This window comes from Nitrospirillum pindoramense (assembly GCF_007827955.1).
Lineage (GTDB): Bacteria > Pseudomonadota > Alphaproteobacteria > Azospirillales > Azospirillaceae > Nitrospirillum > Nitrospirillum amazonense_B.
Map to the genome: position 1 here is coordinate 115,344 of NZ_VITR01000015.1, position 53,359 is coordinate 168,702.

Annotated in this window: 25 protein-coding genes (1 of these 25 running past the window's edge); 10 read left to right on the forward strand and 15 right to left on the reverse strand. The window is 68.2% G+C overall.

Annotated elements, in window-relative coordinates:
* From FBZ90_RS22315 to FBZ90_RS22345, 7 genes are all read left to right on the forward strand, one after another.
* Positions 1 to 2,403: the end of a polyketide synthase gene (locus FBZ90_RS22315; RefSeq protein ID WP_145735194.1), read on the forward strand. The gene continues 2,556 nt to the left of window position 1, outside the view; 2,403 of the gene's 4,959 nt are visible here — the last part of the coding sequence; the start codon falls outside the window, past its left edge; its stop codon occupies positions 2,401 to 2,403.
* A complete protein-coding gene (locus FBZ90_RS22320; RefSeq protein WP_145735195.1) occupies positions 2,400 to 19,409 on the forward strand; it encodes a non-ribosomal peptide synthetase in 17,010 nt (5,669 codons plus the stop codon). Before FBZ90_RS22315 ends, FBZ90_RS22320 begins: the two co-directional genes overlap by 4 nt.
* Positions 19,406 to 23,005, forward strand: a complete 3,600-nt coding sequence (locus tag FBZ90_RS22325) for an AMP-binding protein (protein WP_145735196.1) — start codon at positions 19,406 to 19,408, stop codon at positions 23,003 to 23,005. The genes FBZ90_RS22320 and FBZ90_RS22325 overlap by 4 nt, the downstream gene beginning before the upstream one ends.
* A complete protein-coding gene (locus FBZ90_RS22330; protein ID WP_145735197.1) occupies positions 23,002 to 24,681 on the forward strand; it encodes a cyclic peptide export ABC transporter in 1,680 nt (559 codons plus the stop codon). The genes FBZ90_RS22325 and FBZ90_RS22330 overlap by 4 nt, the downstream gene beginning before the upstream one ends.
* Positions 24,681 to 26,330: a cyclic peptide export ABC transporter gene (locus tag FBZ90_RS22335; RefSeq protein WP_145735198.1), complete on the forward strand. Its 1,650-nt coding sequence runs from the start codon at positions 24,681 to 24,683 to the stop codon at positions 26,328 to 26,330. The genes FBZ90_RS22330 and FBZ90_RS22335 overlap by 1 nt, the downstream gene beginning before the upstream one ends.
* A 455-nt stretch (positions 26,331 to 26,785) precedes the next feature.
* Positions 26,786 to 27,406, forward strand: a complete 621-nt coding sequence (locus FBZ90_RS22340) for a YcjF family protein (RefSeq protein WP_186455991.1) — start codon at positions 26,786 to 26,788, stop codon at positions 27,404 to 27,406.
* 97 nt (positions 27,407 to 27,503) lie between these two features.
* Positions 27,504 to 28,085 (forward strand): YcjF family protein, encoded by a 582-nt coding sequence (locus FBZ90_RS22345; RefSeq protein WP_145735200.1) that lies wholly within the window; start codon positions 27,504 to 27,506, stop codon positions 28,083 to 28,085.
* Between the two features lie 93 nt (positions 28,086 to 28,178).
* Here the strand turns inward: FBZ90_RS22345 and FBZ90_RS22350 are convergent, their stop codons facing one another.
* From FBZ90_RS22350 to FBZ90_RS22415, 14 genes are all read right to left on the reverse strand, one after another.
* Entirely contained in the window at positions 28,179 to 30,752 is a 2,574-nt protein-coding gene (locus FBZ90_RS22350) for a beta propeller repeat protein (protein WP_145735201.1), read from the reverse strand.
* A gap of 20 nt (positions 30,753 to 30,772) precedes the next feature.
* Positions 30,773 to 32,056, reverse strand: a complete 1,284-nt coding sequence (locus FBZ90_RS22355; RefSeq protein ID WP_145735202.1) for a prohibitin family protein — start codon at positions 32,054 to 32,056, stop codon at positions 30,773 to 30,775.
* Between the two features lie 489 nt (positions 32,057 to 32,545).
* Entirely contained in the window at positions 32,546 to 33,337 is a 792-nt protein-coding gene (locus FBZ90_RS22360) for a Fic family protein (RefSeq protein ID WP_145735203.1), read from the reverse strand.
* Between the two features lie 80 nt (positions 33,338 to 33,417).
* The gene (locus tag FBZ90_RS22365; RefSeq protein WP_145735204.1) at positions 33,418 to 33,936 is read right to left on the reverse strand and encodes a hypothetical protein; all 519 of its coding nucleotides are present in this window, start codon (positions 33,934 to 33,936) and stop codon (positions 33,418 to 33,420) included.
* Positions 33,937 to 33,940: 4 nt separating this feature from the next.
* Positions 33,941 to 34,615, reverse strand: coding sequence for a hypothetical protein (locus FBZ90_RS22370; protein WP_145735205.1), 675 nt, complete (start codon positions 34,613 to 34,615; stop codon positions 33,941 to 33,943).
* Positions 34,616 to 34,657: 42 nt separating this feature from the next.
* The gene (locus FBZ90_RS22375; RefSeq protein WP_186455992.1) at positions 34,658 to 35,341 is read right to left on the reverse strand and encodes a Stf0 family sulfotransferase; all 684 of its coding nucleotides are present in this window, start codon (positions 35,339 to 35,341) and stop codon (positions 34,658 to 34,660) included.
* A 118-nt stretch (positions 35,342 to 35,459) separates the two neighbouring features.
* The gene (locus FBZ90_RS22380) at positions 35,460 to 37,514 is read right to left on the reverse strand and encodes a peptidase domain-containing ABC transporter (RefSeq protein ID WP_145735207.1); all 2,055 of its coding nucleotides are present in this window, start codon (positions 37,512 to 37,514) and stop codon (positions 35,460 to 35,462) included.
* Positions 37,511 to 38,788 (reverse strand): beta-barrel domain-containing protein, encoded by a 1,278-nt coding sequence (locus FBZ90_RS22385; RefSeq protein ID WP_186455993.1) that lies wholly within the window; start codon positions 38,786 to 38,788, stop codon positions 37,511 to 37,513. Before FBZ90_RS22385 ends, FBZ90_RS22380 begins: the two co-directional genes overlap by 4 nt.
* 773 nt (positions 38,789 to 39,561) lie before the next feature.
* Positions 39,562 to 41,040, reverse strand: coding sequence for an NAD-dependent succinate-semialdehyde dehydrogenase (locus tag FBZ90_RS22390; RefSeq protein ID WP_145735209.1), 1,479 nt, complete (start codon positions 41,038 to 41,040; stop codon positions 39,562 to 39,564).
* Positions 41,037 to 42,320, reverse strand: a complete 1,284-nt coding sequence (gene gabT / locus FBZ90_RS22395; protein WP_145735210.1) for a 4-aminobutyrate--2-oxoglutarate transaminase — start codon at positions 42,318 to 42,320, stop codon at positions 41,037 to 41,039. Before gabT ends, FBZ90_RS22390 begins: the two co-directional genes overlap by 4 nt.
* Positions 42,321 to 42,430: 110 nt before the next feature.
* Positions 42,431 to 43,486, reverse strand: a complete 1,056-nt coding sequence (locus FBZ90_RS22400) for an agmatinase (protein WP_145735211.1) — start codon at positions 43,484 to 43,486, stop codon at positions 42,431 to 42,433.
* Positions 43,487 to 43,516: 30 nt separating this feature from the next.
* Positions 43,517 to 44,911, reverse strand: a complete 1,395-nt coding sequence (locus FBZ90_RS22405; RefSeq protein ID WP_145735212.1) for a flavin monoamine oxidase family protein — start codon at positions 44,909 to 44,911, stop codon at positions 43,517 to 43,519.
* A 15-nt stretch (positions 44,912 to 44,926) separates the two neighbouring features.
* A complete protein-coding gene (locus FBZ90_RS22410) occupies positions 44,927 to 45,538 on the reverse strand; it encodes a TetR/AcrR family transcriptional regulator (protein ID WP_246130695.1) in 612 nt (203 codons plus the stop codon).
* A 76-nt stretch (positions 45,539 to 45,614) separates the two neighbouring features.
* Positions 45,615 to 47,054, reverse strand: coding sequence for an amidase (locus FBZ90_RS22415; RefSeq protein ID WP_145735214.1), 1,440 nt, complete (start codon positions 47,052 to 47,054; stop codon positions 45,615 to 45,617).
* Positions 47,055 to 47,706: 652 nt separating this feature from the next.
* Here FBZ90_RS22415 and FBZ90_RS22420 point away from each other — a divergent pair.
* From FBZ90_RS22420 to FBZ90_RS22430, 3 genes are read left to right on the forward strand one after another with little or no spacing between them, the layout of a single operon-like run.
* The gene (locus tag FBZ90_RS22420) at positions 47,707 to 50,046 is read left to right on the forward strand and encodes a TonB-dependent receptor (RefSeq protein ID WP_186455994.1); all 2,340 of its coding nucleotides are present in this window, start codon (positions 47,707 to 47,709) and stop codon (positions 50,044 to 50,046) included.
* 48 nt (positions 50,047 to 50,094) lie between these two features.
* The gene (locus tag FBZ90_RS22425) at positions 50,095 to 51,249 is read left to right on the forward strand and encodes an MFS transporter (protein WP_145735216.1); all 1,155 of its coding nucleotides are present in this window, start codon (positions 50,095 to 50,097) and stop codon (positions 51,247 to 51,249) included.
* 57 nt (positions 51,250 to 51,306) lie between these two features.
* A complete protein-coding gene (locus FBZ90_RS22430; protein WP_145735217.1) occupies positions 51,307 to 52,734 on the forward strand; it encodes an aldehyde dehydrogenase family protein in 1,428 nt (475 codons plus the stop codon).
* An 85-nt stretch (positions 52,735 to 52,819) separates the two neighbouring features.
* Here FBZ90_RS22430 and FBZ90_RS22435 read toward each other — a convergent pair.
* A partial coding sequence (locus FBZ90_RS22435) for an autotransporter outer membrane beta-barrel domain-containing protein (protein ID WP_145735218.1) occupies positions 52,820 to 53,359 on the reverse strand: 540 nt, incomplete at its 5' end.

The window sequence follows — 53,359 nt, forward strand, 5'->3', positions numbered from 1 at the left end:
GGCATCGCCTCGGCAACCGGATGCTGCCGGCCGTTCGACGCCGCCGCCGATGGCACCGTGGGCGGGGCGGGTGGGGCTGTGCTCGTCCTGAAGCGCTTGGATGACGCCCTGGCCGATGGCGACCTGATCCACGGTGTCATCCGGGGGGTGGGCGTCGCCAACGATGGCGCGGCGAAGGCCGCGTTCGCCGCCCCCTCGGTCCAGGGGCAGGCGGCCGCCATCCGCGCCGCCCTGGCCGACGCGGGGGTCGAGCCCACCCAGGTGGGGTTTGTCGAGGGGCATGGTACGGCCACGGCCCTAGGCGACCCGATCGAGGTGGCCGCTTTGAACCTGGCCTATGCCGGGGCCCCCGCCGGTGCCATTGCGCTGGGGTCGGTCAAGGGCAACGTCGGGCACCTGGACGCCGCCTCCGGCATGGCCGGCCTGGTTAAGGCGCTGCTGGCGGTGCGCCATGGCGTCGTGCCGCCCACCGCCCATTTCAGCACCGCCAATCCCCGCATCCCCTTCGCCCAGGGGCCGTTCCGCGTGAACGCCGGGGCGGAGCCATGGCCCGTGGCGGGGGAGCGCCTGGCCGGTGTCAGCAGCTTCGGCATGGGGGGCACCAACATCCATCTGGTGGTCGCGGCCCCGCCCGAGGCGGCGCCGCTTGATCTCCCCGGGACCCCCGATATCCCCCGGGCCGATGCGCCCCACCTGTTGACGCTGTCGGCGGCCACCCCCGGGGCCTTGGCCCGCCTGGCAGCGGCGATGGCCAACCGGCTGGACCAGCCGGACGCACCGTCCCTGTCGGCGGTGGCGGCCACCCTGGCGCGGCGCCGGCCGCTGCGGCTGCGTCGTGCCGTCGTGGCCGCGTCCGCCGCCGAGGCGGCGGCGGCCCTGCGGATCGTCGATCCGGCGCCCGACGCCGGCGCGGCGCCAACGGGCGCCGGGACTGCGGGTGCTGGGCCAGTGGGCGCTGGGAATGCGGGTGGGGCGGAGGTCGCCTTCCTGTTTCCGGGCCAGGGCGCGCAGCATCCGGGCATGGGGCGCGACCTCTATCGCGCTTCGCCCGCGGCCGGTGCCGTCTTGGCGGAAGCCGCCTCGGTCCTGCAGGGCACGCCGGTGGCGGCCCTGACGGACCTGTTGATGGCCCACCCCGGCGACGCGGGCGCCGCCCGCGCCCTGGCAGAAACGGCGATGACCCAGCCGGCCCTGTTCGTCACCGAATACGCCATCGCCCAGGCCTTGATGGCGGAGGGGGTGCGACCAGAGGCGTTGATGGGCCACAGCGTGGGTGAATACGTCGCGGCCTGCCTGGCCGGCGTCATGCCCTTCGTGGACGCCTTGCGCCTCGTGGTCGCGCGTGGCCGCCTGATGGGGGCCGCGGCGCGGGGCGCCATGCTGGCCGTTTCCCTGCCCGAGGCGGTGGCGGCGCCGCTGGTGGCCGAGGTGGGGGCCGACCTGGCGGCGGTGAACAGTCCCAACCAGTGCGTGGCGGCGGGAACCGAGGCCCAGATGGCCGCCCTGGCCGATCGTATCGCGGCGCTGGGCAAGACGGCGCGGCGCCTGACCGTTTCACACGCCTTCCATTCCGCCTTGATGGAACCGGTGTTGTCCGATTTCGCCGATGAGGTGGCGCGCGTGGCCCTGGCGCCGCCCCGCATTCCCATCGTCTCCAACCTCAGTGGCGATTGGCTGGCGCCCGCTGACGCCATTGATCCGGCCTATTGGGTGCGCCACCTGCGCGGCACGGTGCGTTTCGCGGCCGGTATCGCCCGCTTGGCGGAGGCGCCCCGGCGCCTGCTGGTGGAGGTGGGGCCCGGCGTTGGCTTGGGCCGCATGGCCCGCGCCGGCGGCGTCCCCGCCCCGCGTATTATCGCCACGCAGCCCGAGGCCAGCCAGGCCGGGGCCGAGGATGGCCGGGCCGCCCTGCTGGCGGCCATCGGGCGGCTGTGGACGGCGGGCGCCCCCCTGGCGCGGACGCCGGCCGGGCCGCGCGCGCGCCTGCCTCTTTATCCCTTCGACGTTCAGCGGCTGTGGATCGACCCGGCGGCCGATGGCGCCGCATCGGCCACGGTCCCCGGTGCGGCCGTGGGCGCCATGTCGCGGGGCCCGTTGACGGCATCGGCCGCCTATCCGGCCGCCAGCCCGCATCCGGCCCCGGCGGCGGGCGGCGCCATCGAAGGCGTCGTCACGGCCGTGTGGCGTGACGTCCTGGGTATCCCCGCCATCGGACCGGACGATGATTTCCTGGCGCTGGGCGGGGATTCGCTGATCGCCGTGCGCGTGGCCGCCCGCCTGCGGGAGCGCCTGGGGTGTGAGGTGTCGACGGAGGCGGTGTTCCGCGGCGCCACGGTGGCCGGCTTGGCCCGGTTGTTGGAGGCGGTGCACCCGGCCGGCCTTCGGGAGGAGGGGTTTCTGTGACGGACGCGACCGCCCTATTGGCTGAACTGGCCGCGGTGGATATCCATTTGCGGGTTGAGGGCGGGCGCCTGCGCTACGACGCGCCGGCCGGCGCGTTCAGCGATGCCTTGAAGGAGCGGGTGCGGTCGGCCCGATCGGCGTTGATGAGCCATTTGGCGGGCCCGGCACCCTTGTCGTCCGGACAGGAGCGCATGTGGTTCCTGAATCGGCTGGAGGCGGGGGGCGGCGCCTATACCGAGCATCTGGCCTTGGATCTGCGCGGGCCGTTGGACCTGGCCGCCCTGACCGCCGCCGTCGAGGCCATCGTGGCCCGGCATGCCCCCCTGCGCACCCTGTTCCGGGACGGCCCGTCCGGCGCGACGCAGGTGCCGGCCGCCCGGGCGCCGGCTCTGGAGGTGGTGCCGATCGCGGCCGGTGACCTGGCGGATCGGCTGGCGGCGTTGGCCCATCGCCCCTTCGACCTGGCGACAGAGGCGCCGGCGCGTTTCACCCTGCTGCGGGTGGCGGACGATCACCATGTCCTGTCCGTCGCGGCCCACCATGCCGCCTGGGATGGCTGGTCCAATGGCGTCTTCCTGGCGGAACTGGCCGAACTTTATACCGCCCGGCGACAGGGGCGGCCGCCCTCACTGCCGGAAATCGCCGTCGATATCCCAACCTTGGCGCGGGCGGAGCGTGAGCGCCTGGGCACCGCCGCCGCCCAGGCGACGGTCGCCCGTCTGGCTCAGGCTTGCCAGGGCTTCCCAACGGTGCTGTCCCTGCCCACCGACCGGCCTCGCGGTGCGGTCGCCGATGGCCGGGGGGCCGCCCTGCCGGTGCGTGTGTCCGCGCCGGTGCTGGCGGCGCTGGACCAGGCCGGGCGCCAGGTGTCGGCCACGTCCTACATGGTCCTGCTGGCCGCCTGGGCCCTGACCCTGGCGCGCCTGACGGGGCAGCGCCGGTTGCTGGTGGGGGCCCCTGTGGCCGGGCGTGACAGCGCGGCGGCGGAGGCGCTCATCGGCTATCTGTCCAACACCGTCGTTTTTCCCATCGACCTGGAGGGGGCCGCCGACTTCGCCACGCTGGTGGGGCGGGTGCGCCAGGCGGTCCTTGCCGGGCTGGACACCCAGTCGGTGCCGTTCGAGGCCCTGGTCGAGGCGTTGGCCCCGCCCCGGTCGGCCGCCACCACGCCCCTGGTGCAGACCGTTTTCGCCCTGCAGCCGGCGCCGGTGACGGCCCCGGCGCTGGCGGGGCTGGAGGTTTCCGTCCTGCCCGACGGCAACGTCGCGGCGCGTTACGAGCTGATGCTGAACCTCCTGCCCACCGCCGATGGTGGCCTTGAGGGGTCGCTGATTCACGCCACCGCGCTGTTGGACCAGGCGACCGTCACCGGATGGCGGGACCAGTTCCTGGCGACGCTGGCGGACGTGCCCGCCGCCTGGAACCGGCCGCTGGATTTCGTTCCCCAGGCGGTGGCAGGCCCGGATGGGCCGTCAACGCCCGATCCCGTGGTCCCGGCGGCGGCGGGCGATTTCGCCACCGGGACGGAGCGCCGTCTGGCGGCGGTCTGGGCCGAGTTCTTGCAGGCCGCCCGCATTGGCCGGGACGACGACTTCTTCCTGCTGGGCGGCCACAGCCTGCTGTTGATGCGCATGGTCCACCGCGTGGCGGAGATGGGCCTGGGCCGGCTGAGCTTGGCCGACGCCCTGGCCAATACCCGCCTGTCCGCCATGGCGGCGGTGCTGGACCGCCGGACACGGGCCGCGCCTTCCCCGCCTGTGGTGCCGGACCCGATCGCCGAGGAGGCGCCGGCGTCGCCCGCGCAGGAGGGGCTGTGGCTGGCCCGGCGGGATGATCCCGACGCCGCCAACTGGATGGTCCCCAGCCTGATACTCCTCGATGCCGGGGTGGGGGAGGCGGAGCTTCGGTCCGCCCTGGCCCGTCTCGCGGCCCTGCATCCGGCGTTGCGCACCACGCTGGTGGAGCGCGAGGGGCAGGTGTGGCAGCGGGTCGCCGTACCGGGCCCGGTGGCGTTGAATGTCCAGGACGGCATGGATGGGGAGCGTGTCGCCGCCTTCCTGCGGGCTGAGCTGGCCCGTCCTTTCGATTTGTCGCGGGGGCCGCTTTACCGCTTCCATCTGCTGCGCGGGACGACGGGCGCCAGCCTGTACATCGTGGCCGACCACATCGTTACCGATGGCTGGTCCCAGGAACTGCTCGCCCGCGACCTGCATACCCTGCTGGCGGGGGGTGATCCGCCGGCACCGGAACTCACCCCGATCGCCCAGGCGCAGGCCCACCGGACGCTGCTGGCCGGGCCGGAGGGGGCTCGCCTGGCGGAGTATTGGCGCACCGCCCTGGATGGGATGGTGCTGGGCGATCCGCCAGGCGCGCTGGGCCGCCGGCCGCCCGCCGCCGCCCGGCGGGGACGCAAGGTCCAGGTCCGCATGGACGGGCGCCAAGGCCGCGTTCTGGATACCATCGCGCAGGGCGCGCGCACCACCCCCACCGCGGCTTTCGCTGCCGTCGTGGCCACCCTGCTGGCCCGTTTGAAGGGGGATGGGCGCGAGGTGGCGGTGGGCCTGCCCTTCGCTTGCCGCACGGCGCCGGAGATGGCGGGGGTGATGGGTTGCTATGCCGAGGTCCTGCCCATCCGCCTGCCGGCGCGGATGGACCAGCCGTTCCAGGACCATCTGGTCGCTGCCCGCCAGGGTATCGCGGTCGCCATCGCCCATCAGGACTATCCGCTGAGCAGCATCATCGCCGACCGCGCCCGGACCGGCGGCGGGGACGCCGGCAGCCTGTTCGACGCCGTCGTCGTGTATGACGACGCGGGGCCGGGACAGGAGGACTGGTTCGCCCCCGACCTCAACACCGGCAAGTACGACCTGGCCTTCATCCTCAGCCGCCTGCCCGATGGTGGTGGATTGTTGGCGGTGGAATACGACAGCTGGCTGTATGACGAGGCCGACGCGCGGGCCTTCATCGACCGTCTGGCGGTGCTGATGGCCGATATCGGCGCCCGGCCGCAGGCCCCCTTGGGCGACCTGGAGATCCTGCCGACGGCGGAGCGCGACCGCGTGGTGGGGACGTTCAACCAGACCGCCCTGGATTATCCGCGCGATGCCGACCTGGGATCGCTGTGGCGGTCCGCCGCCGCTCGCCACGCCACCCGTCCGGCCTTGACCGGCACGGATGGCGTGACCCTCAGCTATGCCGAGCTGGAACAGCGCGTCGGCGCCCTGTCCGCTGCCTTGGCCGGCGTGGTGGGCGATGACGCGGCGGTGGGATTGGCCTTGGATCGGGACGCCCCGGCGGTGATCGCCACCCTGGCGTTGACCCGGCTGGGGGTCGCCTACCTGCCGCTGGATGCCAAGCTGCCCGTGGACGCGGTACGGCGACTGATGGCCGATGCCGGCGCGCGGCTGGTGCTGGCCGACGATGGCGCGGCCCAACGCCTGGCGGATTTGGGCAATCCGGGAAGAGGCCCAGGAGGGGATGGCGTCGCCGTCGTGCGCCTGGATCTCGTGCCGCCCGCCCCGACCCGGGGCGGGGACGTCATGCCGGCCCGCACGGTGGACGGGGGGGCACCCGCCTATATCATGTTCACCTCGGGTTCCACCGGCCTGCCCAAAGGCGTGGTCGTGCCCCATCGCGGCGTGGCGCGCCTGGCGCTGGACCCGGTGGCGGTGCCGATCACGGCGGACGACGTGGTGCCCCAGGCGGCTCCGCTGGGCTTCGACGCGGCCACGCTGGAAATCTGGGGCACATTTCTGAACGGGGCGCATCTGCGGATCGTGAGCGATGACGACCTGATGGATCCGGCGGCGCTGGCCACCACCCTGCGCCAGACGGGCGTCAGCGTCCTTTGGCTGACCGCGGGCCTGTTCAACCGGGTGGCGGATGAGGCGCCGGGCGCCTTCGCCACCACCCGCGTGGTCCTGACCGGGGGCGAGGCCGCCAACCCCGCGCAAATGGCCCGGGTCCTTGCGGCCTGCCCCGGCACGCGGCTGATCAATGCCTACGGCCCCACTGAGAACACCACCTTCACCAGCGTCCACGCCGTCACGCCAGCTGACCTGGCCGACTTGGCCGGGGCGGTGCCCATTGGCCGGCCGATCGCCAACACGCGCGTCTATCTGGTTGATGACCGTCTGCGACCGGTCCCGGTGGGCGTTTGGGGCGAGTTGCTGTGCGCCGGCGATGGCTTGGCCCTGGGCTATGCCAACCGGGCCGACTTGACGGAGGCGTCCTTCGTCCATTTGGACTGGGCGGGTGGAGAGCGGGCTTATCGCAGCGGCGACTACGCCCGCTGGCGGCATGACGGCGTGTTGGAATTCGGCGGCCGGCGCGATGGCCAGGTCAAGATCCGGGGCCACCGCATCGAGACTGGCGCCATCGAGGCGGTGCTGGAAGAAGGGGCGGACATCCGGGCCGCCGCCGTGGTCGTGACGGGTCAGGGGGCCGACCGCCTGCTGGTCGCCTGCGTGGTGGCGGATGATGCGGCGGCTGAACCGAGCTGGCGCCAGCGCCTGGGGGAACGGCTGCCTTCCTACATGATGCCGGCACGTTTCGTCCTGGTGCCCGCCCTGCCGGTGAACCGGAACGGCAAGGTGGATCGTCGGGCGCTGGCCCGGCACGTGGCGACGCTGACCACGGAGCCGGTCGTGGCGTCCATCCTGGCGGATCCGCGCCAACGCCTGGTGGCCCGCGTATTCACCGAGTTTTTCCCCGGCGTGGCCATTGATGGCGCCAGTGACTTCATGCGCCTGGGCGGTCATTCGCTGTTGGTCATGCGGCTGGCCGTGCGCCTGGCGGATGAGACGGGTTGCCGTCTGCCCATGCGCGCGCTGTTCGCCGCCCGCACCGTGACGGCCATCGCCGCCCTGCTGCCGGCCGGGACGGCGCCGGTGAGCACAGGCCACCGGGACGCGGCGGCCGAGTTGGACGGTGACGCCACGATTCCGTGCCAGCCGGAAGGGATGGACCATCCCTTGTCCCCAGGCCAGGAACGATTGATCGTCCTGCAACGTCTGTTCCCGGGCAGCGGTGTCTATAACGTGCCGGTGGTGTTCGATGTCGAGGGGCCGCTGGACCAGGCGGCGCTGGAGCGGGCCTTTGTCGCCCTGGAAACCCGGCATCACGCCCTGCGCCTGCGGATCGTGGACGATGGGCAGGCGGGCCTGCGGCAGCGTCTGGCCGCCCCCGGTGGACTGCGGCCCCAATGGATCGAGGTGGCGGACGCGGCCGCGGCCCGGGCTTATGTCGAGGCCGAAATGATACGGCCCTTCGACCTTGGGCGTGAAGGGCCGGCCCGTGCCCAGGTGGTGCGCTTCGGGCCGGAGCGATGGCGCGTCCTGCTGGTCGTGCACCACGCCTTCTGTGACGGCTGGTCCATGACCCTGCTGGTGCGTGACCTGACCGCCTTTTACGCCGTTGGCACGGGTGCCGTCGGGGACGCGGCGGTGGCCGGCGCGCCCCAGCGCCAGATGTCGGATTATGCCGTATGGCAGCGTGCCCTGGTGGCCGGGCCGCAGGGCAGGGCCACGCTCGCGCGACAGGTGGCCCGCCTGACGCCCCCACCCCCGCCCCTGGACCTGCCCACCGATCACCGCCGCCCGGCGGTGCGCGGTTTCAAGGGCGGAACCTTGGTCCATGCCTTCGACGGGGCCTTGAGCGACCGCCTGACGGCGCTGGCCCATGCCCATCGGGCGACCCCGTTCGCCCTGGCCACCGCCCTGGTGCAGGCCCTGCTTTATCGCCTGACCGGCCAAACCGACCTTGCCTTGGGAACCTTGGTTGCCCCGCGTGAGCGGCCCGAACTGGCCGACACCGTGGGCTTCTTCGTCAACACCCTGGTGTTGCGGCAGGCCGTCGCCGGGAACCGGCCCTTCCGTGACCATTTGGCGGAGACGCGGGACGTCTGTCTGCAGGCCATGGATGACCAGCATTGCCCGTTCGAGGCGCTGGTCGCGGCTGTCGACGCGCCCCGCGACCTTGGCCGGAATCCCCTGTTCGACGTCCTGGTGGTATGGCAGGAGGCGGCATCGGCGGTGCCGAACCTGCCTGGCTTGCGCACGGCGGCCATGAACCTGGACTTCCCGATGGCGAAGTTCGACCTGGCCTTCCACTTCTGCCGGCGCGACGGCGGGATCGCCTGCGAGATCGAATACAGCGCGGAGCTGTTCGCGCCGGCCACGATCACGCGGTTGGCGAACCGGCTGGAAACCTTGGCCCGCGCGGTGGTGGCGGACACTGCCCAGGCGGTGGACGCACTAGACCTGCTGCCGGCGGCGGAACGGGCGCTGGTGGTCCACGGCTTCAACGACACCGTCCAGGACCTGCCGGTGGAACGGGTTATCACCGCCCCCTTCCTGGACCGGATCGCCGCCGCTCCCGCCGCGCCGGCGTTGGTGGGGGATGATTTCCCCGCGCTGGATTACCGGGGTTTTGCCCGGACGGCCGCCCGCCTGGCCGCGCGGCTGCGCGAGGAGGGCGTTGGGCCGGGCGATGTCGTCGGCCTCTGCCTGCCGCGCGGACCCGGCCTCCTGACAGCCATCTTTGGCGTGCTGATGGCCGGGGCGGCCTACGCGCCCCTGGGCGCGGATCAGCCGCCGGCCCGCTTGGCCGACATGATGGACGACCTGGGCAGGCCCCTGGTGCTGGCGACCACGGCCACCCGGGACCGGGTGGCGGGGGCGGCCCGACTGCTGGAGATCGACCACATACTCGCGGTTGACGCGACGACCGTTCCGGCGGCGGATGACTGGGTGTCCAATCCGGCCGGCCCCGACGATTTGGCCTACGTGCTGTTCACCTCGGGTTCCACCGGCCGGCCCAAGGGGGTGGAGATCATCCATCGGGCGGTGCTGAACCGCCTGTGGTGGATGCAGGGGCAGTTTCCCATCGGCGCAGGCGACGTGGTGTTGCAGAAGACCCCGGTCACCTTCGATGTGTCGGTCTGGGAGTTGTTCTGGTGGTCGTGGACGGGGGCCGCGCTGGCGCTGCCGCCGCCGGGGCTGGAGCGCGACCCGGTGGGGCTGGCCGCCTTCATCGCCCGCCACCGCGTGACGGTGGTGCATTTCGTCCCGTCCATGCTGGCCGCGTTCCTGGCCTGTGTGGAGGATGGCCGGGTGCGGATCTCGGACCTGAAGACCCTGCGCTACGTCTTCGCCAGCGGCGAGGCGTTGGACCCCGGCCTGGCCGAACGTTTCGACCGCCTGCTGCACCGTGTCCACGGCACGGGCCTGCACAATCTCTATGGCCCGACGGAAGCGACGGTGGACGTCAGTTGGCATCCCTGCACGCCCTGGACGGGCGGCGGCGTGCCCATAGGGCGGCCGGTGGCCAACACCCGGCTTTACGTGCTGGACGGGCGGGGCCAGCCCACGCCCATCGGCGTCGCCGGGGAAATCCACATCGGCGGCGTGCAGGTGGCGCGCGGCTATCGCAACCGTCCCGACCTGACGGCGGAGCGCTTCATCGCCGACCCCTTCGCCGGTGGCGACCCGGACGCCCGGCTGTACCGGACCGGAGACCTGGGCCGGTGGCGGGCCGACGGCAGCATCGACTATCTGGGCCGCATCGACCACCAGGTGAAGGTGCGGGGGCAGCGCATTGAGCCGGGCGAGATCGAACATGCCCTGGAGGCTCACCCGGCGGTGGAACGCGCCGCCGTGGTGCCCGCTACCAGCGACGGGCTGACGGAACTGCATGCCTACCTGCTGTTACGCCGCCTGGTCGGCCCGGGTGACCTGGTTGCCCATCTGGCCGGCCGCTTGCCCGAGGCCATGGTGCCCGCCCGCTTCTTCCAGATGGCGCACCTGCCCCTGACCTCCAGCGGCAAGCTGGATCGCAAGGCCCTGGCGGGCACGCCCCTGCGGTCAGCCCCGGCCATGCCGATGCCGGCCACGCCGATGCCGGCTATCGCCCCATCCATCGCCGTCCCGGCGGACGCGGACCCGGCCGCCCTTATGGCCATCGAGGGGGAAATCGCGGGATTCTGGCGGGCGCTGTTGCCGGAGGCGGAGTTCGGGCCCCGGGACGGCTTCTTCACCGTGGGCGGCAACTCCCTGTTGGTCATCCGTCTGCACCAGCGTTTGGAAGCGCGCTGGCCCGGCGTCTTCGCCATCGCCGACCTGTTCGCCGCCGCCACCGTGGCCGACCAGGCCCGGCGGGTGGCGGCGGCCACGGGCGTGCCCGCCACCCCCATCTTGTCTATGCCGAACGCCGTTCCGCCCGAGGCTGGCCGTTCCCCGGTCGCGGCGTCCGCGCCCGTTGGCGCCCCTCCCGCCGTTCCGTCCGGCGCCATCGCCGTGGTGGGCCTGGCCGTCCGCGTGGCGGGGGCGGAGACGCTGGCCGACCTGTGGACCGACGTGGCCGCGGGTGTCGACCGGTTCCGGCCGCTGCCGGCCGGTCGTGTCGCTGATGTCCGCGCGCTCTACGCCGCCCTTGGGTTGCCCGTTCCCGCGACCTTCCGTGAGGCCGCTTATCTGGAGGAGGTGCTGGGCTTCGACTGCCGGCGCTATCGCCTGTCGCCGGCCGACGCCGCCCTGATCGATCCGGAACAGCGCTTGTTCCTGGATGTGGCCCTGCGCGCGCTGGAGGACGCCGGGCGCGGCGGCACTGCCCTGGACGACGCCAAGGTCGGCGTCTTCGTCGGCGCCAGCGGCCCCGGCCCCTGGCGGGCGGCCTTGCTGCGCGCTGTCGAGCCGCAGCGGGTGGAGCAGGCTTTCGCCCTGACGGTTCCGTCCAATGTCGCCACGCGTCTGTCCTTCCAGCACAACTGGCGGGGCCCCGCCGCCCTGGTCGACACGGCGTGCTCTGCCTCGCTGAGCGCGCTGCACCAGGGGGTGCGCGCGCTGCGGGCCGGGGATTGCGATTGGGCCCTGGTGGGTGGGGCCAAGGCCATCCTGCTGCCCCCGGGTGAGGACCAACGCCTGACCATCGACAGTTCCAGCGGCCGCACCCTGGCCTTCGCCGAGGGGGCCGATGGCACCGGCATGGGCGAGGGCGCGGTGGCGTTGCTGCTGCGCCCCCTGGCGGCGGCCTTGGCCGCGCGCGACCCCATCCACGCCGTCATCCTGGGCACGGCGGTCAACCAGGACGGCGCCTCCAGCGGGATGGCCGCGCCCAACCCCACGGCGCAGGCCGAGGTCATCCGGGCCGCTGCCGCCGATGCCGGTGTCTCGCTGGCCAGCCTGTCCTATGTGGAGGCCCACGGCACTGGCACCGCGTTGGGCGATCCCATCGAGATCCAGGGATTGACCACGGCCTTCGCGGCGGACACGGCGGAGGTGGGCTTCGCCTGGGTGGGAAGCGCCAAGGGGAACTACGGCCATCTGGATGGCGCCGCCGGGGTGTTGGGCCTGGCGCGGGCCATCCTGTCCCTGACGCACGATCTCGCCCCCCCGCAGCCCCATTTCACGGCGCCCAATCCGAAGATCGCCTTCGACCGGGCGCCGGTCGCCGTGCCCCGGCGGGCCATGGCGCTGGCCGACCGGGGCGGTCCCCGCCGGGCGGGGATCAGCGCCTTCGGCCTCAGTGGCGTGAACGTCCACGCGGTGGTGGAGGCGGCCCCCGCGCGCGTGGCGGCCCCCGCCACCGGCCGGTGGATAGCCGTGGGCCTGTCGGCGGCGGAGCCGGAGGCGTTGCGCGGCTACGCCGATGCCATGGTCGCGGCCTTGCGCGCCCGTCCGGACTGGAGCCTGGAGGAGATCGCCCGCACGCTGACGGAGGGGCGCGACACGCTGCCCGCCCGCTTGGCCGTGGCGGTGCGCGACCGCGGCGACTTGATGGCCCGCTTGGCCGTCTTCGTCGCGGCGCCGGCTGCCGCGGGTGATCTGGTGCTGGTCGGGGTGGCGCCCGCCGGCCGGCCTGGCGCCCGATGGGCAGCCGTGGGGCCGGACCAGGCCGCGGCCGAGGCAGCCGCCCAGGCCTTTGTCGCCGGCGCGGTTCTGACCTGGGGTGCAACGGACGGGACGACGGGTCGCGCCCATTTGCCGGCGGCCCCCCTGGCCCGGCGCCGCCTGGCGCCCGACCTGCCGGCGGCGACGCCCGTGGTGTCGACCGCGCCCGGCCTGCTGGGTCCGGCGGCGGTGACGCGGGAGGGCGCCTATCATTCCCTGGACGTGCACGCCCCCCATTTCTGGCCCATGGCGGAACACCGGCTGGATGGCGAGCCGACCTTGGTTGGCATGGCCTTCCCCGCCCTGGTGGCGACCGCCCGGGGACCATCGCGTCTCCGGGACCTGCGGTGGCTGCGCCCCCTCCGGGCGTCGCAAGTGGAGCCGAGAACCGTCACCTTACGCTTCTACGCCGATGGCCGCGCCAGTCTGGAGGGCCGGGCCCGTGGCGGTGCCTGGCAGACCTTCGTGGAGGCCCGGCTGGACGATGCGGCCCAGCCGCCGACGCCCGTGCCGGTGGCCGAGATCGTCGCCCGCTGCGCCGCGCCGACGGCGGCGCTACCCCTGCCGACCGAGGGGCCCGTCGTGGTCAGCGATCGTTGGCGGCGGCTGGATCGTCTGGTCGAAGGCGAGGGGGAGTGCTTGGCCTGGGCGTCCCCGGCGACCGCGCCCGGCGACGGGGGCGGTTTGGCCCTCGACCCCGCCTTGTTGGACGTGTCCACCAGCTTGGCTCTGGACCAGGCGGGCCTGATCCCCGCCCTGTGCGATGAAATCGTCATCCATGGCCGCCTGCCGTCTGCCCCCGTGGTCCATGTGCGCTGGCGCGCCGTGACGGACGGACGGGAGGCCGAGGTGGTGCTGGCTGATCCGGCCGATGGCCGCGTGGCGGTCGCCTTCCACGGCCTGCGCTTCCTGCGGCGGGCCACCGGTGCCGCCACCCCCCCGGCCCCGGCCGATATCGTCCCGTCCCGTCCGATCTGGACGGTGGCGCCGCTCACGGCGCCGGTGGCTGACACGCCGGTTCTGGTCGTGGGTGAGGGGGCGTTGGTCGATGGCCTGGTGCGCCACCTGACCACCACCGGCCTGTTGGCGGGCCAGTTCGACAGCGTTGCCCCGGACCAGGCGGCCGTGGCAGAGATTCTGGCGGCTGGGCCCGTGGACGTGGTGCTGGCACCGGGGAGCGGCCCGGACCTGGCCCAACGCGTGACTGGAGCCTTGCGCGTGGTGCTGGGCGCCCTGGTCCGCCCCACCCGCCTGTTGGGCGTCGGGTTCGGCGCCTTCGCCGTCGATGGTCAGTCCCTGGGCGACCCCGCCCAGGCCATCACCTTCGGCACCGTCCTCTGCGCGGGGATGGAGGAGGCCCTGCTGTCCTCCCGGTATGTGGATGCCGGACCGGCCACGCCGGCGGCGGACCTGTTGGCCGAGTTCACCGCGCCGGAGGCGCCATTTCGCGCTGTCGCCTGGCGGGACGGTGAGCGCCTGGTACGGGGCTTCGCGCCCCTGGCCGGGGACCTGACGGATGTGGCGCCCGATGCCATCGCGTGGCCGTCGGAGGGCGTTTGCGTCGTCACCGGCGGCTTGGGCGGCTTGTCGCTGCTGTTGGCCCCCACCCTGGCGGCTGGGGGCGATGTCGCCCTGGCGCTGTTGTCGCGTCAGGGCCGGGTGGCCGGCGCGGACCCGGACGCCCAGGCGCGGTCGGCCGCCGTCGAGCGGCTGCGGGCGGCCGGGCTGAGGCTCAGCCAGCATGCGTGCGATGTCACCGACCGGGCGTCGCTGGCGGCCACGCTGGACCATATCCGCCAGTCCGTCGGCCCGATCACGGCCGTGGTGCATAACGCGGGCGTGTCGGACGGGGGCTTCCTGGTCACTGCCGGCCATGACATCGCGCGGGAACTGGCGGCCAAGGTGGTGGGCGCCCGGCTGTTGGATGAGTTGACGCGGGATGACCCCCTGCGGGCCTTCGTCATGGCGGGTTCCCTGACTGGATTGCTGGGGGCCGCCGGCTTAGCTGGGTACACCGCCGGTAACGCCTTTCTTGACGGCTTCGCGGCCCACCGCCGTGCCCAGGGCCGTCCGGCCCTGACGGTCGATTGGTGCATGATCGGCGAGGTCGGCATGGCTGCCCGCACCCAGCACGCCCGGCTGAAGACGGAGGCGCACCTGGGCGCCGCCGACCTTCCCGTCGCCTGGCGGCGGGCCTTGGCCTCGGGTGAGGCGCAGGTGGCCATGCTGGACCCCTATGCCGGTCCGCCCTTGAGGGGTGAGACGCGCGCCATCCCTCCCCTGTCGGGGTTGCCCGCCGCCCCGGGCAGCGCGCCCAAGGTGGATGCGCCTGCGGATGGCGGCGGCGCGTTGGAAGCGGCGCTGGCCGCCGTCTGGGCCCAGGTGCTGGGGTATGACGCCGTGGCGCCGCAGGATGACTTCTACAGCCTGGGCGGTGATTCCATCGCCGGTATGCAGATCGTGGAACGGGTGGTGCGGGACCTGGGCCATGCGGTCACCCTGGCCGATTTGCTGGATGCCGGCACGGTGGCGGCGCTCGCGGCCCGGCTGCGGGCCAAATCCCGGCGGGGCACGGCCGTTCCCGCTTCCTCCGCCGCCATGGCGCTGGAGACGCCGGCGCTGCCCTTGGCACCGGAGGCCAGCGACTATCCGGTGGCCTGGGAACAGCTGGCGGTGCTGAATGCCGAGGCCGTGGCCGACATGGGCACCGCCTACAACCTGCCCATGGGCCTGAACCTTGCGCCCGGGACGACCGCGGCGCAGGTCGCGACGGCGGTCGAGGCCCTGGTCACCCGCCATGGGATTTTGCGCACCCGCTTCCTGCCGGCCGTGGCCGATGGGGCGGAACCGACCATGGCCCTCCTGCCGCGGGGACCGATCACCCTGGAACGGCTGGACCTGGCGGACGGGGAGGGGATGGACGCCGCCATGCGCGGCTGGGTGCGGCCGATCGACCTTTACGGCCCGCCGCCGGCCCGCTTCGCCCTGCTGGCGGTGGCCGGCCAGCCCCGCCGCCTCTTGCTCGACGTGCACCACGCCCTGGCCGACGCCTTCAGCGTGGAGGTGGTGTTGGCGGAGTTGGATGCGCTGCTCCGGGGCCGGGCATTGTCCCCCGTCCCGGCGCGAGAGTTGAAGGACTACGCCTGGTGGTCGCGGCGGGGTGCCGGGGCGTCGGACGATGCTGAGGCGGCCGCCTATTGGCGCCAGCGCTTCGCCACCTTGCCGCCCGTTTTGGACCTGCCGGCCGATCGTGCCCGCCCGGCCCAGCCCAGCCGGCGGGCCGGAACCTTGGAATTCACCTTGCCGCCGACGGTGATGGCGGCCATGCGCGCCGCCGCTGCCGCCCGGCGGGCCACGCCCTTCGCCTTGGTCACGGCGGCGTGGTCGGTTCTGCTGGCGCGTTATGCCCAGGTGGACGATTTGGTGATCGCCGTGCCGGTCGACTCCCGTGCCCAGGATGGTCTGGCCGGGATGGTGGGCATGATGGTCTCGCTGCTGCCCCTGCGCCTGTCGGTGATGGCGGGGGACAGGGTGGCCGATCTGGTGGACCGCGCCCAAGCCACCTGCACGGAGGCCCTGCGCCACCGCGCCTATGGCCTCGGCCGCCTGCTGGCCGATTTGGCCGTTCCCGCCCAACCCGGACGGGCGCCCCTGGCCGATGTCACCTTATCCTACATGAATTTCAAGGTCGCCGGCGATGGGGCGGCGGTGGACAGTTTCGGCTTGAACCGCACCGAGGCCAAGGCCGACCTGGCCATCTTCGTGCGCGACTTGCCGGATGCCGTCCAGGTCGCCTGCGAGTATGCGGCCGATTTGTTCGACCCTGACCGCATCGCCCGCTTGGCGGACCATTTCCAAACCCTGCTGGCCGGCCTGGCGGCGGCGGGACCGGACACGATGGTGGCCAGCCTGCCCCTGATGCCGCCGGTGGAAGTGGCCCGCATCGCTGGCTGGGAGCGTGGGGCCACGCCCGCCCTGGACCTGGACCTCGGCCTGTTCGGCGCCTTCGCCCGGCAGGCGATGTCCAATCCCGCGAAAGTGGCGTTGCGCGGGCCGGATGGTGACCTCACTTACGGCGCCCTGTTGCGCCGGGCCAGCGGCGTGGCCGCCCGCCTTGCCGCCGCCGGCGTGCGCCCCGGGGACCGGGTCGCCCTGCATGTGGAACGTGACGCCGCCGCCGTGGCCCTGGTTCTGGGCATCGCCGGCGCCGGCGCGGCCTACATGCCCCTGGACCCGACCTATCCCCCCGACCGCGTCGCCTGGTTGCTGGAGGATGGCGGTTGCGCGGTCGCGGTGGCGGACGCCGCCGGCCGGGCCGTGCTGTCCGACCGCCTGCCCGTCCTGGCGGCGGAGGAGATGCGCGAGGCCGAGGCGGACACGGTGCCGACCCCGCCGACGGATGGGCTGGCCTATCTGCTCTACACCTCGGGCTCCACCGGCCGGCCCAAGGGGGTTCTGGTGTCCCAGCGGGCCGTGTTGCGGCTGGCCCAAGGCGATGACTATGCCGACATCCGGCCGGATGACCGCGTGACCCAGACGGGCTCATTGGCTTTCGACGCCTCGACCTATGAGATCTGGACCACCTTGATACGGGGCGCCACCCTGTGCCTGGTGACGCGGGAGCAGTTGCTGGATCCTGTCCAATTGTCGGGCGCCTTACGCCGCTATCAGGCGACGGTGGCGTGGATGACCACCGGCCTGTTCAATCGGCAGGCGGACGCCGACCCCTCCTGCTTCCAGGGAATGCGGGCCGTTCTTACCGGGGGGGAGGCTGCCAGCCCCGCCCATCTGCGCCGGGTGCTGGAGGCGGCGCCGGATCTCGTCCTGTTGAACGCCTACGGTCCCACGGAGAACACCACCTTCTCCGCCATGCACCGTGTCACGGCGAACGACCTTAAACCAGGGGGCGGGCCCGTGCCCATCGGGCGCCCCATCGCCCATACCCGCGTCGCGGTTCTGGACCCCCAGGGCCATCCCGTCCCAACGGGCGTCTGGGGGGAGATCGTGGTGGGCGGGTTGGGCCTGGCCGATGGGTACAACGGTCGCCCGGACCTGACGGCGGAACGGTTTCGCGCCGACCCGGAGGACCCGGCCCAGACACTCTACTGGACGGGCGACCTGGGTCGTTGGCGGGCGGACGGCGTCCTGGAGTTCGGCGGGCGGCGCGATTCACAGGTGAAGATTCGCGGCTATCGCATTGAATTGGACGAGATCGAGCAGGTTCTGGCGACCTGTCCCGGCGTTGCCCGGGCCGTGGTCCTGCACCGGCCGCAGCCCGGCGATCTGGTGGCGTTCCACCAGGAGGCGGCGGGGGCCGCATGGGCGGGGACCGGACGGCGGGCGGAAGACCTGCGCGCCTGGCTGGCCGATCGGTTGCCGGCGTACATGGTGCCAAACCGCTTCGTCGCCGTGGCCGATGTGCCGGTGACCACCAATGGCAAGGTTGATCGGGCTCGCCTGCTGGCGGCCCTGGGCGCCGACCTGGACGTCGCCGCCGAACCGCCGCGCCCCGGTATGGAGCGGTTGGTGGCCGACATCCTGGCGGACCTGTTCAATCGGCCGGTGGAGGACCGCCGCCTAGGCTTCCTCGCCTTGGGGGGGCATTCGCTGCTGGCCATCCGCGTGGTCAACCGCATCGCCGAGGCGACTGGCGTGCGCCTGGCCATGCGCGACTTCTTCGCGGCTGACACGGTGGCGGAACTGGCGGCGCTGGCGGGCCGGGCCACGGAGACGGAGGCGCCCATTCCGCGCGCGGCGGAAGCGCCGGACTATCCGGCCAGCCACGCCCAGGCCCGCCTTTATCTGGCCCACCGTCTGGACAGTGACAGCGGCGCCTACAACATCACCTTCACCTTGCCGGCGACCGACCTGGATCCGGACGCCTTGGCCGGGGCGCTGGATCGCCTGGTGCGCGATCATGAGCCGCTGCGCACCCTATTGTTCGAGGCGAATGGCGCTATCCGCCAGCGCATCGAGCCCGAGGCTGTGCCGACGGTGGCCGTGGTCGACGTGCGGGAGGCGGACGACCCCTTGGCCGAGGCCCTGCGCTGGGCCCGGCGGGAGGCGGCGACGCCCTTCGACCTGACGCGGGTTCCCTTGGCCCGTGCCCGCGCCCTGCGCCTGGATGAGCGGAGCTGGCTGGTGCTGTTGGTCATGCACCATGTCGTGGGCGATGGCTGGTCGACCCGTATCCTGTTGCGCGAACTAACGGCCCATTACCGGGACGTGGTGGCTGGAGTGGCCTTCGCCGCACCCGAACGCGCCATTACCTATCGCGACTTCGCCGTCTGGCAGGCGGGCCGGGATTGGCGGGCCGCTGCCGACTATTGGCGGCGCACCCTGGACGGGGCACCCGGCGCCATCGTGTTGCCCTTGGACCGGCCGGCCCCGGCCATCCAGTCCCACCGGGGCGACACCGTCGCCCGGGTGCTGCCCCCGGCGGTGGCCCAGGGCCTGGCGGATTACGCCCGGGAACGCGGGGTGACCCTGGCCACGGTGGGCTTGGCCCTGTTCTCCAGCCTGTTGTACCGCCTTGCCCGCCAGACAGACCTGGTGGTCGGCATGGGGGTGGCGGGCCGGGACCGGGCGGCGCTTGAAGGGCTGATCGGCTTTTTCGTCAACGTGCTGCCCATCCGCCTGAGCTTCGACGACGAGACGGAATTCGACGGCTTGGTGGACCAGACCCACGCCGCCCTGATGGGCGCCCTGGAATATCGCGACTATCCCTTCGACCTGCTGGTGCGTGCGGTGGCACCCAAGCGCAGCGGCAATCGCCAGCCCCTGGTGAACGTCGTCTTCGAATACCAGCATTTCCAGGACCTGGGCGCTGACATGGCGGTGGACGACGGTCCCGCGCTTGGCGCCGCGGGCGACGGCACCGGGGATGGCGCCGGGGTCCTTGATCCCGCCTTCATGCAGGAGGTGGAGACGGCCATCCGGCCCGCCACCGCCAAGCATGACTTGCTCCTGTTCCTCACGGATCGGCCGGATCGCATGGAATTCCTGCTCGAATACGACACCGACGTCATCGACCGGCCGACGGCCGAGCGCTGGCTGGCCTATCTGGGCCAATTCGCCACCATGATCGTGAACCGACCTGGCAAGGAGGCCGCGGAGTGAGAATCGCCGATTTCATGTTCGAGTTGGACGAGGATCGCGCGCGCCAACAGGACAGGAGGGCGGAGGATGCCTCCGCCAAGGCTGGCATCCGCCGGGCTGCCGACGACTTGGCGGGCCAGACCATCCTCACCCGGTTCAGCCGTTGGGCCGCCATCCGGTCGGATTCGCCGGCGCTGGTGGATGAGGCCGGGAGCATCACCTTTGCCGCGCTGGACGCCTGGTCCAACCGCATCGCCCACTGGCTGGGCCGGGCGGCCCTGGCGCCGGAAACCCGGGTGGCCGTCATGATGGGCCGCAGTCGTGGCTATCTGGCGGCGGCGCTGGGGGTGCAGAAGGCGGGCTGCGTCTATGTGCCGTTGGACCCAACCCAGCCCTTGCCACGCCGGCGCGACCTGGTCCGCATCGCCGGGGCCGAAGCCATGATCGTGGACGCGGTGAACCTGGGCGACCTGCGGGCGCTGCAGTGGCAATGCCCGTCCCTGGCGCACGGCCTCTGCCTGGACGCCGCCGATCCCGCCGCCATGGTCGAGGCCCCCAGCGTGATGATGTCCACCGAACTGTGGGATCATATCGCGGCGGAGGAGGTGGACGACGTCAACGCCGGCGGCTGGAAAAGCCCCTTCACCGGCCAGCCCATGGCGCCCGAGGCCATGGCGGCGTTCGGTGACAATGCCCGGCGCAAGCTGGCACCATTGCTGGGCCCCACCGCGCGGGTGCTGGAGATCGGTTGCGCCTCGGGCTTCACCATGCGGCGGGTGGCACCGCTGTGCGGCCATTACGTAGCGAGCGATATTTCCCGCCTGAACGCGGAGCGGGCGGAGGCGGTGGCCCGCCGCCTGGGCCTGGACCATGTCGTCGGCCGGCATCTGGTCTCGCATGATATCGACCTGCTGCCGGCCGGGTCCTTCGACCTGGTCATCCTCAACAGTGTGATCGAAAGCTTTCCCGGCTTCGGTTACCTGGCGTCCGTCCTGGACAAGGCCATGGCCTTGCTGCGGCCCGGCGGCGCCCTCTTCCTGGGCAACATCTGGGATCTGGACCGGAAGGAGGCTTACCTGGCCGACCTGGCCACGTTCGCCCGCGACCATGCCGGGCAGGGCTATAACCCCCGCCTGGATCTGGACGACAACTTCTTCGTTCCCCGGGCCTTCTTCCGCGACTGGGCGGCGGGGCGGCCGGAGGCGCCCTCGCTGGACTTTTCCGCCATTGAGGCGCCGGGCTTCGACCCGGCACCTTATGATTTCGATCTGGTGGTCCGCCTGGACGGCCGGGCCGAGGGCGCGCGCCGCCACCGTTGGATCGCCGGCGCCGACACGCTGGAGGCGCTGCCCGGGACCGCGCCTGCGGTCCAGGTGACGCCGGACAGGGCCGCCTATCTCATGTTCACCAGCGGCACCACGGGCGTGCCCAAGGGTGTGGTCATCGAGCACCGGTCCGTCGTCAACATGGCCGCCGCCATCGACCGCAGCCTCCATCAGCCCATGGCGCAGGGACGGCAGTTGGCCGCCACCTGCAATTTCACCTTCGCGTTCGATGGCTCGATGCACGCCATCTATACCACGCTGTTGAATGGTCACGCCCTGCACATCAGCGGCGAAGACACCCGGCGCGACCCGGCGGCCCTGCACGACTTCCTGGAGCGCCATGGCATCGACGTGTGCGACGCCACCCCCAGCCTGTTCAGCATGCTGGCGGATTATTGGCATGACAGTGGCCAATCCACCCGGGTCCGCCGCTTCATCCTGGGAGGGGAGGTCATTCCGGAAGCGGCGTTGCGCCGGTTCTTCGACGTGCCCGCCCATCGCGACGCCTCAGTGGTGAACCAGTATGGCCCCAGCGAGGCCTGCGTCTGCGCCACCCAGTACCTGATGACGGCCGCAACGTGGCGGGAACAATTGCCGCCACCCATCGGGCTGCCCCTGGATGGCATCGCGCTGCGCCTGACCGACGGCCAGGGGCGTGAGGTGCCGGACGGCGTGCCCGGTGAAATCCGCATCGGCGGCATCTCCGTCGGGCGGGGTTATCTGGGCAACCCAGTGCAGACCGCCGCTTATTTCGAGACGGACGCGGACGGCCAGCGCTGGTATCGCACCGGCGATCTGGCACGGCGCCTGGGCAACGGCCAGTTGCAGTTCCTGGGGCGCGAGGATCGACAAGTGAAGATCCGGGGCCACCGGGTGGAGCTGGGCGAGTTGGAAGCCCGCCTGACCAAGCATCCGCTGATCCGCCACGCCGTCGTGCTGGCCCGGGACCCGCGCGGCACCGGCGACAGGCTCCTGGTCGCCTATGTCGTGCCCCGCCCCGGTTTTGACGCGGCCGAGGTGCGGTCGGCGCTGGAGGCGGCGCTGCCCGCCTGGATGGTGCCCGCCCATATTCTGACGGTGGATGCCTTGCCCATGACCAGCAACGGCAAGCTGGACGAGGCGCGCCTGCCCAACCCGGCCGACCAGGCGGCCCCGGTGGTACGGCCGCTGGCAACAGAGACGGAGCGGCGCCTGGCCGCCATTTGGGAACAGGTGCTGGACCAGCCGGTGGCGGATGCCGAAGCGGACTTCTTCCTGAGCGGGGGGCACAGCGTGCTGGCCGTGCGGCTGCTGTCGGCGGTGGAGGCGGGGTTCGCCGTGCGCCTGCCGCTGGCGGAATTGTTCGCGAGTTCCACCGTGGCGGCCATGGCCCAGCTGATCGATGGCCGGAAGCAGGCAGCCGACTGGCAGCCGGTGGTGGCGGTGAACCCGTCCGGCGACCGGGTGCCGCTGGTCTGTTTCCACCCCGTGGGCGGCAACGTGCTGTGCTACCGCGAGTTGGCGCAGGCCCTGGGGCCTGCCCAGCCGGTCTACATGGTGCAAAGCTATGGCTTGGAGGAGGGGCAACCCCTGCTGCCGACGGTGGAGGCTCAGGCCGACGCCTATGTGAAGGCGCTGCGGCCGGTACTGGGTGACGGTCCGGTGGCCGTGGCGGGCTGGAGCTTCGGCGGTTTGCTGGCCTGGGAGGCGGCATGCCAGCTGCAACGCGCCGGCGTCGACCTGCGTGCCGTCATCGTCCTGGACGGCGTCGCCGCCCCCGACCCGGTGCGTGAGCTGCTGCAGAAGGACGAAGCGGAATACCTGGCCGCCCTGTTCGACGAGATGGGGCTGTTCGACGCGGACACGCTGCGGCCGATGACGCCCGAACAGCGGCTGGATTTCATCCTGGAGCAGAACAAGGGCGGCCATTTCCTGCCGGACGGCATGGACCGGGCGGGGATGCGCCGCCTGTTGGCCCTGTTCCAGAACAACGGCTTGGCGGCGGTGCGCTACCGTCCGCGGCCGCTGGACACGCGCCTGCTGCTGGTGCGGCCGCGCGTCGTCACCGGCCAGGCCCCGGGCATTCCCGGCGATGACCTGAACGGATGGGGCCCGTTGGCCACCCAGGGCGTGGACCTGCGGTGGATGGAGGGGACCCACGGACAGATGTTGGTCCAGCCCTGGCTTGCCGAACTTGCCACCCACGTGAGATTGTGGCTGGACCCGGTCAACCGCCGATCAGCAGGCCCCGTCCGTATGTCGACCAATCCGATACCTGTTCCCGGTTCCGTCGCCTCGCCCGGGTCGCGATGAATCTCATCCGTTTGCTTGCCCGGTTGGGACCGGGGCCCCTGCGACGGCTGGTGGCGGGCGCCGCGCTGTCGGCGCTGTCCAGCACCCTGGTGTTGGCGGTGGTGAACGCCGCCGCCGCCGAGATCGCCGAGAAGAAGACCAGCCAGGTGAACCTGTGGTTCGCCGCCGCCTTCGCCGTGGGCGTGGTGGTCTACGCCCTGATGGAGACCTGGATGGTGGCCCGCATGGGCGCCGACCTGGAGGAGGCGATCGACGGCGTGCGCATGGAGCTGATGCGGCGGCTAAGCCGGGTCGACCTGTGGAAGTTGGAACGCTTCGGACGCACGCGCCTGTACGACAGCATCACCCAAAGCACGCAGATGATCTCGGCCAATTCCCATTTCCTGGCCTTGTCGCTGCGATCCTTCCTGCTGACCATCGCCGTCATGGTCTACATCGCCTGGATCTCCGGTTTGGCCTTCCTGGTCGTGACAGGTTTGCTGGCCTTCTGCGCCGTCGGTTATCTGCGCCTCGGGCGTGACCTGACCGACCGCCAGGGTATCCTGGCCGCTGAAACCGCCGGCCTGCACGAGGGCGTCACCGACCTGTTCGACGGCTTCAAGGAACAGCGGCTCAGCAGCGCCCGCAGCCATGACCTGGGCGCCACGTTCAGCGGTGTCTCCGCCCGGGTCATGACCGCGCAGAGCGAGGTTCACCTGCATGGCTGGCAGCAGTTCATCTTCGGCGCCACCGTGTTCAACCTGATCATGGGGGCCGTGGTTTTCATCGTGCCCACCTATTCCACGGCCTTCAGCCAGCAGGTGGTGAAGGTGGCGGCGGCCGTGCTGTTCATGTCCTCGCCATTCTCCGCGCTGATGCAGACCGTTACCCTCATGGGCGCGTCGGAGGCGGCGGCCGGGCGCATGCTGTCCCTGGGGGAGGAATTGCTGGCGCTGGAGGAGGGTGGGCCCGAGGTGACGCCCGTGCCCGTATCGGCGGATTTCCAGGAAATCACGCTGTCCGGGGTCGAGTTCAGTTTCCCGGCGCCCGCGGGCGAACGCCCGTTCGTGGTCGGCCCCATCGACCTGACCCTGCGCCGAGGTGAGACGGTATTTGTCACCGGCGGCAATGGCTCGGGCAAATCCACTTTCGTCCGCCTGCTGACGGGATTGTACCATCCGTTGCGCGGCACCCTGGCCGTGGATGGGGTGCGGATCGGTCCCGAGCGCTATGACGGCTATCGTCAGCTGATGGCCACCGTCTTCGCCGATTTCCATCTGTTCAAGCGGCTGCACGACAGCGCCCCCAATGCCAAGGATGAGGCGCCGGCCCTGATGCGCTGGATGGAGATGGCGGAGATCACGGCGTTGGAGGGGGACCATTTCGGCCGACAGGACCTGTCCACCGGGCAGAAGAAGCGCCTGGGCCTGGTGACGGCGCTGATGGAGCGCAAGCCCATCCTGATCCTGGATGAATGGGCCGCCGACCAGGACCCGCACTTCCGGCAGAAATTCTATCGCGAGATCCTGCCGGCGCTGAAGGCGCGGGGGCTGACCATCATCGCGGTCACCCATGACGACCGTTATTTCGACGCGGCCGATCGCTGCCTGCGGATGGAGATGGGGCGCATCGTCCGCGAGGACCGCCCCGACCATGCCATCGCGGCTGCCGCCGGCCAGCCGGGGGAGGGCGCCTGATGCGCATGTGGCGCCTTGTCGTCGAGGAAATTCCACAGAACCTGCGGTCGCTGGCGTGGACCGCGGCCCTGTCGGCGCTGGCGTCCACCACCCTGATGTGGCTGGTGGACGAGGCCTCGCAGCAGGCGGCCAAGGGGTCGGTCAGCGAACGGCTGGTCCTGCTGTTCGCCCTGTCGATCACCCTGTTCGCCGTCAGCGACAACTACGTGCTGGTCACCGCGTCCCAGGACGCGGAAAATATCATCCACCGCCTGCGCACCCGGCTGTTCGACGCCGTTCGCGCCTCCGACCTGGTGAGCGTGGAGCGGCTGGGGCGTACCCGGCTGTACAGCGCCCTGACCCAGGATACCCAGACCCTGGCGCGCAGCCTGCCCTTCCTGGTCATCGGCGTGCAGCAGGCCATCGTCCTCGTTTTCCTGGGCGTCTATCTCGCCTGGCTGTCGGTGGCCGCCTTCGTCATGGCCTTCGGGTTCGCCATCGTGGCGGTGGCGGTGCGCTATGCCCGCATGAAGGCCTTGGGCCAGGCCATGCGCGACGCGGTGGCGGCGGAGATGGCGGTGTTCGACGGCCTGTCCGACATGCTGGACGGCTTCAAGGAAGTGCGCATGAGCACGACGCGCGCCGAGGGGCTGGTGGCCGACGTGGGGGCGGCCTCGGCGGAGGCGCGGCGCATCAAAAGCCGGACCAAGGCGCAATGGGGCTGGGAGTTCGCCCTGCTGCAGGCCATGTTCTATACCCTGATCGGCCTCATGGTCTTCCTGGTGCCGCTGGTGGCCAAGGACTACGCCGATGTGGTCGTGCCCGCCACCATGACCGCACTGTTCGTCGTTGGCCCCGTCGGCACCCTGGCCCACGTCACCCCGATGGTGACGGAGACGGAGATGGCCCTGGCCAACATGGACGACATCACCAGCCAATTGCGCCGGGCGGTTGAATTGCGGGCGGGCGAATCCGCCCTGCCCCTGTCGGCGCCGCGGCATATCGCGCTTCAGGACGCCGTTTTCTCCTACGCTGACAGCAAGGGCCGCCCCCTCTTTTCCGTGGGGCCCCTGACCCTGTCCTTCCAGGCGGGTGAGATCACCTTCGTCACCGGGGGCAACGGGTCGGGCAAATCCACCATGTTGCGCCTGCTGACCGGCCTGGCGCCGTTGAGCGGTGGCCAGATGCTGGCCGATGGCGTGCCGGTGGCGCCTGGGCAGATGCAGGCCTATCGCGACCACTTCTCCGCCATTTTCGCCGACCACCACCTGTCCCGCCGCCTCTATGGCGTCGGCGCCATCGACCCCTTGCGGGTGGAGGCCCTGCTGGAGCGGCTGGAGATGACGGGCAAGGTCCATGTGGCCGACGGCGCCTTCAGCACCATCGATCTGTCCACCGGCCAGCGCAAACGGCTGGCCTTGCTGGTGGCGGAGTTGGAGGACAAGCCCATCCTGGTCTTCGACGAATGGGCGGCGGACCAGGACCCCCATTTTCGCCATGTGTTCTATGAGGAACTTCTGCCGGCGTTCAAGGCGCGGGGAAAGATCGTCATCTGCGTGACCCATGATGATCGCTGGTTCGGCATGGCCGACCGCATCTATCACATGAACGAAGGCCAAGTGATGGAACAGCGATCCTCGGTAACCGCTGCCATGGAACTGCAATCTTGAGAGTGAGGACTTGGGATGCCGGTCGTGTTGGCGCCGCTGGCATTGCCTGGGCGGTATACCAAAATTGGGTCTAACCAAAGAATCCAGCAACTCTAACGTTAAAGTCCTGGATATCAGGAATTGTTAAACGTAGTATACGGACGTGTTTTGGGTGGGGTCGTGACTGACGGTTTCACCCCCTGGCCATTTGCGGCCTGCGCCTGCGGGCGCTGACGGGAGCACAGGGTACGATGGCAGGCAAGCGCTCTGGTTCCGGCGGTCGCGGGCGGCGCCCGGCGAACGTTGTCTCGGCCCCCGCCAGCGCCGGTGGTGATGCCGGTTCCCCCGCAAACGCGTCCAGCCTTCCCGCAGAGCCGCCGTCCGAGGCGGCGGCCTCGCTGGATATTCCCCCGATTTCCCCGGCCGCCAGCGAGGCCGGCCCGATCCCCGACCACCCCCCTGGAGAGTATCGACCGATGAGCGAAACCCCCGAGACGGCCCCGGCCGACACCACTCAAGCCGACACCACTCAGGCCGAGGCTGTCCACGCCGAAGCCGCCGCTGCCGAGACGGCGACCACCACGCCCGAATCCACCGCCCTGGCGCTGGAGGCCCACGCCAACACCGTGGTCCGCCACAATATCTACCTGGCCGCCGTCGCCGGTGTCATCCCGTTCTCCTTCGTGGACACCGCCGCGCTCATCGCCGTGCAGCTGAAGCTGGTCCATGACCTCGCCGGCGTGTACGGCAAGGATTTCCGCGCTGACGTGGGGAAGGCGGCCGTCTCTTCGCTGCTGGCCAGCGTCACGCCCACCCTGCTGACCGGTGGTGTCGTCCGTTCCGGTCTGGTGACCGCCCTGTCCAACGCCGTGCCCGCCGCCGGTTTGGCCTTGCGCATCGCCACCCAGCCGGCTTTTGGTGCCGCCTTCACTTATGCCGTCGGCAAGGTGTTCCAGCACCATTTCGCCACCGGTGGCGACCTGCTGAGCTTCGAAGTCGCAAAGGCGCGCGACTTCTTCACCAACACCTTCAACCAGGCGCGCGGCAAGTCGGCCAAGGAGTTGGCGGCACCGGCGCCCGAGGCGGTCGCGGCTTAAGGCAGATCGGCGCCGCCGTCCGGCGCCGGGTTGGTTGTCCGGTGCCCCCCGTCCTGCGACGGGGGGCACTTTTTCATGGAAACTAAGGGAGAGTGGCATGGTGGAAAGCACGACTGTCGCCCCGACGCCGGCGGTGGTCCACGCCGCCGGCGAGTCCGTGCGCGGCGATCTGGCCCTGACCTTGCTCGCCAACAACAAGATCAAGGATTACGTCGTCGCCACCATGGCCTTGTCCACGGTGCCGTTGCCCATAGTGGACCTGGCGGGCATCACGCTCATTCAATTGCGCATGGTCCAGAAGCTGTCCCAACTGTACGGCAAGCCGTTCAGCAAGGAATTGGGAACGTCGGTGTTGGCCTCGTTGGCCGGCACCTTCAGCGGATTGGCCGGTGGCATGGCCGCCGTCAGCCTGCTGAAGCTGGTGCCGGGCGTGGGGGAGGCGGTCGCCTTGGCCGGCCTGCCGGTGGCCACCGGCGCCATGACCTACGCCGTGGGCAAGGTTTTCGTCCGCCACTATGAGGATGGCGGGTCGTTGCTGGACCTGGATACGCTGACCTTCAAGGACTTCATCGCCGAGCAGTTCGAGACGGGCAAGAAACTGGCCCACGAAGCCCGGCAGCAGGCCAAGGAAAAGGCGAAGCAGGCCAAAAAGGCCGCCAAGAGCAAGCCGGCCGCCTGATACGCGCGGCCTCTTGGCCTCTCCGCTGGGGCCCTTCCGCGGCTCCGTTCCGGCGGCCCGCCCAAGGGCGGGCCGCCGCACCTGCCCCGCACCTCACGGATTGCTGGTCTGCTGGTCGGCCCTTACCTCCACTACCCGCCCGCCGGCCAGCGCCACCCAGACGCCGGCCCCGTCCGCCAGGGAGGCCAATGCCACCGGCCGCTGGTTCTGCACGTTGGATCGGCCGGCCGCTGGCAGGATCTCACCGGCGGGGAAACTTGGGGCCGCGCCGAAGCCGGTGACGCGGCCGTCCGCGGCCAAAACCCAATAGCCATCGCCGGCCGGCCGGATGGCCAGCGCGACGGCGGCGGCGGCGGCGTCCCCTAGATGGGCCATGGTGCCGAAGGTGCGGACCGAGCCATCGGCATGCAGCAGGGCGTAGCCCTCGCCGATGGGGCTGGTGGCGATCGCGACCACGGGGGCGCCGACGGGGGTGGTGGGCGATCCGGGGCCGGGGCCCAAATCGCAGGACGCGTCGCCATGGCATTGGACAGTGCCATCCGACAGGGCGATGCGGTAGCCCAGGCCAGAGGGGCTGGACGTCAGGCCCACCGCCTTCTGGCCGGGCAACAGGTCGCGGGCCTCGCCATACTCCTTCACGTTGCCGATGGCATGGACGTGGCCGTCGCGGCTCAGCAGCCAGTAGCCGTCACCCATTACCGGTGCCGCCATGGCGACGATCGGGCTGCCCGACGTGGCGCTGATCTGGCCTTGGCTGACGGCGGGCTTGGCCGCCAGGACATGGCCGTCGGCCTGGGCCAGCCAATAGCCCTCGTTGATGGGCAGGGTCACGGTCTGCCACGTGACCCCGCCATCCTCGGAATGGGCGCTGGTGCCGCTATATGCCATGGCGACCACTTGGCCCGGACCCTGGGCGATCGCGCAGAGGGTGCTGCGCGTGCCTGATTGGCGGGCGATCCAGCGCCCCGGGCCGGGTGAGGCGACAATGGTTCCGCCGCTGCCGGTGGCCACCACGCCGGCGGTGGTGAGGGTAACACCGCACAGTTTCTCGTCCGTGCCCGTTTCTTCCCGGGTCCACGTCTGGCCGTCCAGAGTGCGCAAGGCGACGCCGTCGGACCCGACGGCCACGGCGCTGTCGCCATCGGTCACCACCGCCAGCAGATCCTGGTGGGTAAGCGGGGGCAGCGTGCGCCACGCGACACCATCGCGCGACACGGCGATCAGTCCGTTCTCGCCCACGGCGACGGCGTAGCTGCGGGCGGCGGCGACCGCGAGCAGAGCCAAAGAGGTGGAATGCCCGGCTTGGAGTGGGTCCGACACCGCGCGCGCTTCCCATAGATCACCATCCGGTGAGGTCAGCAGCGTGCCGTTGCGGCCGACCGCCAACAATTGGCGCTGATAGGCGGCCACGCCCATCAAGTCGGCCTTGGTGCCGCTGAAGCGGGACGACCACAGCACGCCATCCCGCGACATCAACACCAGGCCCCGGTCGCCCACGGCGGCCAGGCCGCCTTGGAACCGGGTGACGGCCCACAAGCCGTGATGGGTGGGGGGGGTACGGCGGATCCAGTTCTGGCCGTCGATGGAGGACAGGATGGCGCCACCGCCCCCCACGGCGGTGAAACCGGCGCCGTCATTGTAGACAACGTCCAGGACGGGTTGGCCGATGGAGGGGCGTTCCACCCGCCACCGCCGCCCGTCGGTCGATGACAGGATGACGCCGCCCGTGCCGACAGCGACCAACCGATCATCGGTGCGGACCAGGGCGCGCACGTCATAGTGGGCGTCCGAGGCCCATTCCTGCCAGGCCTTTCCCGGCCAGGCCAAACCCAATACCCCGCCCGTGCCCGCCGCCGCGATCCCCTCCGTCGTCGCCAGCACCGCATGGATGGTGATGTCGGGAACAGGGGTCAACTGGCGCCAATGACAGCCGTCGCTGGAGCGCAGCAATTCGCCATTGCTGCCGCCCGCCACGAAGCCCAGCGTTGGTGAATAGGTCACGGCGTCCAGAACCGCCCGGTTGCCCAGGAGGCAGGGGGTCCAAACCACGCCGTCGCTGGACGTGGCGGACAGGCCCTCGCCCACCGCCACGAACCGGCCGGCCTCATAGGTCACGGCGTTCAGGTTGGCGTCATTCAGGTTGACATCGGCGGACAGTTCGACCGCCGTCCAGGCCCGGCCATCGGTGGAGGTCGCGAGGCCAGCCGCGCCTAAGGCGACATAACGGTCGGGCGACGCGGCGACGGCGGTCAAGGTGCCGGCGACCCCGGTCTGTTCGACGTGCCAGGTGATGGCGTCCGTGGACAGCAGGGCCGTACCGCCGGAGCCGACCGCCACCAAGCCGCCGGGCCCGCTGGCGATGCCATACAACTCGCTGCGGATGGGGGTGTACTGGCGCGACCATGCCCGGCCGCCGAAATTGGTCAGGACCACGCCGCCTTCCCCGACAGCCACCAGCGTGACGCGACCGCCGATGCGGGCCCGGGCGACACCATGCAGGGCTTCGGAGCCGGCATAGGCCTCATGAAAGCCGGCAATGGCCACCACCGGGGCGGGGGCGACCGTTCGGCGGTACAGCGCCACCACTCCCTGGGGGAACAGCCAAGCGATCAAGGCCAGGCCCGCGAACAGCGTCGCCAGGAATGCCAGGCGCCGGCGGATGGTCATGGGACGGAGGGCCACCGGGATCACGGCGCGCGGGGGGACGGCGACAGGGGCGTCGGCTGTGGGGCCACCGCGTCGGCGGCGGGGTGGGTGGTGGCGGGCGCTGGTACCGTCCCTTGGCCCCCCCCGGGTGCGACCCCGCCCGGGAGTGCCGGCTGATGCGGCGAGCCCTGGTTGGAGGAGGGGGGCGTACGCGACGGGGCGTCCAGGGGGGCGACACCATCGGGCAGGGGGGGCGGCCACGGACGTCCCTCCTGGGGATCGCCAAGCGCTTTCCCCGACGCCGCGCCGCCGTTGCCCTGTGCCGCCGGCACGGTGCCGACGCGCGGCCCTTTGGATGGTGGTGCTTCCGTTCCCGATCCGGCCAGGTCGGCCGGCAGGGCGCTCCCCCGCTCCGTGGTGTCGAGGATCAGCGGCAAGCCGTTCTGTGAGCCAATGACCACCACCTTGGCGTTGGGCGATTTGGCCAGTGCCAGGGTGGCCTCGATGCCTTTCCAGCGCAGGTAGCGGTCCGAGATGCCGTTGGACACGATCTCCTGGAACTGGCGCACGCCCTGGGCCTCGATGGCCTTGCGCTCGCTTTCCAGCCGTTCCTTCTCCAGCACGAATTGGAAGCGGAGCGCGTTCTGCTCTTCCGCGATCTTCTGCTCGATGCTGGCCTGCACGGTGGGCGGCAGGGCGATGTTCCGGATGAAGATGTCCTGGATGTTCAGCATCTGGCGGTTACCGCCCATGTCCAGATGGCTGCGGGTCAGTTCATTGCGGACCAGGGCCGCCACCCGCTGTTCCAGGATGGAGCGATTGATGCTGTACAGATCGTCCGGCCGCAGCTCCGCCATGGCGTTGCGGATCTCGGAACTCATGGTCGGCAGGATCAGGGTCGTCTCGAACTGCGGCCCCAGCGTCTCATGCAGGTTGGCGACCAGGTCGCGGTCGATGAAATAGGAGATGGTCAGTTGCACGTCGACAGACAGGCCGTCCCGGGTCAGGGCCTGCACCGTCTCATCCAGCCGCCGCAGGCGGACGTCGTAGATGTAGATGCGGTCCCAGGGAGCGATGATCTTCAGGCCGGGATTGAAGTGGAAGCCCAACTGGGTGCCGCCGGCCAAGCGCAGCCACAACACGCCCACCGAACCGGCGGGAATGTTGATGAAGATCCGGTCGGCCAGGGCCACGACCAGGAAAGCCAAAACCAGGACGGCCAGGAATATGTTCAAGCGGTGGCGGCGGCGCCAAGCCTTGAAGCGGGCCCGCAGGCCCGGCTTCGCGGCGGGGGGCGTCGTGTTCGCGTCCGTGGCTGCGGTCATGCCTCCACACCGTTCTTCATCAGGTCCTCAACGGGTTGGGAATAGTCCCCGGATGGGGTAGGCTAGGGGTGGCGATCAGCGCGGTGGTCATTCCGAGAGCCCCCTTGGCCTTTAACGACGCCGGAAATTAACTGAATTTGGTGAGCGCGAGAAGCCGGTAATCGTAATCCGAACAAAACCTACCAAACTTCCCGCCTAGAGATTGTGGTGCGCTGGGTGTCCTGGTACAGAATCCTGGCTGGCCTGATGGGGCCGCCTCCATGCCCGTAAGCGCGAGGACCCCCGGTCCATCCTTGGCTTGGCGTTGGGCACCACCCCGGATGTGTCGGACAGCGTCATGCTGCCGGCTGGAGTACACCGGGAAGCTTGCCGCGACTATCACAAGCCACGGCGGAATGTTGCGCGCCAACGGGGCCCTCCGGCCCGACGCTGAGGGTGCCGGCCAGGCGCCGCGCGTTCACGTCGCCGTTGTCCCAGACCGTTCAGCGCCTATCCGCTGCTGCTATGGACCGGGTAGAGCAGGTCCAAGCCATTGGTGATAAAATCGGCGAGCGGGTGCCAATCATTGTGATACTGGGCCTGCCGCAACCGGATCAGGAACCCGCCATGGGAGATCTTGGAAAGCGTGTATAGCGGGACATACAGGGGTGGCAGCCGGTGAGTGCCAACCACCAAGTTGAACAGGACCCGGGATGTCCGGCCATTCCCGTTCAGGAAAGGATGTAGGTTGCAGATGGCGTTCATGGCCACGGTGGCGGTGAAGGATCGGCTGTAATCCAGGTTCGACGCGATGAAATCGTCCATGGCCCGCATGCGCTCAGAAATATGAACTGCGCTCGGGAACAGCACTTGATAGCCGCCAAGGTCCTTCCTGGAATAGCATGGTCCGTCGCGGTAATTTGTCCGTAGCCTCAGTGCTTCCCGGACCGCGGTTACGCATAAGGCAAATGACGGTTCCGCCGCGCCGCCCCCTGACATAAGGTTGATCAGAGCATTGATTTCCTGGCCAACCCGGGCATCTTCATACTGATCGGCGTTGAGGGCCGTGAAATGTGCCGAAAGCTCGTGGCGCAAGCGGCTCACGCCGGTGTCATGCAAGCGGTCGCGAAAAGCCGGATCTCGCGCCTGCATTAGCAGCCGCCTGCGTCCGTCGGCTGAGATGTCGCCCAGACGTCGGTCAAGGTCGATGTAAGCCTGCCGGCATTCCGCCGGCAAAGCATTGAAATGAGGCATCGGCATCAGCGGAACATGGAACAGGCGTGACGGCTGGGTTTGACCCAATGATCCCCTCCTCCCCCCGGTGTCTCGATCCAAATGGAAAGAATGGCGGCGCCCTTAAAGCGCGCCGCCATCCAGTTCGCTTACTTGCCGGACTGTGCGCAGCCGGTGTTGTCGAAGAAAGCCGTCTGAACCGTTTCCCGTGGTGTTGCCTTGTAGGCCATCACCTCGGAAAGATCGGGCAGAAGGATGTGGTCAGGCGCCGCATCGCCGGCCTTCGGCAAGCTTTCATTGAAAGTTAAGTCGGCATTGGCGGCGAAGTAATGCAATTCCCCCAGGGGCCTTGTGCCCCCATCAGGATCCGGTGGATGCCAACCCGGCGCCGTTACGTCGGTGGTGGATATAAGGTTGATGTAACGGGCCGTTCCAGCATCGAAGAGGAACCAATAGGTTTTGCCCGTCGAGTTGGAGCGCACGAAAAAGGCCAGGGTGCTTTGCCAATTTTCGTGGTGGCCGACATCCCGGAAACCCGCAGTGAACTGTGGATTTCCGTGCAGTTGATAGCTTGCGCGATCTATGGTGCAGGGGCTCTTGGCGGCGGCTATGGCGGGCATCAACCCTATCGCCGCCGCGCAAAGCAAGGCCTTGGCTCGGTAGACCATGGCATCAGCCCTTGGTGAAGCCCAGCGTCGAAACCTTGCCCGGATAATCGGCCACGGTCGGGCTGTTCCAGTCCGTCGAGTTGTTCCCGAGGTGATGCTTTACTTCGAAGTAATTCTCGAAGCTCTCGCTGCTGGGAATGGCGCCGGACGACTCGCCACTGCTGTAGCGGTCGCTATAGCGGCTAATATCTGAATAAATGGCCTTGATCTGGTCATCCTCGTTATGGATGTCCATGTTGCTATGGCCCAAATCGTTCCAGGTCTGTTGGTTGTACTGGAACAGGCCGGTGAAGTTGCCATTCTGGGCTTGCTGGTTGAAACTGGACTCGTAATACGCCTGATCCACCGCGGTCTTGATTTGATCTGGCGTGAAGCCATGCTGTTGACCGAAGTCGACGATCTTGTCGACAACCTTCGTCTGAGCGTCGGTCAGAGGGATGTTGGTGGTGTAATGATTGCCGCTCGGCGTGGTGTGGACCTGCCCATTGCCTTGGTCCGGTGGATCGTTGGGCGTTGGGCTGGGAATGGGCGACGGGAAGGGAGACGGAGAGGGCAGGGGAGAGGGCGATGGCGATGGTGACGGATGCCCCGTCACGGTAATTGTCGTTATCGTTTGTCCCCCGCCGGTGTCGTAGCCGCCGGCGACGAGATCCAGTTCGGCTTTCTTCAAAGCGCGCATATCAGTCTCCGATTGAAGTTTTGATGGACGGGATAGTGCGGGTCAGGCTGCGATGTCACCGGATTGTCCGACCGTGTTCTTATACTCGGTGAACTTCCTGGCCCATTCCTGGCTGATCTGGTCGGACTGTTTCTCGATGTCTTGAAGGCCGAGGGGATGAAACTCCGCAGGGTGTATCTCCAGGAATTTGGCGATTTCCATAATTGACTTTTCGGTATCGGCCAAAAAATCCTCGTAGTAAATGCGGAGCGGAGATGTTCCTGTCATTTGGAATATTTCTTCCCAAGCGCTTTCTTGTTGGTTAATCCAGTTCTCGGCATTGAGCATCGCTTTCAGGTCATATTCTGGTTCTTTTTTGTATTCGACACCTGAAAACCACGCGGCCGTCTGAACCGCCTTTGCATAAGAAACCGCTTGCGCGACCCGGTCCTTGCGGACCAGGTAAATCACCTTGTCGGATTCAATCATGGGCAAAAGAGCCTCGTGATTGGCCGCGATGTTTCGATAATCAGAAACGAAGGCCTTGAACCCGAAGACGCCGTTGGGTGACGTCCTTACAGTCTTGAGGCGTTTCCAATAAGTCAGGCTATCACCCCGCCCCAGGCGCTGAATCATGCGATCCCGGTTGCTCAAGTTCGTATATTCCATAGGGGCGCCCATGGCGCCGGTGTTCCATAACTTGATGCTCAGGTGTGTGCTGCCCGTCCGTGGAATGGCGGCGATCATGTAGGTTTTCTTGGGACCCCCGCGATAAAGGGGAAAGTCGTTCTCACGCTCGTACAACCTGGCAACCGGATGCAATTCATCCTCCATTGGTCATGAATGAAGCGGTGTCGGTGAATGATCAGCAGCGTTCCAACCTGATTAGGCGATCCGCGACCTGAATCGTTTCCTTGCGATGCGCGATCACGATTCTTGTTATATTTAGGGATGTTAGGGTCTTGTTAATGCTTCTTTCCGTCTCGACATCCAGATGGGAGGTCGCTTCATCGAGAAGAAGTATTTTTGGGTCTTTGTATAGTGCGCGCGCCAGAAGAATGCGTTGCTTCTGGCCGCCGGACAGGGTTGAGCCCATGTCTCCGACGAAGGTCTCCGCCTTCATCGGCATCCTGTCGACTTCCTTGTCGATACAGACCATGGACAAGCAACGCCAGACCTTGTCCATGTCCAGGTCTTCATCGAAGAAGGAGACGTTCTCGGCAATCGAGCCCGGCAGCAGTTCGTCGTCCTGCATGACAATGCCGAGGTTCCGGCGTATCAACTTCACGCCCCAGGTCGCCAAGGGCAGCCCGTCCAGGCGTATCTCTCCCGCCGTTGGGGGATAGAGACCGCTGAGGACCTTCATCAAGGTCGACTTGCCAGCGCCAGATGGGCCGACGATGGCGACGAATTCCCCCGGCTCCACCCGCAGATTCACGTTACGCAGGACCAGGCGATCCATGGGGCCGTACTGAAAATAGATGTTCTCCGCCTCCACCAGTCCTTGAATGTTTCCCAGGTCCGGCCTGCTGCGTTCCGCGTCGTCCTCGGCCGGCGTCAGCACGATGTCGGCGAGCCTGAAGGTATACAGGCTCAACATGCGGGCGCTGATGACCTGGTCGACCAGATTGGTGATGCGGGCGTTGAATTGGGTCCTGTAGCTGATAAAGGCGTACAGGATGCCGATCGACATCGTGTTCTTGATGATGGCCAGCACGCCCAGATAAATCACGACGATGGTTATGAGAACGTCAATCGTGCGCTGGCAAATCTGAAAGCCGTTGGCGATCAGGGCGTTTTCCTGGCCGGCGCGAATTGTGTCGGCGAATTTGTTGGCCCAGTTGCCCTCGCGTTCCGACTCGCCGCCCATGGCCTTGATGGTTTGGATGGCGCGTAAGGTTTCCAGCCGCTTACCCTGTTCAGCGATGGAGGCCTGCAAGGCGTTCGCGGCATACTTCCGGCTGAGGGGCAACCACGCCAACCGGACCAGGACGTAAACGGCCAGTCCTGCCAACGTCACGATGGAGAGCGCGGGGGAAAACACGAACATCATGACGACCGTGACGACGGACAGGGCGCCATCGATCACCGCACCAACGACACCGTTGGAGATCAAGTTGCGAATGGGGTCGATGGACTGGAAGCGGCTGTTGGTATCTGCCAAGCGTCGCCGTTGGAACCAGGGCAAGGGCAGCCTTACCATGTGGTGGAACAGGCGGACCGTCATGTCCCAATTCAGCAGCGCGGCCACTTTCTGGAATATGACGGCCCGGAACGCTTCCGCTCCGGCGTTGATGACGGCGAACCCTGCGAAACCTAACGCCAGCGTTCGCAACAGATCCTCGTCCCCTTTCATGGCGGCGTTGTCGATCGCCATCTGCAAATAGAAAGGCGAAGCAGATACATAAATTTGGGCGACGATCGACAGGATGAGGGCGTGTAACAACCCGCGTTTCACCTCGGGGGATAGTCGGATGATGCCGCCGAGGCCAAGGGGTGAGCGCTCCACCCGCTTCTGAAACCCTGGTGATGGCGACAATTCAAGCGCGACGCCCGTGAATTTACGGGACATGTCCTGAATGCTCAGGAAAACATAGCCTTTCGCCGGGTCAAATACCTTGTACTTCTTCCCCTTGCGCCCGCTGAAGACGACGAAATGTTTCAGCCCCCAGTGGAGTATGGAGGGAACCTTCAAATCGTCGATTTCGTCCAACTCGCACCGAACGGCGCGACTGGACATGCCGACAGAATTGGAGATGGTGATGATGTCCTTCAGATTGGAACCGCGGGCGGAAACGGGATAGCGCTGACGCAGCCAATTCAGATCAATATTAGAGCCAGCCAATGCCGCCGCCATCGCGACGCAGGCCAAGCCGCACTCTGCAGCTTCCGTTTGACGATTGCGAATATCCGGTATCATTCTGATCTGCGCCTTACCGCCAGAATTGGGTCAAGAATCCATTCGATAAATGACTGCGATCCGGTGGTTATATCCGCAGTTATTTTCGTACCTGGGCTGATAGCCCATTGCTGTTGATAAGCTTCAATGTATTGCTTTTCTATTCTGACCTCTATTTTATACATTGATTCCTTTGAATCTAAGGGAAATGGAATTTCATTCGGCGGAACTGGTGCCGTAGATACCGCAGATACTTTTCCATGCCCTACACCAAAGCGCTGGTATGGAAACGGGTCGTACATAATTCTGACTTCGTCATTCACCTTGATGAAGCCAATTGCTTTTGATGGCGCCCATAATTCCGCCTCTAGCTCAGAATTATTTGGCATAACAATTGCCACAATGGCTCCTTGGCGGATAGAGTCTCCAGATTTTGCATGCAAATAAACAATTTTTCCCTTAGTGGGGGATGTGATTGTTCCACTACCCTGTGCTTGGTTATTCGCCTGTTTCTGCGTTATTTCCGCCTTTGATATTGATAATTGTGATGTCATGTCCTCATAATCATCTTCAAGCTTCTGTATTTGAAGCTTTATCTGCTTTATATTAGAGTTGTTTTCCTCAATTTGATTATCAATTCTTGATAGCCCCTGCTGTGCTTCTATGAGTTGACCTTCCCGCTCTCTCAGCTGTACTTCCGAGAAATATCCCTTTTCACTCAATAGCATAGCTGACTTGAAGGATTTTTCTCGCAGCTCAATCAGTTTTTCCTGAAGTTGCCTATCGCTTTTATACCTTAATTGTTGTGACTGTATTGTCTTAAGCTTTACTATTTCTGTGTCTTTCTGATCTTTAAGGGATGCGCTACGGGTCTCTAATTGTTTCTCCAGGGCTTCTTTCTGTGCATCAGCTGACGCGTTAAGAACCTCACTCAACTGATCTCCGCCATTAATTGTTTGATCTGAGTTAATATCAAGGATGGGGGCGTTCTCTTCTACGGAGTCCCCCTCTTTTGCATAAATCTCAGAGACGACAGCATCGCGTGGCATTGTGATTTTGAGGGCGCCACCGCGCGGCTGCATAATGCCCTGAACTGTCTCTTTTCGCGTGAATTGACCTAGAATTAGGAAGCTCAAAATGATTATTACAGATAAAGCGATAAACCACGTGAATATAATTGAATTTATGCCAACGGATTTAAGCGGAGACCCAAGCTTTAGTGTCGCAGCATCTACTGACTCCTTTCTATATAATTCAATTTTTCCATTTCTTGAATTAGAGCTTATGTAGTTCAAATTAATCACCATATGGATAGGCGTTGATCGAAATTACACCACTATTTTTTATGGCAATTACTGCAATCATTTAACGATGCATTCTTGTAACGGCTTTTGGGTAACATGTGACATTTACTGTGTCAATGTTTCGGAACGGTGGTCGTATCAACCGCTTTTAGGTTATCTTTTCGGCGAATGGCCTAGTATTTTGCGTCGCTCTGAAGGTCTTCGTGAGGGTAGAGCAGCCGCTCATGGTCGTGTTGCAAGGGTATTTTACAAAAACTGATAATCTTCTGCGGACGTTTTTCGTCCTTTGGTCGGTTTATATAGCAACCATCAACTATTAGATGATTATGTCATGGGGTGCCTTCCTGTTACGCATGGTGTCCATGACAGGGAACCCATTTGGCGAATTCTATATTTATAGATGATTTGATTTCGGGTGAATAGAAAGAAATATTTTTATGAAAATTCCGAACTTCATCAATAAATCGGCCGGCGACAACTTGTCGCATTCCGCCGTATCTTCGAGGTATACTCATTTTTGAGTATGCCTATACTGCGGCGGTATCCCGTAGGGCTGTCTGTGCGCCCCGATGGCCGGCTGGTATCCCGGTGCCACCGACTTCGCGGTCACTCATTTGACCGAATCTTGGCGCCCCTGGATGATGGGCATGCCAAGACCCGGCATCGATATCGGCGATGCCGGGCTGTTACCGGGGAAGGGAGTGAAGTAGGAATCCGAGTTCAGCCATGACGCCCACCCGATGGCGGTCACGGCGGTCTTGGAATCAGGGCGCTGTGCCCAGGCACAGATATTTCAGGTCCAGGTACTCCTCGACGCCATGGCGGGAGCCTTCCCGGCCCAGGCCGGACTCCTTCATGCCGCCGAACGGGGCCACTTCGGTGGAGATGGCGGCGGTGTTGATGCCGACCATGCCGAAGTCCAGCGCCTCGGACACCCGGACGAAACGGTTGAGGTCGCGGGTGTAGGCATAGGCCGCCAGGCCCGCCGCCGTGTCGTTGGCGAGGGCCACCGCCTCCGCCTCGGTGGTGAAGCGGTGCAGGGCCGCCACCGGTCCGAACGTCTCCTCCCGCGTTATCCGCATCGTCCGCGTCAGGCCCGTCAGCACCGTCGGGCTGTAGAAGGTGCCGGTGTCCCCCAGGCGATGGCCGCCGGTCAGCACGGTGGCCCCGTGCGACACCGCGTCATCGACATGGCCCGCCACCTTGGCCAGCGCCTCGGCGTTGATCAGGGGGCCCTGATCGGTGGGGCCGGCCAAGCCGTCGCCCACCACCAGCCCGGCCACGCGCGCCGCCAGGCGCTGGGCGAAGGCGTCATGAATGCCGTCCTGCACCAACAGGCGGTTGGCGCAGACGCAGGTCTGGCCGGTGTTGCGGAACTTGGCAAGGATCGCGCCGTCGACCGCGGCGTCCAGGTCGGCGTCGTCGAAGACGATGAAGGGCGCGTTGCCGCCCAGTTCCATGGACACGCGCTTCATGGTGCCGGCCGCCGCCGCCGTCAGCCGCTTGCCCACGGCGGTGGACCCGGTGAAGGTCAACTTGCGCACCCGGGCATCGGCCATCCAGGCATCGCCGATGGCGGGCGCGTCGCCGCACAGGATGTTCAGAACGCCGGCCGGAACGCCGGCCTCCTCCGCCAGCACGGCCAGGGCCAGCGCGCTCAGCGGCGTCAGCTCCGATGGCTTCAGCACCACGGTGCAGCCGGCCGCCAGCGCCGCGCCCACCTTGCGGGTGATCATGGCGGCGGGGAAGTTCCACGGGGTGATGGCGGCCACCACACCTACCGGCTGGCGGGTCACCAGGATGCGGGCGTCGGCACGGTGGCCGGGGATGGTCTCGCCATAGACGCGCTTGGCTTCCTCCCCGAACCATTCCAGGAAGCTGGCGGCATAGGCGATCTCCCCCTTCGCCTCGGCCAGGGGCTTGCCTTGCTCCGCCGTCAGCAGGCGGGCCAGGTCCTCAGTGTGGGCGACCATGAGGTCGAACCACCGGCGCAGGATGGCCGCGCGGTCCTTGGCCGCGCGCTTGCGCCAGCCGGGCAGGGCGGCATGGGCGGCATCGGTGGCCGCCCGCGCCTCGGTCCCGCCCGCGCGGCGGACATGGGCCAGGATTTGGCCGGTGGCCGGGTTGGTGACCGCCACCGTCTCGGCATCGGCTGCCAACCACCGTCCATCGACATAGCTGGCCTGGCGCAGTAGGTCCGGGCGCGCCAGGGCCAGGTGGCTCAGGGCCGTGCCGGCGCTCATCGCGGCACCGTCAGGGCCTGGGCCAGGATGTCCAGGCCGGCGTCCAGCTGCGCGTCGGGAATGGTCAGGGGCGCCAGGATGCGGATGACGTTGCCATGCACGCCGCAGGACAGCAGGATCAGGCCCAGTTCCAGCGCCCGCGACGTGACCTGGCGCGTGGCGTCGGCATCCGGGTCCACGCCGCCGCGCTCCTTGAAGATCTCGAAGGCCACCATGGCGCCGGGACCGCGGATGGCGCCGATGGGCAGGGTGTCGTTGCGCTCCCGTACCGTTTCCAGCCTGGCCTTGATGCGGTCGCCGATGGCATCGGCGCGGGCCAGCAGCCCTTCCTCCTCGATGACGTCCAGCACGGCAAGGGCGGCGGCGCAGGCTACGGGGTTGCCGCCATAGGTGCCGCCCATGCCGCCGGGTGCCACCGTGTCCATGATCGCGGCCCGGCCGATGACACCGGACAGGGGGAAGCCGCCGGCCAACGATTTGGCGATGGTGACCAAGTCCGGCTCCACGCCGGTATGCTCGATGCCGAACATGCGCCCGGTGCGGCCGAAGCCCGCCTGCACCTCATCGGCGATCAGCAGGATGCCATGGGCGTCGCACAGGCGGCGCAGTTCCCGCAGCAGTTCCGGCGGGGCGGGGTTGAAGCCGCCCTCGCCCTGAACTGGCTCCAGGATGAAGGCGGCCACACGCTCCGGCTCCACATCGGCCCGGAACAGGAAGTCCAGCGCCTTCAGGCTGTCGGCGACGGTGGTGCCGTGGTGCGGTATCGGGAAGGGCAGGTGCCACACCTCCGGCGGCATGGGACCCGCGTCCTTCTTGTAGGGATTGACCTTGCCGGTCAGGGCGGAGGTCATGAGCGTGCGGCCGTGGAAGGCGCCGGTGAAGGCGATGACGCCGCTGCGGCCGGTGGCGACGCGGGCGATCTTGACGGCGTTCTCCACCGCCTCGGCGCCCGTGGTGAAGAACACGGTCTTGGCCGGGCCGCTGAACGGGGCCAGGGCGTTCAGGCGCTCCGCCAAGGCGACGTAAGGCTCGTAGGCCGCCACCTGGAAGGCGCTGTGGGTGAACCGCTCCATCTGCGCGGCGGCGGCGGCCATTACCCGGGGATGCCGGTGGCCGGTGTTCAGCACGGCGATGCCGCCGGCGAAGTCGATATAGCGCCGGCCGTCGACATCCCACAGCAGGGAATTGTCGGCGCGGTCGGCATAGATGGCGGTGGCATGGGCCACACCGCGCGGCACGGCTTTGGTGCGGCGGGCGAGAAGGTCGGCGTTACTGGACATGATGGGGCGTCCTCCGCGGCGAGGGTAGGGGGCGGCGATCCCGCCGGCGCATGGGCGGGTCGGACCGGCAGGTCGATAGGAAAGGTCAGGCCGAATACGGTGGCGCGGCGTCAGCCGCGTTGTCGTCGCCGGTCCAGGGCCAGGGTGGCCAGGCACAGCTGTTCGAACAGGATTTGGGCGCCGACCTGGGCGGTGTTGCTGGTGGGGTCGTATTGCGGGGCGATTTCCACCACGTCGGCGCCGACCACATCCAGACCGGCCAGTCCGCGCAGGATGGCCAGCGCCTCCCGCGAGGTCAGGCCGCCCACCTCGGGCGTGCCGGTGCCGGGGGCGTAGACCGGGTCCAGGCAGTCGACGTCGAAGGAGATGTAGACCGGCCCGTCGCCGACCACCTCCCGCGCCTTGGCGATCACCGCCTTGGCGCCCATCTCCGCCACGTTCTCGGCGTGCAGCACGGTCATGCCGGCGTCGTAGGAGAATTCCCAGAAGAATTCCGCGCTGCCCCGGATGCCGATCTGGATGGTGCGGTCCGGGTCCAGCACCCCGTCCAGCACGGCTAGGCGGAAGGGGCCGCTGTGGTGGAAGCGGGCGCTGTCGTCGCTGCCGCTGGTGTCGCAATGGGCGTCGAAATGGATCATGCCCACAGGGCGTTCCCGGCCCAGTGCCTTCAGGATGGAATAGCTGATGGAATGGTCGCCGCCCACGCTCAGCGGCACCACCCCCGCCGCCGCCAGCCGGCCGTAAAAGGCCTGGATGTCGTGGTGGCAGGCCGCCAGGCTCAGATAGTTGCTGAAGGGCACGTCGCCGATGTCGGCGATACTGGCCTGGGCGGAGGGAACCAGGCGCAGCACATGCTCATACGGCCCGATGCGGTCCATGCCCCGGACGGCGCGGGGGCCGAGGCGCGACCCCGCCCGGTTGGTGACGCCCAAATCCATGGGCACGCCGACCAAGGCGATATCCAGGCCGCCGAAATCGTCCAGCGCCGCCAACTCGGGACGCAAGGGCGCGTCCAGCAGGGTGCCGGCGTCGGCGAAGGGCTGGCGCGGCGCCTCCGCGCCCCGGAACACCGCCTCAGCCACGTCACGGAAATGCGGGTCGAAGAAGTCGGCCGGCGAGGCGGCGCCGTAGCGCTGCCGCAGGCGGTCCAGCTTGGTCTGATCCACTGTCGTCCCCCTATCTCAGCGTGCCCTGTCTCAGCGTGCCGCTAGGATTTCGGCGGCGGCCCGCTCGCCGGACCGGATGGCGCCGTCCATGTAGCCGGGCCAGCGGCTGGCCGTTTCCGTACCGGCCCAATGGATGCGTCCGGTGGGCTGGCGCAAGGTCGCGCCCAGACTGGTCCAGGCCCCCGGGACCATGACGCCGGCATAGCCGCCCCGGGCGTATTCCTCCTCCAGCCAGGACAGCTCGATATACTCCCGCATATCGGCGGCCCGGGGCCCGAACAGCCGCACCAGGGACCGGGTGATGGCGGCCTGGCGCTCGGCCGGCGTGCGGGCGGTCCATTCCTTGGCCTCGTCCCCCTCGATGAAGGCGACCAGGATGCCGGGCGTGCCGGCGGCGGGGGAATTGTCGTAGATCAGGCTCACCGGGCCGTCCTCGCTGATCGCCATCCCCGACAGCCCTTCCTCTCGCCAGAAGGGGGTGGGATAGAGGCACTGCACCTTGATGCAGGCGCCCATGGGCATGCGCTGGGCCAGATGGTCCCGCGTCCCGGGCAGCGGCGGGCTGTAGCGCAGGCGGGCGGCCAGCGCCGGCGGCAGGGTCACGATGGCGTGGCGGGCGCGGACCGTGTTGCCCGCGGCGGTGGTGATGGTCACGCCGTCACCGTCCTGGGCCAGGGCGGCCACCGGGGTATCGAGACGCAGGTGCGGCCGGACCGTGTCCGCCAGCCGTTCCGCCAGATGCTGCGCCCCCAGGCTGAAGCGCCGTTCCTGCGCGCCGCCGCCCATGCTGATCAGGGCGGCCAGCCCGCCGGCGGCCTTGATGTAGAAAAGGACGTGCAGCAGCGACAGCTCCCGCGCCTCCGACGCCAGGACGGAGCGGGCCAGGAAGCGCATCCAGAACCGGGCCTCGTCGCTGGTGGCTGTGCGGATGATCCAGGCGTCGAAGCTCTCGCTGTCCAGGGCGGCGGCGTTGGGGCTGGTCCAGGGGGTTTCGGCATCCACCGTTTGTGCCAGGGTGTCCAGCGCCTGGAACGTCGCCTCCACCTCCGCCAGGGCCGCCGGCTCATGGGGCGGCAGCAGACCGGTGAAGCGCATCAGGCGGCCGTTGTGCAGACAGAGGTTCTCCCCCTCCTCGAAGGAGGTGAAGGTTTCCACCCCCAGCTCCTCGGCCAGGGCCAGCACCTTGTCCTGGCCGGGCCCCACCCATTGTCCGCCAACGTCGATGGGGGTGCCGTCTTGGGCATGGCGGGTATGGATGCGGCCGCCGACGCGGTCGCGCGCCTCCAGCACCGTGACGCGCAGGCCGGCGTTCACCAGGGCGCGGGCGGCGGTCAGGCCGGCGAAACCGGCCCCGATGATGGCGACATCGACCGGTTCCGCGCACGCGGACTCCGGGCGGCAGGCGGACTCGATGGGCTGGCCCATGACGCTCTCCGGTTCTTAGAGGTAGGTGCGCTGCGCGGCGATGATCAGGGACTGCACCGCTTGGCGCGAGCGGAAGCTGTTGGCGGTCGCCAGCCATTGCAGAAGGATGCCGACGAAGCCGGTGAAGATGAAATTGGCCAGGCCGTCGATGTCCGGCTTGATGCTGCCGTCGCGGACATCGCTGGCGTCGGCCAGGACGGACCGGTACAGGTCCAGATATTCTTCATACTTGCGCTTGGCCAGCCATTCGGACCCCGGCGTGCTCAGCGCGTACAGGGTCAGGTTGAACAGGGCCAGTTGCTCATCGGGGCTGCGCTCCACCTCTCCCCGGATGAAGGTCAGCAGGTGGTCGATGCGGTCGTGCAGCCGCTCGGGCGCGGAGAAATAGGCGGCCAGGCTCTCACGTGACTTCGCCACCAGGTGGGTCAGCACGTTCATCAGCACGGCGTCCTTGCCGTCGAAATAATAGTGCAGGGTGCCCAGGTTCACGCTGGCCTCGCCCGCGATCTTGCGCGTGGTGGTCCCGTGCACGCCTTCGCGGGCGATGACAGTGACGGCGGCGGCCATGATGGCTTCCCGCTTTTCCTCGCGCTTTTCCTCGCCTTTGGTTTTGGGGGGCTTGGACACGGGCGTTTCCTCTGGTCTCGCGGGCGGCTTGCCCTTTGGGCGGGCGGATGGGCGGGACGGCATGCTGATCGGGGTGTTAGCGGGGGTCAACGGCGGCGGTTGATGACGGCTGGGGATCAATCGGGATGATAGGCCCAAGCCGTTCCTCCAGCGCCGCCGCGGCGGCCAGCACCAGGCCGTCGCGGAAGCGGCCGGCCACCAGTTGGACGCCCAGCGGGCCGTCCGTTCCCCGGTGCACCGGTACCGACAGGGCGGGCACGCCCAGGAAGGCCGTTGCCGTGCAGGGGCTGTGCGCGGTCAGCAGCCGGCGGGCCTCCTCCACGCCGCGCACATCGTAGCCGACAGGGAAGGGCGCCGACCAGGCGGTGGGCATCAGCAGCAGCGGGAAGTCCTCGAAGAACATCTGCCAGGCGCGCTGGAAGGTGGTGCGGCTGGCCAGGCCGGCCAGCATCTCCTCCGCCGACAGGGTGGGGACGCAGGCCGCCGTCAGCTCCAGGGAGCGCAGGAACGTCTCATCGCCCAGGGCGAAGGCGGCCCGCGCGCCGGGGCTGCGGCAGTCGTTGGACAGCAGGGTCATCCACAGCGCCGCCGCTTCCTCGAAGCGGGGTAGGGCCGCCTCCACCACCTCATAGCCGGCGTCGGCCAGCGCATCGGCGGCGCGGCGCAGGGCGGCCAGGACGGGGGCGTCCGCGGCATGGTCTGCTGTGCCGGTGAACAGGGCGACCCGGACCCGAGCCGTGTCGTCGGGGAAGTCCAGAGGAGCCGGGACCCAGGCCGGGTCACGCGGATCACGTCCCGCCATGGTCTCCAGTCCCAGGCGGATATCGCGGACCGAGCGGGCAAGCACGCCCTGGGTCGATCCCAATTGCAGGCACAGCGACCGCTCGGCCTTGCCCGTGGGGTTGTAGGCGGGAACGCGGCCGGTGGTGGGGCGCAGGCCGTAGACGCCGCAGGCGCTGGCCGGCAGGCGGGCGGACCCGGCCAGATCGTTGCCGTGGGCCAGCGGCACCATGCCGGTGGCCACCGCCGCGGCCGCCCCACCGCTGGACCCGCCCACGTTCAGGGCGGCATTCCAGGGATTGAGGGTCAGGCCGTGCGGCGCGTTGTCGGTGAACCAGCGGCAGGAGAAGGCGGGGGCGTTGCTGCGGCCCAGCAGGATGGCACCGGCCTTGCGCCAATTGGCCACCGGCGGGCTGTCCTCCGCCGCCACCAGGCTGGTGAAGGCGGCGACGCCGTTGGTGGTGGCGCTGCCGGCCTGGTCGACATTGATCTTGGTCGTGACGGGAACGCCATGCAGAAGCGGCAGAGGGGCGCCGGCCGCCCTCCGGGCGTCGGCCTCGGCGGCGGCGGCCAGGGCGGTGTCGCGGTTTATTTCGGTGAGGGCGTTCACCGCCGGATTGACGGTGGCGATACGGTCCAGGCAGGCGGCCGTCGCCTCCCGTGCCGAAACCCGTCGTTCCCGGATCGCGGATGCCAGATCCGTGGCATCCCATTGCCAAAGCGCGGTGCCGCCCATGTCCTGTCCCTGTTCCTGAAAGACATTTTTTAAGAAGGCGTCAGCGTCGTGCGGCGGGTCGTTGCCAGGCCGCGGACCGGCTTAAGGGCACCTTACGGGGCGCCCGGGGGCCGGATCGACGTTCGTCATGTTTCCTGGTTACAGGCCGCCGATGAGCCTGTCAATCATATTTAGTCATTTGATCAATTTATCTTCGGCCCTGTCTGGGCTGAGGGCAGGACGCCAATTGGCGGATTTTTTGTCGCGCCTCTCAGTGCGCGCAGAGTATGGCGACTAGGGAGAGGCAATCTATCATATTGTTTGTAAACAAATATTTTTGGAACGACCTCTGTGTGGCTTTCGCGGATAATTCGTCGAACCTTGAATCTTTATCCTTGACAACTTTTCCGAAATGCGTCGCACTTGGGGCATAAATTGGTCAAATGATCAAACATTGACGTGAACGGGGTATCCGGCCGGGTCTGGCCGGGAATGGCTTTGATGCTCCGGTACGGGACGACCGTCCGGTGATTTCCGATGCAGGCTGGCCCCTTGGGGCGCGGGTCCTTTTGGCGGGGTGCGAAAGCGTCCCCGAACGGGGACGGCTTGCCGGATAATGGCCGCCGTCAAGGCGTGCCGCGAACAGATGAACGGGAAGATTCGGGAGACGGAAATGAAGCGGAAACGGTATGCCTATGCGGCCCTTGGCCTGTCTTGCTCCCTGATTTTGGGGGTATCGTCACGCGCTGCGGAACCGGCCGCCGCACCCACAAGCGGCGCCTCCGACGACGTGTTGCAGGACATCGTGGTGACGGCGCAACGGCGCGCCCAAAGTCTGCAGGATGTGCCCGTGTCGGTCAGCGCCTTCGCCGGCGACGACCTGAAAAGCCGGGGGGTGACCTCCATCGACCAGATCGGCGGCATGATCCCCAACGTCCAGATCCACAACGACAAGGGCGGCGGCGCCCCCACCTGGGTGATCCGCGGCGTGGCGCTGTTCGACTTCAACGCCAACAACAACCCCGCCACCGCCATCTACATCGACGACGTCTACCAAAGCTCCGCCGTCATGGGCGGCGGCGCGCTCTATGACCTGGAACGGGTGGAGGTGCTGAAGGGCCCGCAGGGCGGGCTGTATGGCCGCAACACCACCGGTGGCGCCGTCCAGGTGTTGTCCAAGCCGGCCAAGCTGGGCGCCTCGGATGGCTATGCCTCCGTCGATTACGGCAAATGGAACGAATACCGGGTGGAGGGGGCGCAATCCATCCCCGTCACCGACACCCTGGCGTTGCGCATCGCCGCGGTGCAGGAAGGGGGCGATGGCTGGCAGAAGACCTTGGCCGGCAATACCCGCTGGGGGGCGCCTGACCGGACCTCGGCCCGCCTTCAGGCCCTGTTGCAGCCGTCGGAGCGCTTCACCGCCCAGTTGAAGCTGTTCGGCAGCCGGGACCAATCGCAGACGACGCTGGCCACCAGCAACGCCGCCTATGATGCCACGGGCGCCTTCTGCGGCGCCGTGGCCGGTGGGGGCAACGGCAACGCCTCCTGCCTGAACTTCGCCCAGTTCAACAACCTCATCACCGGCACCACCGGCGCCCTGTCCTCGGCCAGCCAGTCCAACGATGGCCGTGTCGTCATTTCCAGCCCCATCAACCGGCTGGACAATCATGAGTGGGGCGCCACGCTGACCCTGGACTATGACTTCGATGCCGCCCGGCTCACGTCGATCAGCGCGGCGGACTATTTCCACTACGGTCAGGTCTACGACTACGACGCCACCAACCTGCGGCTGGGTGACCAGGCGGAACGGGCCACCATCCGCAACCTGTCCCAGGAACTGCGGCTGACCTCCACCGGCGACAGCCGGTTCAAGTGGCTGGCCGGTGCGGTCTATGCCCAGACCGGTTTCCAGGAGTACCGGACCTTCGACATGCGCGACAACGTGGCCGTCGTTTCCGCCTCCTTCACCCCGCTGGGTGTGCCGCAGCAGGACGGCGTGCTGGCGGTGCAGTACCGGCAGCAGACGCGCCACGCCTCGGTCTACGGCCAGGGCGACTACGCCTTGACCGACCGTCTGAACCTCTCGGCCTCGCTGCGCTACGCGACGGAGGAGACGGACTTCCGCAACGGCAAGGACTTCTTCCCCCTGGCCGGCATCACCCTGCTGAACAACCTGAACTCCACCTATCGCCTGCACGACCATGTGTCGGGCAAGGTGTCGGCCGATTACCACCTGACCGATACCGTCCTGCTCTACGCCTCGGCGGCCCGGGGGTACAAGTCAGGCGGCGTCTTCGGCGGCTTCCCCCAGGAACCGGGCGACGTGACCCCGTATAAGGAGGAAATCGTCTGGGCCTATGAGACGGGGGTGAAGAGCACCTGGCTGGACCACAGGCTGCAGGTCAACCTGGCCGGCTTCCATTACGACCATAACAATTTGCAGGCGCTGACCACCCTGCCCAGTGTGCTGACGCCCGGCCAGTTCATCTTCCGCCTGACCAATGTGGGCAAGGCCACCCACGACGGCATCGAACTGGAAACGACGTTGAAGCCCCTACCGGGCCTGACGTTGCAGGCGTCCGGCGCCTATGTCGATGCCGAGGTGACGCAGAGCAACGACGTGCTCTACTCCTTCGACAACCGGGCCCTGCCCTGGCAGGGACGGCGCATCGATTACTCGCCGCGGTGGACCGGTTCCTTCAGCGCCCGGTACGACCATGCGGTCACGGCGGATCTGGTGGGCACGGCGCAGCTCGATTTCGACGTGCGCAGCGCCCAGGTGATCGGCAGCACCCTGGTCGACAGCGCCATGCGCAACATCGGCGGTTACGGTCTGCTGAACGGGCGGCTGACCCTGGCATCGGACCACGATGGCTGGAGCGTGTCGCTGTGGGGCAAGAACCTGCTGAACCGGCATTACTTCACCGATCGCAGCAATGACGGCCTGGGCAGCTATTATTCGGTGTATGGCCGGCCCGTCAGCTATGGCCTGAACCTGACGAAGACCTGGTAAGGCGCCATGGCCCGCCACGCGCCGCCGCTTACCCCTGGGGAGGGCTTCATGGCATCCGTTACCACGTCCACGGACCAACCGGTCCCGCCGATGCTTTCGCTGGCGGCCATCACCGCCTTCGGCCTGATCGGGCCCTTCGTCTTCCTGGTGTCGCCCGTCATCGCCGGCCAGCTGGCGCTTGAATGGCACTGGTCCCCCGGCGACATCGGCTTGCTCATGTCGGTGGAGCTGGGGGGGGCCGCCCTGGTCTCCTTCCCGGCGGTTTTCCTGTTGCGCCGCTTTTCCTGGCGGCCGCTGACTGTTGTGGCCACCCTGGTGTTCGTTGGCGCCGGGGTGGGGTCGGCCCTGGTGGCCCGGGCCGGCGGCGATGCCGCCTGGCTCATGCCGTTGCGCTTCCTCGGCGGGGCGGGGGGTGGCGTGCTGTCGGTCATCTGCCTGTTGGCGGCGGGCAGGTCCGCCGACCCCCATCGCGCCTTCGCCTGCTGGACGGGCGGACAGACGGTGTCGGCCGCCTTGGGGCTGCTTTACCTGCCGCGGCTGTTCGGGCATGTCGGCCTTGCCGGGTTTTACGTTCTCCTCGCCGCGGCGGCGTTGTTGGCCCTGGCCGTGGTGGCGGGCCTGCCCGCCGCTTGGCCGGAGCAGTCGGGCTTTGAGCGGGGCGGCGGTTCGGGGGCGGCCCGCCTGAATTTACTGGCGATCTTCTGCTATTACCTGGCCATCAGCGGCGCCTGGGCCTTCGTCGGCGTGCCGGGCCTGGCCCTGGGCCTGACGGAGGACGGGGTGGGCACCTTGACGGCGGCGGCCATGTTCACCGCCATCCTCGGGTCTGTCCTGGCCACCGTCTCCGGACATTCCCGGCACCGGGGCGCCTATACGGTAGGCGTCTTCGGTCTCCTGCTGGCTTGCCTGCTGGCATTGGCCTTCCCGCCGGGCCGGGGCGCCTTCATCGGTGCGGTGGTACTGCTGCAGGTCTGCTGGTCCTTCCTGGTGCCCATGCTGTTGGCGGCGCTGGCCGATACGGATGAGGGCGGCGGGTTGGTGATCCTGTCCAACATGATCATCGGCGGCGGGGCCGCCCTGGGCCCGCTGGTGGCGGGCTACACCCTGGACTATGCCGGAACCTATGTCGCGGTGGCGGCGCAGGGGGCGCTGCTGCTGGCGCTGTCGGTCGCCGCCTTCATCGCCGCGCGCCGCCGGTCCTAGACCTCCCGCAGCCCGGCTTCCCACCTCCTTTCGGTTTCACTGCTTGGATCGAACCCCATGTCTTCGCTTCCGCTTCTCCCCTGTTACATCGACGGCCAATGGCGTCTGCCTGAAGGGGGGCGCCTGCTGGATGTCATCAATCCGGCGACCGAGGCCGCTTGCGCCCAGGTGGCCCTGGCCGGCCCGGCCGAGGTGGATTTGGCTGTGGCGGCGGCCCGGCGCGCTTTTGAAACGTTCTGCCGGACCAGCCGGCAGCAACGCCTGGACCTGTTGTCCGCCATCCTGGCGGCCTATGGCGCCCGTATGGCGGACATCGGCGACGCCATCCGGCAGGAGATGGGGGCGCCGCTGGGCTTCGCCCGCCAGGTCCAGGCCGGCATCGGCGCCGCCCATCTGGCGCAGATGGTGGACACGCTGCGCGACTTCGTGTTCGACGAGGACCGTGGCCCCTTGCGCCTATGGCGGGAGCCGGTTGGCGTCGCCGGGTTGATCACCCCGTGGAACTGGCCCATGAACCAGATCGTCTGCAAGGTGGCGCCGGCGCTGGCGGCCGGCTGCACCATGGTGCTGAAGCCCAGCGAGCTGGCGCCCCTCAGCGCCAACCTGTTCGCGGAGGTGATGCACGCCGCCGGGGTGCCCGCCGGCGTTTTCAATCTGGTACATGGCGATGGTCCCGGCGTGGGTCAGGCCATCGTCGCCCATCCCGATATCGACGTTGTATCCTTCACCGGGTCGACCCGCGCGGGTGTGCAGGTGGCGAAGCTGGCGGCCGACACGGTCAAGCGGGTCAGCCAGGAATTGGGCGGCAAGTCGGCCAACATCATCCTGCCGGACGCGGATATCCCCCGGGCCGTGCGGCAGGGGGTGCTGCGCTGCTTCAACAATACCGGCCAGTCGTGCAACGCCCCGACCCGCATGCTGGTGCCCGAGGATCGCTATGCGGAGGTCGCGGCGATCGCGCGCGAGGTGACCGAAACCGTCGTGGTCGGCGATCCCCTGGATGACGCCACGACGATGGGACCGGTGTCCAACGCCACTCAGTTCGCCAAGGTGCAGCGGTTGATCGAGGTCGGTGTCGCCGAGGGGGCGGAGCTGATCGCGGGCGGTCCTGGCCGGCCGGCCGGGCTGACGCGCGGTTATTATGTCCGGCCCACGGTTTTCGGCCGCGTCACCCCGTCGATGACGGTGGCGCGGGAGGAGATCTTCGGGCCCGTCCTGTCCATCCTGACCTACCGCACGGTGGAGGAGGCGGTGACCCTGGCCAACGACACCGTTTACGGCCTGGCGGCCTATGTCCAGTCGGGCGATGCCGGCCGCGCCCAGGCGGTGGCCCGGCAACTGCGCGCCGGCACCATCTATATCAACGACCCGGCCTGGAGCCCGGCCGTGCCGTTCGGCGGCTACAAGCAGTCCGGCAATGGCCGGGAGTATGCCGAGTTCGGCCTCGCGGAATTCCTGGAACTGAAGGGGGTGGCGGTGGCCTGATCGTCCTCCCCAAGCGTTCCATCCTCGGAAAGAAGGGCCGGCACCGTCTGCGGCGGTGCCGGCCCGTTTTGCAGGCGGTGCCGGGTCAGAAATCCCAGCTGGCGCGCAGCATGCCGCCGTGGCTCTGATAGTCGCGGCGAAGCTCGCCGGTATATTCCAGCCGCAGCTTGAAGCCGTCCGACTTCTCCAGGGTGGTGCCCAGCGCCAGGCCCAGGCCGTCCGCCTGCGGCCGGCCGGTGGTGCTGGCGAAGGTGACGCCCGCCAGCGCACCGGTGGTGGCGATGGGGCCGTTCAGGTAGTCGTGCACCCAGAACACCCGCAGGTCCGGGAACAGCCGGCCGATGCCCGTGTCCCACGTCGTGTCCACCTTCATCCCCAGTTCCTGGGTGATGGCATTGGTCACCAGGGAGTCCACCGCCATGTTGGCCGCCCCGGCGTCGCGCTCCTGATAACCGTGGTTGCTCAGCCGCACGGCCCGCACGCTCACCTGTGGCGTCAGGGTGAAGTCCGCCGCCGATGGCAGTTCATAGCCGACGGTGACCTTGCCCAGGTACTGCTCGCCGCCGTAGTTGGCGTTGGCGCGGGCGCCCAGGAACTGGATGACGCGGCGCTGGTCGAAGTGGTT

Excerpts from the sequence above, each read along its gene's own strand:
- FBZ90_RS22380 (WP_145735207.1), bottom strand. The coding sequence starts at position 37,514 with ATGATACCGGATATTCGCAATCGTCAAACGGAAGCTGCAGAGTGCGGC.
- FBZ90_RS22345 (WP_145735200.1), top strand. The coding sequence starts at position 27,504 with ATGGTGGAAAGCACGACTGTCGCCCCGACGCCGGCGGTGGTCCACGCC.
- FBZ90_RS22335 (WP_145735198.1), top strand. The coding sequence starts at position 24,681 with ATGCGCATGTGGCGCCTTGTCGTCGAGGAAATTCCACAGAACCTGCGG.
- FBZ90_RS22340 (WP_186455991.1), top strand. The coding sequence starts at position 26,786 with ATGAGCGAAACCCCCGAGACGGCCCCGGCCGACACCACTCAAGCCGAC.
- FBZ90_RS22375 (WP_186455992.1), bottom strand. The coding sequence starts at position 35,341 with ATGATCGCCGCCATTCCACGGACGGGCAGCACACACCTGAGCATCAAG.
- FBZ90_RS22430 (WP_145735217.1), top strand. The coding sequence starts at position 51,307 with ATGTCTTCGCTTCCGCTTCTCCCCTGTTACATCGACGGCCAATGGCGT.
- FBZ90_RS22425 (WP_145735216.1), top strand. The coding sequence starts at position 50,095 with ATGGCATCCGTTACCACGTCCACGGACCAACCGGTCCCGCCGATGCTT.
- FBZ90_RS22420 (WP_186455994.1), top strand. The coding sequence starts at position 47,707 with ATGAAGCGGAAACGGTATGCCTATGCGGCCCTTGGCCTGTCTTGCTCC.
- FBZ90_RS22405 (WP_145735212.1), bottom strand. The coding sequence starts at position 44,911 with ATGGGCCAGCCCATCGAGTCCGCCTGCCGCCCGGAGTCCGCGTGCGCG.
- FBZ90_RS22365 (WP_145735204.1), bottom strand. The coding sequence starts at position 33,936 with ATGGTCTACCGAGCCAAGGCCTTGCTTTGCGCGGCGGCGATAGGGTTG.
- gabT (WP_145735210.1), bottom strand. The coding sequence starts at position 42,320 with ATGTCCAGTAACGCCGACCTTCTCGCCCGCCGCACCAAAGCCGTGCCG.
- FBZ90_RS22415 (WP_145735214.1), bottom strand. The coding sequence starts at position 47,054 with ATGGGCGGCACCGCGCTTTGGCAATGGGATGCCACGGATCTGGCATCC.
- FBZ90_RS22390 (WP_145735209.1), bottom strand. The coding sequence starts at position 41,040 with ATGAGCGCCGGCACGGCCCTGAGCCACCTGGCCCTGGCGCGCCCGGAC.
- FBZ90_RS22355 (WP_145735202.1), bottom strand. The coding sequence starts at position 32,056 with ATGACCGCAGCCACGGACGCGAACACGACGCCCCCCGCCGCGAAGCCG.
- FBZ90_RS22350 (WP_145735201.1), bottom strand. The coding sequence starts at position 30,752 with ATGACCATCCGCCGGCGCCTGGCATTCCTGGCGACGCTGTTCGCGGGC.
- FBZ90_RS22370 (WP_145735205.1), bottom strand. The coding sequence starts at position 34,615 with ATGCGCGCTTTGAAGAAAGCCGAACTGGATCTCGTCGCCGGCGGCTAC.
- FBZ90_RS22330 (WP_145735197.1), top strand. The coding sequence starts at position 23,002 with ATGAATCTCATCCGTTTGCTTGCCCGGTTGGGACCGGGGCCCCTGCGA.